36 protein-coding genes (1 of these 36 running past the window's edge) are annotated in these 45532 nt (G+C 31.4%); 16 read left to right on the top strand and 20 right to left on the bottom strand.

Going from position 1 to position 45532, the window contains the following annotated elements; translation table 11 throughout:
• On the bottom strand, positions 1–499 hold the 5' portion of the coding sequence (locus tag Q0873_RS16470) for a hypothetical protein (RefSeq protein ID WP_299109386.1). It extends 299 nt beyond the left edge of the window; 499 of the gene's 798 nt are visible here — the first part of the coding sequence; the start codon lies at positions 497–499; its stop codon lies beyond the left edge, outside the window.
• A gap of 147 nt (positions 500–646) precedes the next feature.
• On the opposite strand from Q0873_RS16470, the gene gcvP reads away from it, so the two are divergent.
• A complete protein-coding gene (gcvP, locus tag Q0873_RS16475; protein ID WP_299109388.1) occupies positions 647–3502 on the top strand; it encodes an aminomethyl-transferring glycine dehydrogenase in 2856 nt (951 codons plus the stop codon).
• 51 nt (positions 3503–3553) lie between these two features.
• On the opposite strand, the gene Q0873_RS16480 is transcribed toward gcvP, so the two are convergent.
• From Q0873_RS16480 to Q0873_RS16505, 6 genes are all read right to left on the bottom strand, one after another.
• Positions 3554–3838 (bottom strand): hypothetical protein, encoded by a 285-nt coding sequence (locus tag Q0873_RS16480; RefSeq protein ID WP_299109390.1) that lies wholly within the window; start codon positions 3836–3838, stop codon positions 3554–3556.
• Between the two features lie 251 nt (positions 3839–4089).
• Entirely contained in the window at positions 4090–4377 is a 288-nt protein-coding gene (locus tag Q0873_RS16485; protein ID WP_299109393.1) for a hypothetical protein, read from the bottom strand.
• Positions 4378–4534: 157 nt separating this feature from the next.
• Positions 4535–6247: a hypothetical protein gene (locus Q0873_RS16490; protein ID WP_299109396.1), complete on the bottom strand. Its 1713-nt coding sequence runs from the start codon at positions 6245–6247 to the stop codon at positions 4535–4537.
• A 27-nt stretch (positions 6248–6274) separates the two neighbouring features.
• The gene (locus tag Q0873_RS16495; protein WP_299109399.1) at positions 6275–7912 is read right to left on the bottom strand and encodes an ABC-F family ATP-binding cassette domain-containing protein; all 1638 of its coding nucleotides are present in this window, start codon (positions 7910–7912) and stop codon (positions 6275–6277) included.
• A gap of 109 nt (positions 7913–8021) precedes the next feature.
• Positions 8022–9671: a serine hydrolase gene (locus tag Q0873_RS16500; protein ID WP_299109401.1), complete on the bottom strand. Its 1650-nt coding sequence runs from the start codon at positions 9669–9671 to the stop codon at positions 8022–8024.
• A 141-nt stretch (positions 9672–9812) separates the two neighbouring features.
• Positions 9813–10403, bottom strand: coding sequence for a helix-turn-helix domain-containing protein (locus tag Q0873_RS16505; RefSeq protein ID WP_299109403.1), 591 nt, complete (start codon positions 10401–10403; stop codon positions 9813–9815).
• Positions 10404–10496: 93 nt separating this feature from the next.
• Here Q0873_RS16505 and Q0873_RS16510 point away from each other — a divergent pair, with 93 nt between their 5' ends.
• The 4 genes from Q0873_RS16510 (at position 10497) to Q0873_RS16525 (ending at position 13514) form a co-directional block, all read left to right on the top strand.
• Positions 10497–10901 (top strand): hypothetical protein, encoded by a 405-nt coding sequence (locus tag Q0873_RS16510; RefSeq protein ID WP_299109404.1) that lies wholly within the window; start codon positions 10497–10499, stop codon positions 10899–10901.
• Between the two features lie 20 nt (positions 10902–10921).
• Positions 10922–11401 carry a hypothetical protein gene (locus tag Q0873_RS16515; protein ID WP_299109406.1) on the top strand — a complete coding sequence of 160 codons (480 nt, stop codon included), beginning with the start codon at positions 10922–10924 and terminating at the stop codon, positions 11399–11401.
• Positions 11402–11467: 66 nt separating this feature from the next.
• Positions 11468–12010: a hypothetical protein gene (locus tag Q0873_RS16520; protein ID WP_299109408.1), complete on the top strand. Its 543-nt coding sequence runs from the start codon at positions 11468–11470 to the stop codon at positions 12008–12010.
• 334 nt (positions 12011–12344) lie between these two features.
• Positions 12345–13514 (top strand): histidine decarboxylase, encoded by a 1170-nt coding sequence (locus Q0873_RS16525; protein WP_299109409.1) that lies wholly within the window; start codon positions 12345–12347, stop codon positions 13512–13514.
• Between the two features lie 45 nt (positions 13515–13559).
• On the opposite strand, the gene Q0873_RS16530 is transcribed toward Q0873_RS16525, so the two are convergent.
• The 3 genes from Q0873_RS16530 to Q0873_RS16540 all read right to left on the bottom strand — a co-directional run bounded on the left by Q0873_RS16530 (position 13560) and on the right by Q0873_RS16540 (position 16552).
• Positions 13560–14657 (bottom strand): methyltransferase, encoded by a 1098-nt coding sequence (locus Q0873_RS16530; protein WP_299109410.1) that lies wholly within the window; start codon positions 14655–14657, stop codon positions 13560–13562.
• A 37-nt stretch (positions 14658–14694) separates the two neighbouring features.
• Positions 14695–16206, bottom strand: a complete 1512-nt coding sequence (locus Q0873_RS16535; RefSeq protein WP_299109412.1) for an FMN-binding glutamate synthase family protein — start codon at positions 16204–16206, stop codon at positions 14695–14697.
• 94 nt (positions 16207–16300) lie between these two features.
• A complete protein-coding gene (locus tag Q0873_RS16540) occupies positions 16301–16552 on the bottom strand; it encodes a type B 50S ribosomal protein L31 (RefSeq protein ID WP_047789607.1) in 252 nt (83 codons plus the stop codon).
• A 196-nt stretch (positions 16553–16748) separates the two neighbouring features.
• Between Q0873_RS16540 and Q0873_RS16545 the strand changes: the two genes are divergently transcribed.
• Both Q0873_RS16545 and Q0873_RS16550 read left to right on the top strand, forming a co-directional pair.
• Positions 16749–17789, top strand: a complete 1041-nt coding sequence (locus Q0873_RS16545) for a glutaminyl-peptide cyclotransferase (protein WP_299109415.1) — start codon at positions 16749–16751, stop codon at positions 17787–17789.
• Positions 17790–17819: 30 nt separating this feature from the next.
• The gene (locus Q0873_RS16550) at positions 17820–19328 is read left to right on the top strand and encodes a hypothetical protein (protein ID WP_299109417.1); all 1509 of its coding nucleotides are present in this window, start codon (positions 17820–17822) and stop codon (positions 19326–19328) included.
• A gap of 654 nt (positions 19329–19982) precedes the next feature.
• On the opposite strand, the gene Q0873_RS16555 is transcribed toward Q0873_RS16550, so the two are convergent.
• Entirely contained in the window at positions 19983–21002 is a 1020-nt protein-coding gene (locus tag Q0873_RS16555; RefSeq protein WP_299109420.1) for a hypothetical protein, read from the bottom strand.
• 71 nt (positions 21003–21073) lie between these two features.
• Positions 21074–22357: an amidohydrolase family protein gene (locus Q0873_RS16560; protein ID WP_299109422.1), complete on the bottom strand. Its 1284-nt coding sequence runs from the start codon at positions 22355–22357 to the stop codon at positions 21074–21076.
• Between the two features lie 213 nt (positions 22358–22570).
• On the opposite strand from Q0873_RS16560, the gene Q0873_RS16565 reads away from it, so the two are divergent.
• The 4 genes from Q0873_RS16565 to Q0873_RS16580 are packed head-to-tail and all read left to right on the top strand — an operon-like array spanning position 22571 to position 26967.
• Positions 22571–23251 carry an SDR family oxidoreductase gene (locus tag Q0873_RS16565; RefSeq protein WP_299109424.1) on the top strand — a complete coding sequence of 227 codons (681 nt, stop codon included), beginning with the start codon at positions 22571–22573 and terminating at the stop codon, positions 23249–23251.
• Positions 23252–23254: 3 nt separating this feature from the next.
• A complete protein-coding gene (locus Q0873_RS16570) occupies positions 23255–23854 on the top strand; it encodes a SprT-like domain-containing protein (protein WP_299109427.1) in 600 nt (199 codons plus the stop codon).
• Positions 23855–23892: 38 nt separating this feature from the next.
• Positions 23893–24954, top strand: coding sequence for a mannose-1-phosphate guanylyltransferase (locus Q0873_RS16575; protein ID WP_299109430.1), 1062 nt, complete (start codon positions 23893–23895; stop codon positions 24952–24954).
• Positions 24955–24981: 27 nt separating this feature from the next.
• Positions 24982–26967 (top strand): TetM/TetW/TetO/TetS family tetracycline resistance ribosomal protection protein, encoded by a 1986-nt coding sequence (locus tag Q0873_RS16580; RefSeq protein WP_299109433.1) that lies wholly within the window; start codon positions 24982–24984, stop codon positions 26965–26967.
• Between the two features lie 17 nt (positions 26968–26984).
• Here the strand turns inward: Q0873_RS16580 and Q0873_RS16585 are convergent, their stop codons facing one another.
• Entirely contained in the window at positions 26985–27446 is a 462-nt protein-coding gene (locus Q0873_RS16585) for a GNAT family N-acetyltransferase (RefSeq protein WP_299109436.1), read from the bottom strand.
• Positions 27446–28480: a tetraacyldisaccharide 4'-kinase gene (gene lpxK, locus Q0873_RS16590; RefSeq protein ID WP_299109439.1), complete on the bottom strand. Its 1035-nt coding sequence runs from the start codon at positions 28478–28480 to the stop codon at positions 27446–27448. The genes Q0873_RS16585 and lpxK overlap by 1 nt, the downstream gene beginning before the upstream one ends.
• A gap of 127 nt (positions 28481–28607) precedes the next feature.
• Between lpxK and Q0873_RS16595 the strand changes: the two genes are divergently transcribed.
• The 3 genes from Q0873_RS16595 (at position 28608) to Q0873_RS16605 (ending at position 31452) form a co-directional block, all read left to right on the top strand.
• Positions 28608–29702, top strand: coding sequence for a Nif3-like dinuclear metal center hexameric protein (locus Q0873_RS16595; RefSeq protein ID WP_299109442.1), 1095 nt, complete (start codon positions 28608–28610; stop codon positions 29700–29702).
• A gap of 3 nt (positions 29703–29705) precedes the next feature.
• Positions 29706–30476: a hypothetical protein gene (locus Q0873_RS16600; RefSeq protein WP_299109446.1), complete on the top strand. Its 771-nt coding sequence runs from the start codon at positions 29706–29708 to the stop codon at positions 30474–30476.
• 112 nt (positions 30477–30588) lie between these two features.
• Positions 30589–31452: a DUF2911 domain-containing protein gene (locus Q0873_RS16605; protein WP_299109449.1), complete on the top strand. Its 864-nt coding sequence runs from the start codon at positions 30589–30591 to the stop codon at positions 31450–31452.
• 58 nt (positions 31453–31510) lie between these two features.
• Here the strand turns inward: Q0873_RS16605 and Q0873_RS16610 are convergent, their stop codons facing one another.
• The 5 genes from Q0873_RS16610 to Q0873_RS16630 all read right to left on the bottom strand — a co-directional run bounded on the left by Q0873_RS16610 (position 31511) and on the right by Q0873_RS16630 (position 40523).
• Positions 31511–33349, bottom strand: a complete 1839-nt coding sequence (locus Q0873_RS16610) for a DUF349 domain-containing protein (protein WP_299109452.1) — start codon at positions 33347–33349, stop codon at positions 31511–31513.
• A gap of 110 nt (positions 33350–33459) precedes the next feature.
• The gene (gene aroE, locus Q0873_RS16615; protein WP_299109455.1) at positions 33460–34218 is read right to left on the bottom strand and encodes a shikimate dehydrogenase; all 759 of its coding nucleotides are present in this window, start codon (positions 34216–34218) and stop codon (positions 33460–33462) included.
• Positions 34199–35206, bottom strand: coding sequence for a DUF368 domain-containing protein (locus Q0873_RS16620; protein WP_299109458.1), 1008 nt, complete (start codon positions 35204–35206; stop codon positions 34199–34201). Before Q0873_RS16620 ends, aroE begins: the two co-directional genes overlap by 20 nt.
• A 34-nt stretch (positions 35207–35240) precedes the next feature.
• The gene (locus Q0873_RS16625) at positions 35241–36164 is read right to left on the bottom strand and encodes a DUF368 domain-containing protein (RefSeq protein WP_299109463.1); all 924 of its coding nucleotides are present in this window, start codon (positions 36162–36164) and stop codon (positions 35241–35243) included.
• Between the two features lie 9 nt (positions 36165–36173).
• Entirely contained in the window at positions 36174–40523 is a 4350-nt protein-coding gene (locus tag Q0873_RS16630) for a translocation/assembly module TamB (RefSeq protein WP_299109465.1), read from the bottom strand.
• A gap of 234 nt (positions 40524–40757) precedes the next feature.
• On the opposite strand from Q0873_RS16630, the gene tsaD reads away from it, so the two are divergent.
• Complete coding sequence (tsaD, locus tag Q0873_RS16635; RefSeq protein WP_299109468.1) at positions 40758–41786, top strand: tRNA (adenosine(37)-N6)-threonylcarbamoyltransferase complex transferase subunit TsaD; 1029 nt, start codon at positions 40758–40760, stop codon at positions 41784–41786.
• A gap of 20 nt (positions 41787–41806) precedes the next feature.
• On the top strand, positions 41807–43660 hold the full coding sequence (locus Q0873_RS16640; RefSeq protein ID WP_299109471.1) for an alkaline phosphatase family protein: 1854 nt from the start codon (positions 41807–41809) through the stop codon (positions 43658–43660).
• Positions 43661–43735: 75 nt separating this feature from the next.
• Here Q0873_RS16640 and Q0873_RS16645 read toward each other — a convergent pair.
• A partial coding sequence (locus Q0873_RS16645) for an OmpA family protein (protein WP_299109474.1) occupies positions 43736–45532 on the bottom strand: 1797 nt, incomplete at its 5' end.

A 45532-nucleotide genomic window follows, 5' to 3' on the forward strand; every position in this document is an offset into this window, starting at 1 on the left:
TAAATACAAACAAAAATCGCTGTAGAAACACCAACATTCCTTTTTCACCAAAACAATCATGACCAATATCGTGAAGTGGTAACAACACGGTTATTCCTGCCCATACAAAAGCTACTACTACTACCTTTATATAACTAATACTTCGTAAGTTTTTTTGAAATCCTCCTAAAAACGGAACAGCATATAACAGTGTTAACAATCCTAATGGAGTTAAAAATACCAGTGTTTGTATTGATAATTGTACGGCATAATACATAAACACCACAAAACAAATCAATGAAAAAATCTGAATAACTTTTAAATGAGTTGTTAAACTATGATGATGTAATTTTGCGACACCCGCATACTTTACAAAGTTATACCCTGTAATAGTTCCAAAAAAAACAAAAAAATCTAATGATTCATTATAAGATAAACCGAAATACGTCTCTGTTATCCTAACTAAAGAATATACTGCCAAAGCCACATGAATACTGGAATTGACATAAAAATCAAGCATAATTTTTAACCACCTCACCCAACAAAAATAAGATATATGTTTTTAACGTTTCTTTTTGGTTAATAAAATATTGTTTTAAACAAAAAATATACAAGGTCAAATCAACGATTTTAGTTATTTTTGAGCCACTTAATAACAACAACACAAATGAACACTAATTCATTTCAATTACGTCATATAGGTCCACGTTCTAAAGACCATAAACAAATGCTAGAAATCATAGGGATTGAAAGCATTGATCAATTAATTTACGAAACTATTCCTGATGATATTCGCTTACAGAATGAGCTTGATTTAGATCCTGCCATGAGTGAATATGAATACCTAACTCACATTAATGAATTGGGTGCTAAAAACAAGGTTTTTAAAAGTTACATTGGTTTAGGATATCACGAAGCTATTTTACCAAGTGTTATTCAACGTAATATTTTAGAAAACCCAGGATGGTATACTGCTTACACACCTTATCAAGCAGAGATCGCTCAAGGTAGATTGGAAGCTTTATTGAATTATCAAACTATGGTTTGTGATTTAACAGGAATGGAACTTGCAAATGCTTCTTTATTAGATGAAGGAACTGCAGCTGCAGAAGCCATGGCTTTGTTATTTGATGTTCGTGAAAGAGCACAGAAAAAAGCAGGTGTTAACAAGTTCTTTGTTTCTCAAGAAATCTTACCACAAACATTGTCTGTTTTACAAACACGTGCTATTCCTATTGGAATCGAATTGGTGATTGGAAACCATAAAGAATTTGATTTTTCTGAAGAATTCTTTGGTGCTATTGTTCAATACCCAGGAAAACATGGACAAGTTTATGATTATACTGAGTTTACAGCAAACTGTAATGCTAATAACATTAAAGTAGCTGTTGCTGCAGATATCTTATCATTAGTTAACTTAAAAGCTCCAGCAGAATTTGGTGCTGATGTTGTAGTAGGTACTACACAACGTTTTGGTATTCCTTTAGGATATGGAGGACCTCACGCTGGTTATTTTGCAACTAAAGAAGCTTATAAACGTAGTATTCCAGGTCGTATCATTGGAGTTACCAAAGATGTTGACGGTAGTCGTGCTTTACGTATGGCTTTACAAACTCGTGAACAGCATATTAAAAGAGAAAAAGCTACTTCTAATATTTGTACTGCTCAGGTGTTATTAGCTGTTATGGCTGGTATGTATGCTGTATATCATGGAAAAGATGGTATTCAGTACATTGCAAATCAAGTGCACACTGCTACTGCTACTTTAGCAAATGCTTTAGATAGCTTAGGATTTAAACAAAAGAATACTTCATTCTTTGATACTATTGTAATTGAAGTAGAAACGAACCAGTTACGTCCTATTGCTGAAGCAAACGGAATTAACTTTAATTATATAGATGAAAACCACATTTCTATTTCTGTTAATGAAACTGTTGGTTTAAAAGAAATCAATGCAATTGTTGATTGCTTCGAACAAGCTTTCAATATTCAAGATATTACAATAACTGAATTTACTTCAGCAGATGTAATTCCTCAAAACATACAAAGAAATACTTCTTTCTTAGACAACGAAATATTTAACACGTATCAATCAGAAACTGAAATGATGCGTTATATCAAGAAGTTAGAACGTAAAGATTTAGCATTGAATCATTCTATGATTTCTTTAGGTTCTTGTACTATGAAGTTAAATGCAGCTTCAGAAATGTTACCTTTAAGTAATCCACAATGGGGAAATATTCACCCATTTGTACCGATTGATCAAGCTCAAGGATACCAAGAGGTATTGACTAATTTAGAAAATCAGTTAAACGTTATTACTGGTTTCGCTGGAACTTCATTACAACCTAACTCAGGTGCTCAAGGTGAGTTTGCCGGATTAATGGTAATTAGAGCTTATCATGAAGCAAATGGAAATACTAATAGAAATATTTGTTTGATTCCTGCTTCTGCTCATGGTACGAATCCTGCTTCAGCAGTAATGGCTGGAATGAAAGTTGTCGTTACCAAAACAGATGAGCGTGGAAACATTGATGTAGAAGATTTACGTGCTAAAGCTGAAAAACACAAAGACAACTTAGCTGCGTTAATGGTAACTTATCCTTCTACGCACGGAGTATATGAGAAAGCTATTAAAGAGATTACTCAAATTATCCATGACAATGGTGGACAAGTATATATGGATGGTGCAAATATGAATGCTCAAGTTGGCTTAACAAATCCAGCTACTATTGGAGCTGATGTTTGTCACCTAAACTTACATAAAACGTTTGCGATTCCTCATGGTGGCGGCGGACCAGGTGTTGGACCAATTTGTGTGGCTCCTCAATTAGTTCCTTTCTTACCAACCAATCCTGTAATTGCAACTGGTGGTGATAATGCAATCACAGCAATTTCTGCAGCTCCTTGGGGGTCTGCATTAGCTTGCTTAATTTCTTATGGTTATATTACAATGTTAGGTGCTGATGGTTTAACCAATTCTACTAAGGTTGCTATTTTAAACGCCAACTATATGAAAGAGCGTTTAAGCGGTCATTTTGAGACGTTGTATTCTGGAGAATTGAATCGTGCGGCTCACGAAATGATTTTAGACTGTCGTGAATTTAAGAAAAACGGTATTGAAGTAGTAGATATTGCTAAACGTTTAATGGATTATGGATTCCATGCTCCAACAGTATCATTCCCTGTGGCTGGAACTATTATGGTAGAGCCAACAGAATCTGAAAGTGTTGGTGAATTAGATCGTTTTTGTGATGCTTTAATTTCTATTAGAAAGGAAATTGATAATGCTTCTAAAGATGATAACAACAATATTTTAAAGAATGCTCCACATACTCAAGAAATGTTAACTGCTGATGAATGGAGCTTGCCATATACTCGTAAGCAAGCAGCATTCCCATTAGAATATATTGCAGACAATAAATTTTGGCCTTCAGTTCGTCGTGTAGATGATGCTTTTGGAGACAGAAACTTAATTTGTTCTTGTAATCCTATTGAAGATTATATGGAAGCGGAAGCTTAATTTAAATAAACACCAATAAAAAAGCCCTCGAATTAAACTCGAGGGCTTTTTTTATGCTACTGCAACAATATCACTTAACGGAACTACCGTATTGTTTTTTAAAATTATTGCTTTCTCAGAAATGGTCCAAACTGAAGTTTCAACTTTCTGTAAACCTGAATGATCTGTAAAGAATATTTTCAACTTAGTTCGGTTCAAATTTTCTTTAAAAAATGCTCTCTTTAGATTCAAAGCATCATTTACCTGGTCTATTCTGTGTTCTAACACATCAATCTTAGGAAATCTCAAAAGCTTCTCCTGATCTTCCTTTACTACTTTCGTTTTTTTAAAGAACATAATACATTTTGGGGAATTGGGGTTAATTCAATTTATAAAATCATAAATGACTTCAATTCAACAAATTGAACTGCAAAGATACATATTGTTATCAACAATTGTTAATAACATATGTTAATAATTGTTAATATCTAAAAACTAGTAATTCGTCAATTATCAAATAGTTATTATGAACATTAGGCTTAAACACGCAAGCATCACCCAAAGTTATTAACAATAAAAAAAGGTCCTCGAAATTCGAGGACCTTTTTTTAAGCTATGCTAACTATTCTTTTTAGTGGAATAATTGTGGATTGTTTTAGAATTACCGATTTATCAGTAATTCCCCACACGGTAGTTTCAACTTTTTTTAAACCGTCGGTATCCATAAAGAATATCTTAACTTTCTCTCTTTCTAGATTTCCTAAAGACAATGCTCTTTGTAAATCTAAAAACCTATTTACAATGGCATTTTTCTTTTTTAACACTTCTTCCTTAGGAAACTTTAAGAACTTAATTTGTTCTTTTGCTACAGTCTGAAAATTTGAGTTTGTAGTCATATATATTAGGGAATTTAAGGATTACTCGCTCAAAACTCGATTTGAAGTTGTAATACACAAATCTCGTTACCCAGTAAATATATATGATTTTAACACTTGATTTACAAAGATTTATATTTAGTTATTAACAAGCATACTCATTCAAATGGATATGATGTTAATTCACAACATGTGTAGCAAAGGATAAAATTCTATTAATATAATCTACAACTTTTCCCTTATTAAGTTCATCAAAATGAATTTTATGATCCATTAATTCCTTTGATGTGTAAAAATATATTACATCGCCATAGTCTTTCACTTGATTGACATCCTTAAACATCTCGTATCGATGTAAACTTTTTAAAAGTCTTTTGTTTAACTCAGCATCTCCTTTATAACCTTCTATAGTATATTGTTTAAAAACATCTGCTGCCTTCTCTATCAAATTCTTAAAAAGCTTTCTTTCTATTTCATTTGCCCTGTAGAAATCACAAATTTCATTAAAATCAAATCCAGTTAAGTTTTTATCAATAATCTTCGGAGCATATTTATCAAAAAAAACAGTTCTGTCATTTTCATTAGCATATGATACCATTTCTTTCAGCACCTCCTTTTGATAGAACTTATCCTTCTTCTTTTTTAAATACTTTATTTTTTTAAACAATACATTAAAATAAGTTTCAGGATTTATTACCATCCCCTCTACACTTGATTCTTTAACAAAATATGTATCTACAAAGTATCTCACATAACTATTAGATTCGTGATGCCAAAACCCACTTTTCTTACTAGACCTTAAGCCCATATAATAATCATGAGTTACTTGATCTCTTTTAACAGTTTTAGCTTCGTAAGAATTCTTCAAGTGTATTTTTTCATTAATTAACTGCTTGTTAAAAATGTATCCACGCTTATACTTTATACTTTCCCTTTGTGCAATATAATCTAACGCCTTTTTGTAGTCTTGCACCATAAAACTACACGCAGATAAATTCGATAAAATTGCCCATCTAATCTTTCTTTCTCTTTTATCTTTTTCTGAAAAATTGATTAATAAACCTTCAAACTTCTTCGCTATTTTTTCAACTTTTGAGATATACGAAGTTTCGGCTGGGTCGATATTTTCAAAATTGACTTTTCGCAATTTTTTAACCAATTCATTTACTTCAGTAGCTTTATATTTTTCTGCTTTAGAGACAACAAACACATTTACTCTTTCCTTTTTTACAGTATAATCTATCTCTTTAATTATTTTCTCTAAAACATCTATAGAGCTTCCATAGTAATTACTCATAGCACGAGATAAATAACTATCTTGATCCTTCCTGAACTCACCCAAAACCATTCTTTTGGCTTCTGATCTACTATTGTTTTCTTTCGAAAGTAACGTTCTATTTTTCTTTTCTTTTAGTACTACTATGCTATTACCTTCATTATCTTGAATGTCTACCGTAATTTCTACTAAACTATATATTTTTGCAACATAACTTGGTGGTTCTGTTGTACGATAACTTTTCTTCTCTTCAACTTCAATTCTAATTTGAACATCATTTTTAACCACTTTAAATAGCAAATCTCCCTGACCATTGACATACCTAAACTGACGTAGCCTAATTTTTTCTAAAAAATCTCGCAATAAAGTGTTCTTATAATTTTTCACCTTGTTTGGTGGATGTACTTTATCTGGTTTCCCTAAAAAAACTTTTATCCTAGGGTCTAAAACAATGTCACCAACATGAAAGGTAGATAAATCTGGTGAAATAATTGTTTTAGGGAATTGCCAGTTCGATACATAAATACCTTCTACTTTTGCTTTTTGGGCTTGTATTTCTCCACTTACAAATAGCACTAATAATACACCTATCCAATTCTTTACCGTTACCTTCATACTATTTTTAAATTTTCTCAGACTATATTAATTAACTAAGTTAATATCAGCAATTTTATCGATTCTATTTCTCTTTAAAAACGCATCTATTGTTTCAAAGTGTTCTATGACTCTTTGATCTTTAAATTCAAATACTTTTTGAGAAAGACCTTGTAAAAAATCACGATCGTGAGATACTAAAATCAAAGTCCCATCAAACGATTTCAATGCTTCTTTTAATACATCCTTCGATTTTAAATCCAAGTGATTTGTAGGTTCATCTAAAATCAACAAGTTTACTGGTTCTAATAATAGTTTTACCATTGCTAAACGTGTTCTTTCTCCTCCAGATAAAACACCAACCTTCTTATCTAAATCATCTCCACTAAACATAAAACGACCTAAGATATTCTTAATTTGCGTACGAATATCTCCTTCAGCAACTTCATCTACTGTTTGAAATACCGTCATTTTAGAATCTAACAAAGCGGCTTGATTCTGTGCAAAATAGCCTACTTTTACATTATGTCCCAATTCACAAGTTCCTGATACCTCTATTTCATTTAAAATAGCCTTAATCATCGTAGATTTTCCTTCTCCATTTCTTCCAACAAAACAAACCTTCTCTCCTCTTGCTATGGACAAATTAGCATTCTTGAAAACTACTTTGTCATCATATGATTTTGACACATCATTTACCGTAACAGGATAATCTCCAGAGCGTGGTGCTGGTGGAAATCGCAATTTTAATGCTGAATTATCGATCTCATCAATTTCAATAATCTCCAATTTCTCCAACATACGTTCACGTGAAGCTACCTGATTGGTTTTTGAATAAGTACCTTTAAAACGTTCTATAAATGCTTTGGTTTCAGATATAAACTTTTGCTGTTCTTGATATGCTTTTAATTGATGTGCTCTACGTTCTTTACGTAGTTCTAAGTAATGCGAATAATTCGCTTTATAGTCATAAATACGTCCCATAGTTACTTCTATGGTTCTATTGGTAATATTATCAATAAAGGCTTTATCATGCGATATTACCATTACTGCATTTGCTTTGTTAATTAAGAAATCTTCCAACCACACTACCGATTCTATATCAATATGGTTGGTAGGCTCATCTAACAAAATTAAATCGGGCTTTTGCAATAAGATTTTAGCTAATTCAATACGCATACGCCAACCTCCACTAAACTCGTTTGTTTGTCGTGTAAAATCTTCTTGAGTAAATCCTAACCCTTTTAAAGCTTTTTCTACTTCAGCATCATAATTTACATCTTCTAAGGCATAATACTTTTCTCCTAAATCAGAAACACGCTCTATAATTTTCATATAGCCATCACTTTCATAATCGGTACGCGTTTCTAACTCTTTATTGAGTTTATCCATTTCATCGCGCATATCAAAAACGTGCTTAAATGCTTTTGCTGTTTCTTCAAAAACAGTACAATCATCTTCAGTTAATAAATGCTGAGGTAAATATGCTATGACCGTATCTTTAGGAGAACGAACTCCTCCTCTAGTAGCTTTTTGAACTCCTGCCACAATCTTCATCATGGTAGATTTTCCTGCACCATTTTTACCCATTAGAGCAATTTTATCCGTGGGATTAATAACAAAGGAAACATCACTAAACAAAGTACCTCCATTAAACTCTACTGCTAAATTATCTACTGAAATCATATACTGAATTTTTAACCCTGCGAAAGTAATGAAATCTACCTAGAACTGACCTTATTAAAAAACATTGATTTCAACAGAGGAACTTTGTTTATTAAAAAACAATTAGTGATTAATCTTGTAGATTATTTTCCGCCTTTTGAAGATTCTCTTTATAAACTTTTAAATTTCTATGTGATATTCTTTCGGCAATTGACACCGCTTTTGCATAAGATGTCACAGCTTTTTCCTCATTTCCATTAGTCAGGTAAGCTTCTCCTAAACTATCCCACGCATTTGGAGAATTGGGAAATCTTGAAATTCCTTCTTTAAAAAACTCCAGAGCATACTTCGGATAATCTGAACTTAAAAAATAGTACCCAAAGTCATTTAATGTATTTTCATTGGGATTATATGTTTTCAAAAAAACTGTTTTTAGACTATCAGCAACGTGAATCTTACCGGCATTTAAGTGAATTCTCATAACACCTCTCATAGTACTATTTGATGGATTAACAGTATACCCACTATACTTGGAAAGTCTGTTAAAATAATCTTGTAGAGCGTTCATACCTCCCGCTTCTGTAAATTTATCATATGAACTTCTGTTAGGATATCCCTTCAACTTGTATTCATCTTTTAAGTTATTTGCTCTTAAATGAATTTGATGTAATATTTCCTCTGCTTTTAAGTTGCTCCTATTTGCCAAATAAATAATTGTTGTACCATCGTCATAAATTGCAATAAACGCGCTATTCCCGGCTAAAGCACCTCCGTGGCCGTATAACCTTACATTGATGTTTTTCTCAATGATATCGTCCCAATTTCGAACCCATCCATAACTATATCCCTGTTTAATTGGAGTTAACATAATCTCAGTTAATTCTGGTGATAATAGCTTAGAAGACTTTACCGCTTGACTCCAAATAAATAAATCTTCTACAGTAGAATGCATTCCGCCTGCCGCATACGCTGTAGATTGATCTCTAAAAGGTGCTTCTCTTGTTTCACCTCCATGCTCCGAAGTCCACCAATCCAATCCATAAACTTCTCTATAACGATATCCTTTCGCCAATTCTTTTGACACAAATTCGTTTGTTTCAAAACCAGTATTTTTTAATTTTAAAGGAAGAACAATCTTTTCATTCAATAATTCAGCAAAGGTTTTTCCAGATACTTTTTCCAATATTGCTCCTAAAATATCATATCCTAAACTACTATAATAAAATCTAACACCAGGTTGATCTATTAAATTCGTTTTTCCAATCAATACACATAAATCTTTAGGAGTATATTTTTTCTTTCCAAAATCCCTTAGACTTACGCCAATATTCTCTAAACCGTTATAATGCGGTAACCCTGAGGTGTGAGATAATAGCTGATGAATGGTAATATGATCACCTTTTTCTTTTGGTAAATAAGAAAGGTATGTACCAATAGTATCATGAAGTTTCAGTTTTCCTTCTTCAACTAACTGCATTACTAACATAGCAGTGAATTGTTTTGTCACAGATCCAATTCCATATTTCGTATTAATAGCATTAGGCTCTTTCGTTTCTCTGTCTTTATCACCATATGCTCCTTTGAAAATGATTTCTTCATTCTTCGCTACTAAAACTGAACCACTAAACGGACTTCTGATTTTTATTTTTATCCCCGGATTCTCATAGCCTTTCATTAAACCATCAATAGTTTTAGGCTCTGGCTTAAGTAGTATAAAACTTCCCCAAAGCAATAAAGCTGTAACAATAAATAAACTGATTTTAAGCGTACGTTTCTTCATTTTAAAATTTTCTTGTTTTTATAATTATGAAGTCACGAAATTATTGTCAAAAAGAAAATTTGATTATGTCAGAAGTAGAGCTTTCTTACCTCATTCTTACGTCATTAAAAACTAACCCGCTACAAAACAAATAATTACCTCTTAAAAGAAGTTTGGCACAGATGACAACACGTTATCATCTTCCTTTGTTAAAAACAAAGAAGTTCTAACAATTTGATACACATTGAAAAGTACCGCAAGAAGAAAAAACAGCAAACAAATAAAAAGTCCATCTCCGGCATTACCCTGAATAAGGTTGGATAAAAAAAGTGTCATTATTACCCCAATAATTGTTAAGATTCCCCAAAGCAACTGAAGACTAATAATTTTACCTGCAATCAAATTACCTTTAGCCTTATTAGTTGTCTTCCATAATATTAATGGAATAATAGTATTTATAAATGGTAAAAAGGATAAAAGTAAAATTGATAAGTTCATTTTTTTTAGCAAAGAAAAGTTTGGTAAAAACTCTTCTTTTTCGTCAGGTTTAGAAATTAAATCAGCTACTTCTAAATTCAAAGTTTTCGCCAAAATCTTTATGGTATGTGCACGTGGACTTACAGTTCCTTTTTCTATTCGCTGAATAGTACTTAAAGAAATATTTGCTTCTTCCGCCAAGGCTTCCTGTGATAAACCAAGTCTTTTGCGTGAATCAACAACAACTTTCGCTAAATTTAAATTTACATCCTGCATACATACTATAATTACCTAGACTACGAATGTACCAAAAAGATTATATCTTGAAGGGAAGTGGATTTAGTATCTTTGAAAAAAACAAATTGATCTATGAAATTGTTTAAAACAATATTTCTTACTCTAGTTACTTGTTTTGCATGCCTTATATTATTCTTTTTTATTTCAAACTCATATGTTCTTCCTTGGGAAAAGGAAGAAGCTATAGAAACTACTATAAAATGGGGAGGGCTGAACGAATTACCTAAAGACATTAAAAATTTAAAAATTGATAAAAGAGGGAGTATTTTTACTAGACAGTTTATTATTGAATTTGAAGTTAATCACCTTGAACAAATTAATTATTGGATCCATAAAAGCAAAAGGCTCAAAGACAATACTCCAACAATAGACAAAGGCAAGAAGATATTTCTAATTTACCCTGGTGAACAAGGAGCTAATGGTGGAAAAGTTGAAATACATGACAAAGAAGTAAAAATTAACATGAGCTGGAGTTAATCAAATACAATTCTAGATTAATGAATTCAAACAGAAAAACTTATTATTATAAAAAACAGTTAAAAGGTAAAGGAAGATTCGGCGGAACTGAATTAGAACTAGTTAAGATTAAGGAGAATTCAGAAATAATTGATAAATGCCAATGGAGCGACTTCAAAAACCCAAACAGTTCTTTTAAACCAACACCTCTGCTTAAGTCTTATAAAATTTACATTTTAAAATTACTCGATTTTATAATCTTAAATCATAATTCACTACAATCTGTTAAGCTAATTCTTCATGATATTAAAATTCTAATTGTTGATACTACTCCCTCCCACTTAATGGCTGCTGCTATTATAGGTTCCTTTGATCTTTTAGGAAAACCACTAAATAATGATGAAATCAAGATAATTGATACTTTTATAATCAACAACGAAAATGTCGATTACCCTAATTTTGAAATTTTGGTCATCAAGCTTTTCAACAACAATACTTTACCTCAACATCATCAACTCTAAACCCCTTTCTAAAAAATTACCACGCAACCAATTTGTAAAAACCACATCTTAGAAAAAAAGAATATCATGAGAAAAATTATTTTATTATTTACAATGGTTGGGGTTTTATCATCTTGTATGGATAACACCCAAATAGTCCAAACAGACTATACTCCAGGAGATGTTTTAGTTGGCATTAAAAACGGAACAGATATGGACGCCATATTTGATTTAATTAACACCCATAACCATGAAGTTGTATGGATGCTTTGGTTAGATTTCAAATCAAATTTACCTATTGACAAATTATTTGAGGTAAAAAGCAAACTTCAAGAAAAATCCTATTTAACTAATAACGGATTGCGTCCTAACGTTTTTGTAGATCAGCTAACAAATCAAATAACTGCTAGTGTAAGCTTTTACAAAATGCACAACGAAACTTATCAAAACGACTGGTTGAGTACAATGACCGAATTCGAATTAAGCATTAAGCAAAAACAAGAAGGAGCCATTGCCTTAATTTATTTCAAAGTTCCTGTTGGATCTGAAATTGAATGGATAGAACGATTTAGAAATGAAAACGTTGTTGAATATGCTGGACTAAATCAAATTGTTAGAAGCGCGGATTAATACTAAAGGAAATTATGAATATCTATTTCACTATTTATAATTATTGGAATACTAACTTCATGCATAAATAACTCCTTAGCCAGTCAAAAGAATTTGTTCTAGAAACACTTTTAATCAGGACAACATAAGAAACAACTACAAATTACTCTTCAAACAAAAAATACAAGACACTCTATAGGGTGTCTTTTTTCTGTTTGATACTCAAAAAAACAGCCTACATTAAATAATTTTTCTACAAATAATATTAAAACCGAAAAATAATCTAATTTTTAGCAAAAATACTGACTCATATTATCGTTTCAATTACTTTTGCCCGCTAAATTATAAAAAAGGCATGGCAACCAATTTGAGATTACCATTAGAAAGTCAAGAAAAACTAGCTAGTTTAAAAGAGCAATTAACTTCAGCTAGAGATACATTTTTAGGGTATCCAGTATCGAAAGATTTTGATTATTCGGCATTGAGTGAATTCTTTCAATTTCCAATTAACAATTTAGGGGATCCATTTGAGCATGGTACATATCGTGTTCAAACACATGAAATGGAACGTGAGGTTATTGCTTTTTTTGCCAAACTATTTAGAGCAAACCCTAAAGATTTCTGGGGATATGTTACCAACGGGGGTTCTGAAAGTAATTTATATGGATTATATCTTGCACGAGAGTTATTTCCAAAAGCTATAGTATACTATTCAGAATCGACGCATTATAGTGTTCGTAAAAACATCCATTTACTAAATATTCCTAGTATTGTTATTAAATCACAGCCTAATGGTGAAATGGATTATGAAGATTTTGAAAATACGGTACGTATGAATCGTCATAAACCTGTAATTGTATTGACCACCTTTGGTACCACCATGAAAGAAGCTAAAGATGATGTTGCTAAAGTAAAGAGTATATTAAGTAACCTAGCCATTCAAGATCATTATATACATTGTGATGCGGCTTTAGCTGGTTCTTTCGGACCATTTATGCAACCTCGTTTACCTTTTGATTTTATGGACGGAGCCGATAGCATTTCTATTAGTGGGCATAAGTTTATTGGTTCTCCAATTCCAACTGGAGTATTGATAGCCAAACGATCGAACCGAGATCGTATCGCCAAAGGTATTTCATATATTGGTTCTTTAGATACTACGATTACAGGCTCAAGAAACGGACATTCTCCTTTATTCTTATGGTATGCTTTAAAACAATTAGGGGTACAAGGATTACGAGACCGATACTTACATAGTTTAGAAGTTGCTGAATACTGCGAAGCTCAATTAAAAGCTATCGGTGTAGATGCATGGAGAAATCCAAATGCTATTACCGTTGTATTACCTAAAACACCTAAAAGCATCAAAGACAAATGGCAATTGGCTACAGAAGGAGATGTAGCCCATGTAATATGCATGCCTAATGTTACTAAAACTCAAATTGATGAGTTTATCAACGATATGAAAAATTGTAGCGAACCAATTATTGAAGATGAATTTTCTTATGATTTTTCACTAAGCTAAAAGATCTTCTCATCTGATTAAAATAGCGAAAGCCTAAGAAAACTCTTAGGCTTTTTTAATGCATGCTACTATTTGAAATTTTTTATTTTGTTTTATGATAGCGACCTCTTTAAACAATCTGCTTAAATGGGTGCTATAATTTAAATGTGTATTAGCTACCAAAACTAATCTTCCATTGGGTTTTAAAATCCGGAAAACATCCTTAAAAAGTGATAAGGTTACTTCAATATTATTTTCATGTTCAAAATGGAATGGTGGATTAGAAAGTACTACATCGAATGAACTACTTTCAAAATCTACTAAGTTATCACTGCAAACAAAATGTGCTTTTTTACTTTTTAAATTTATTTCTGAAGATGCTACTGCTAAATTAAAGTCATCTACCAGAGTAACTTCTGTTTTAGAATTTTGTTCGGTAACCCAACGAGCAATTACACCATTTCCAGAAGCTAAATCCAACACTTTTGTTTCGTTTGGATGAATTTGTAAATGCTCCAGAAAAAACTGGGTTCCAATATCAATATTACCCGATGAAAACACACCATAGTATTGTTTGTACTCATTATCTCTCCACTGAAAAGTATTAATTAACTCTTCATCTATAGAAATAGTTTTTGGTTGTTTTAAAATTAACAAACGTGCCTTTTTCCAAGCTTTTGATTGTTCTACAATTTCAAAATATTTTGCTGCTACTTTTAAATACGAAGCAGAAAAATACTTAGTCATAAACCCAGCTACCACCTCTGTTTTTGCTATTGAAGATTTATGAATTTGTTGTAAAAACAACTCAAACAACTCTAAAGACTTCGGAACTTTTATCAAAGCTAGTTCAACCTCATCTAATACATCTAGTGACGTTTTATAAACAACATTCTCAGATAAATTATTCAATTTTAAATTTTGTTGAATTGCTTTTTGCTGACTCGCATAATTCCAAATTGTAGTTACTGGTTGGTTCTGCAAAGTACAATTCCATATACCGAATCGGTCATTAAAAGTATGAATCTTACCTACCTTCTTATCTTCAATATAATCTAACACCAACAATTCAGCGTTACTCCATGCTCGTAACGATTTATCCGCTGTTATAGGATAACGTTTTAACTGAATTTCTTTTCCTTGATAAATTAACTTTGTTTCCAATAATCTTAAAAAGACTGTCGCTATACTTATAAACGACTTAGTTTAAATTGTAAATTTTATCTAATGAGATAATATCTCCTGCTTTATTTCTTCTAAAGAAATGTTTTGCTTCTACTTCTTGAATTGATGATTTCCCCATAGCCGCAACTACTTCCTTCACTGCATCAATGGTTTTTACATGATAATTTTTTACACGTACATTTTTATCTTCAACAACCAACGCTTTTACCAAATCATCATCTTGTGTAGCAACTCCTACAGGACAACTATCTAAATTACACTCACGTGCTTGAATACATCCTAAACTCAGCATAAAACTACGTGCCATACCTATAACGTCTGCTCCTAAAGCCAAGTACTTCACCACATCAAAAGCATCTATGGCCTTACCACTAGCAATAATTTTTATTTGATCTCTTAACCCATGCTTCTTTAAGGTTTTATCCACAAAAGTTAATCCTTCTAATAGTGGAGTTCCTATATAGTTTGAAAACTCCAAAGGTGCAGACCCCGTTCCTCCTTCTCCTCCATCTACCGCAATAAAATCAGGATAATTATTTGCCTTTGCAAACGACTGTATCATTTCTTCTATTTCATCATGATCTCCAACACAAAATTTCACTCCTACAGGTTTTCCATCGGCCAATTCACGAACTTTTTGAATAAAAGCAATCATTTCATCAAAATTCGAAAAAGCATCATGATTAGGTGGTGAATCTACTCTTGTAAAAGGTTCTACCGAACGAATTTGAGCGATTTCTTCTGTATTCTTTTTTGCCGGTAAGATTCCTCCATGACCAGGTTTTGCTCCTTGAGAAAATTTAATTTCAATCATTTTCACTTCTGGTCTAACAGCATTTTTTCTGAAAATTTCATCATCAAAAACTCGTTTTCCATTGTCTGTTCTACCTGCTCCAAAATACCCAGTTCCAACTTGAAATATTAAATCCCCCCCTTGTAAGTGATAAGGAGAGATTCCACCTTCACCTGTATTATGCGCAAAGCCCCCCATTTTGGTTCCTTGATTCAATGCCATAATTGCATTTTTGCTTAAAGATCCAAAAGACATTGCTGAAATATTGATAATCGAAGCATTATACTTTTGTGAGCATTTATCTGAACCTATCAAAACGCGTTCTCCTGAGATGTGATGATGATCTTTTGGAAATAAAGAATGTTTTACAAATTCATACCCTTTCTCATAAACATCATGTCGTGTACCGAACGGAACTGTTTCTATTTCTTTTTTAGCTCTTTGATATACAATACTTCTTTTTTCTCTATTAATAGGAGTACCATTTAAATCATCTTCAATAAAGTATTGCTGTATCTTTTCGCGTTCCTCTTCAAAAATCCAACGCAAACGTGCTACAATTGGAAAAGACCTCCATAAGGAATGCTTGTCTTGAAACGCATCGTATAATCCCCAAAGCAATAGAATAATACTGGTTGACAACATGATTACAGTTCCTACATCTGGAGTAAAGTACACTAATACGCCACATGTTACCACTGCAATTATTAATACAGTTAATATGGTATTTCTCATTTTTGTTAGTTTTGTCGCCTAAAAATACAGTTTTTTGAACATAAAAAAAGCTCTAACAGTTGTTAGAGCTTTTTTATATTTTGATACTACAAAATTACTTCTTGAATTTCGCGTATTTGTTTTTGAACTTATCGATACGTCCAGCAGTATCAACTAACTTAGACTTACCAGTATAGAAAGGGTGAGAAGTTCTTGAAATTTCCAATTTGATTAATGGATACTCAACTCCTTCAACCTCTAAAGTTTCTTTTGTATTTGCAGTAGAACGAGTTAAAAACACATCTCCGTTAGACATATCTTTAAATGCAACCATTCTATAATTTTCTGGATGTATACCTTTTTTCATCTCTGTATAATTTAAATCTTTTATTTTTGGTTGAAATAATATATAATTGGTAAAGTTATATAGCACTTCAAAAAATCAAAAACCTGCAATGGCTATTTGAGGGTGCAAATTTAACCCTTTTTTTTAATTTACAAACAAATAATTTGCTTTAATTTGTAGGACTGGAAAACTAAAACACGAAAATAACATTTCATCTATGCGTATTTATAAATATTTAGCTTTAGGAATTGCTTCATTCATCATAACTTCTTGCAGCGAAACGAATTACAAATTTAAACTAAACACAACAAAAAAAACATCGTTAGGTAAAAAAGCCGCTATAAAGTTTGAGCAATTAGATGGTAATACCATCGATTCCTTGCATCTATATGTAGACGGAAAACGAGTAAATAAAAACGAAACTAGTCTAACTATAAATACTAGTGATTTTGGAGTAGGAAAGCACCTTGTTACTGCATTGGCTTTTTATCCAGGAAAATCTAAAAAAGTAAATAATACTATTGAGGTTTTAGCAACCAATCCTCCAAAAGTATATTCTTATAAAATTATAAACACCTATCCGCACGATAAAAAAGCATATACGCAAGGTTTAGAATATAAAGATGGTGTTTTATATGAAACTACAGGTAAGAGAGGGAGATCAACCCTTAGAAAAGTAGATATAAAAACAGGAGAAGTTCTTCAAAAAATTGATTTAAATAAAAAGTATTTTGGAGAGGGAATGACTATTTTTAACAACAAAATCTTCTGGTTAACATGGCAAGCTCGAAAAGGTTTTATTTATGACCTTGAGTCTTTTAAAGAATTAGGATCTTTCGATTACAACAATAGTAATGAAGGTTGGGGACTAACTCATAACAATACCGAACTTATTAAATCTGATGGAACAAATAAAATTTGGTTCCTTAATCCAAAGAATCAAACAGAAAAAAGAAGCATACAAGTATATACCAATAAATACCCTATTGATAATTTAAACGAAATTGAACTTATTGATGGAAAAATTTATGCAAATAAATGGCAACAAAACTCAATTGTTATCATCAATCCTAATACTGGCGAGGTAGATGGTGTAGCTGACTTAAATGGTTTAAGAGACATTGTTAGCAAAGACCAAACTTTAGAGCCTCAGGACGATGTTTTAAATGGTATTGCATATGATGCTGAAAACAAACGTTTATTTGTTACAGGGAAACACTGGGGAAAACTTTTTGAAATTGAATTAATTGAAAAATAATATATTCGTTACAAATTAGTTATAAACTCTATGAGATTTTTGTATTCCCTTCTAGCTATTACTATTATCATTATTATAAGCTCTTTAAGCTCTTGTAGAAAAGATTTTTCTACAGTTCCTAGTTTTGGTAAACTTCAATTTTCTAAAGACACTGTTTTCTTAGATACAATTTTTACAAATATTGGGTCCGCTACCTATAACTTAAAAGTATATAATAGAAGTAGTAAAGCTATTACAATACCAGAAATCAAACTTAAAAATGGAGTTAGTTCAAACTACCGATTAAATGTTGATGGAGTTCCTGGTAAAGAATTTCAAAATGTTGATATTTTAGCTAAAGACAGTATTTTTATTTTTGTTGAGACTACGATCGATTTTAATAATGTACCCGATCCTTTGTATACCGATCAAATATTGTTTGACAACGGGGAAAATGAACAAGATGTAGATTTAGTAACTCTTGTACAGGATGCTAATTTTATTTTTCCTTCTAAAAATAGTATGGGAATTGAAACCCTAGTTATTGATGGAAAACAAACCGAAATTCAAGGACGATTTTTAACGGATAGTGAATTAACTTTTACAGATGAAAAACCTTATGTGATTTATGGTTATGTTGCTGTTCCTTCCGATAAAACCTTAACGATAGAGGCTGGTGCAAAAATTCATTTCCATAGAAACTCAGGATTAATCATAGATAAAAAAGCAACTTTAAAAGCAAACGGAACTTTAGATAATAAAATTACTTTTGAGGGAGATCGATTGGAGCATAGCTTTAGCAATATTCCAGGACAATGGGGTACTATTTGGATGCGCGCTGGAAGTGATAATTCTGAATTGAATCATGCCATTATTAAAAATGGAATTATTGGAGTTCTTGTTGATAGTATTGGTTCAAACACCAATCCTACGTTAAGTATCAAAAATACAGAAATCTACAACAATTCCTCTTATGGTATCTTAGGTCGTCAGGCGAATATTTTAGGCGAAAACTTAGTTATTGGAAATACAGGTCAAGCTTCTCTTGCAGCAACTATTGGAGGTACATATAATTTTACACATTGTACTTTTGCTAACTACTGGGTAAATAGTTTTAGAGATCTACCTGCTGTTGTTGTGAACAATCATTTCACCTATACCAATTCTGCTAACCAAGAGATCACTGAAACTAGAGATTTACATGCCGCTAATTTTATCAACTGTATTATAGAAGGTAATAACAATGTTGAGTTTGTTCTTGATAAAGTTGATGGAAGTAGTTTTAATTATATGATTGAAAATTCCATGATTCAATTTGAAGATCCGAACAATACTTTTGCCAATAATAACGAGTTAGATTTTAACGATGCTTCTCATTACCAAAATATAATTTTAAACGGAACTCCTAATTTTAGGGATGTTAACAAAAACGATTTTATTATTGGAACTGAAAGTGACGCTATTAACAAAGCAAAAGCCACATCAATTTCTTTAGATATTCTAGGAACAAATAGAAGCATCAACCCAGATCTTGGTGCATATCAACACATTACGTTTTAATCACTCATTTGTTTTTTGTAACCATTCATCTAAAGAACTAAACCATTTACCGAATAATAACCTTAACCAACGTACTTAAATTATACTTTTATAATAAATAAATTTCATTGTTATAATTTATAAGTTTGGTTAGTTTTTTAAAAGAGTTATTTATGTGTGAGAATGTAAATAACTCTTTTCTATTTCTATCAACTCTTCTTCTATCAAATGCCATTCATCGATTGAAACATATCAATCATCTAAACTTCAAATATTAGACACCACACCTTGTATATCTTTACTATATAATTGAGTAATTCATGATTATTATATAGGGTAGAAAGAGCTATTCATTGTTTTTAAAATCAATGTATAGCTCTTTTATTTTATCTAACTCAATAACAAACCTTTACTACACTTACTTTTCTTTAATGCACCACGTAATTAAATTATAAAACAGTTTGTCATTATTATCATGCTATTCATCAAAGCAAAACAACCAATAATCGAATTCAAACATCATTTACAACCAATAAACTATACTTTTAAAGTAAATAAGTTTTTCATTGATATAATAAGTTATAAGTTTGGTTAGTTTGAAAAGGGTTGTTTATTGATCATTATAAGATCTTAACAGCTCTTTTCTTTTGTTTTACTAATATTGTAAGTACCTTTTTATATACTCTCTCCTATCACTTCCCTAATTCTTGAAACAAAAAGCTCTTTCTTATCTATTTGTAATGCTAAAATCTGCGCCTTTTTTGTAAAACCGTAAAAACTATTGAACCTAATTTCTTCTTTAAAATGAATAAGTATATTGTGACCTCCTGCTCTTCCTATAGGAGAAAAAAACTTAATTGGAGAATTCTCTGGAATTTCTTTTGTACTCATTTCAATAGCATCAATTTTAGCAAATGGAATAACTCCATTTGCAAGAATACCAAATTTTAAATGCAATTCTTCTTTTTCTTTATCAATTACAATTGGTCTTTTTGCAAGAGAACGTAATGTAGCTATAATTTGCAACGCCGTATATCCACTTAAAATTGCCAGAACAAAAGACCCTCCTACATTTCCTTGTTTCATCATAGAATGGGTCACAAACATCTCTATAACAACAACTAATAAAAAGCCTAATATAACACTAGTAGCCATACCATCTTTATGGTAACTAAATTGATTTCCTTGTAACTCTTTCTTTTTCCAATTAAAAAGCCCATAATAAACCATAGCTATCTCAGAGGCAAAAATGCCAGCAATTTTTGATGGCAATATTTCACGACATGCATCATTAATTACGTCAAAAAAATCTAATGATTGATTTCTTGTTGCTTTTATCCTTTTAAGCACTACTCTAGCCTTTATAGCTACAAAGACTATTAAACCAATTTCTACTATTGGTATTAAAAATACTTTTATTGTACTTAAAAGTTGTTGATTATCTTTTGGAAGCACCAAACTAGCAACTACAACCCCAATCATAATAGCCGAAAAAACGGTCTTATTGGAAATTGCTTTTTTTCTAATCAATAAAAAATATACTAAGGGTATGGTAATTAAAAAGTCAATTACTACAAATGAAGAAATCTCAGGTATAAAAAAAGATGATTTTATCAGCATAACAAGAGATAAAATCATCAATATTGGAATTCCAAAAACTACTAAATTACTTCTTAAATTAATTGTATTCTGCATCACAATTAGGTTTTTAATTAGTTCTAATTATTAGTAGCTTGAAAGTATGTTTTGTTACATATTAATTCTTATTATTTTTCTTTGTAAACCACACCATTTTTCATCACAAAAACAATGTTTTCCATTGTATTTATTTTCTGTGTAGGATCCTCATTTACTGCAATAATATCCGCAAAAAAACCTTTATCCACTTGCCCAATTTCATTTTCCATTTCTAAAATTTTTGCATTAGTAATTGTTGCAGATTGAATTGCTTCAATTGCTGGCATACCTGCTTCTACCATATAGGCAAATTCCTTTCCATTTATCCCATGTTCAAATACTCCTGCATCGGTACCAAAAGCAATACCAACTCCTTTTTTATAGGCTCTTGCAAATGTTCCTTGAATTTGCGGTCCAACAGCCAATGCCTTTGGAACTACTATTTCTGGATAAAACCCTTTTACTTTTGCTTTTTCTGCAACCTCTTTTCCTGCGGTAATTGTTGGAACAAGATAGGCATCATGCTTTTTCATTAATTCTATCGTCTTATCGCTCATGTAAGTTCCATGTTCAATTGTTTTCACACCTCCTAAGATGGCACGTTGCATTCCTTCATCTCCATGCGCATGTGCTGCTACATGCATTCCATAATCTTTTGCGGTTTCACAAATCGCCTTAATTTCTTCTAACGTAAACTGAGGATTATCTCCACTTTTGGCAACACTTAACACTCCTCCAGTAGCAGTAATTTTAATACAATCTGCTCCGTTTTTATATCGTTGACGTACCGCTTTTTTTGCTTCCTCTACACTATTCACAACTCCTTCTTTAGGTCCTGGATTACCTACTAATCTTCTACTACTTCCATTCGTTGGATCAGCATGCCCTCCAGTAGTTGCCAGAGATTTCCCTGCTGTAAATACACGAGGTCCAGGTATTTTTCCAGCATTAATGGCTTTTCTAATAGAAATATTTACACCCGTTCCTCCTAAATCTCTCACTGTTGTAAATCCATTCAATAAGGTTATTTTAGCAAATCCTACAGCGTTAAAGGCTCTATCTGCCTCATTTAAAATATATTTCTCTAATCTTGTTTTTGGACTATGTTCACTCTCAATATGTACGTGCATATCAATCAATCCTGGCATAACAACCTTATCTTTTAAATCAATAACCGTTATTCCTTTTGCCCTTGGTGTAATATATCCACTAAGTACATTCATTATTTTATTTCCTTTGACAGCAATGGTTTGCTTTTCTTTAACTATTCCCTTTTTGGTATCAACTAGTTTTCCGCAGTGAATATATGTTGTTTGTGAAAAGCCAGAGAATGTAATACATGTTATGACTAATAATAGAAGGAGTTTTTTCATGAGTTTTGTTTCTTTAGTGTTAGTTTTTATAAAAACCTGCGTGTTTATATAATATTTAGGGGAATATTCTTGATAAATGTAAGAATTTTTAAGTAGTTTGTCTTTTTAATTTCTTATTGCTTACAGGAAATTTCTGCAAGAAATTTGATATAGAAACCTTGGTCTATACAACTACTATAAGGAATTAAAATTCAACCTATTAAATTTATTCATTTGAAACATATAGTAATTACAGGAACAAGCAGAGGTATTGGTTTTGAGTTAGCACAGCAATACGCCAATGAAGGTCATAAAGTATTAGCTTTATCTAGAAACACCAAACCATTAGATACAGTAAATCATAAAAACATCACTACAATTTCTGTAGACTTATCTTCAGAAGTAGATATTAATAAAGCAGTTGTCTTTGTAAAAAAGGAATGGAGTAAAGTTGATATCCTAATTAACAATGCTGGAAAATTGGTAAACAAACCTTTCGAACAATTAACTACTCAGGATTTTGAAGAGGTGTATAAAGTAAATGTTTTTGCAGTTGCTGCATTAACTAGAAGCTTACTTCCTTTTATGGATAAAGGCAGTCATGTTGTTACCGTAAGTAGTATGGGAGGAATTCAAGGAAGCATGAAATTTCCTGGTTTAGCTGCCTACAGTTCTGCTAAAGGTGCTGTAATTACCTTATCTGAACTTTTGGCTGAAGAATATAAAGAACAACAAATCGCTTTTAATGTACTAGCCTTAGGGGCTGTTCAAACGGAAATGTTAGAAGAAGCTTTCCCTGGATATGTCGCTCCATTATCTGCTAAAGAAATGGCTAGTTATATTTTTGATTTTGCTCTAAATGGCAACAAATATTATAACGGAAAAGTATTACAAGTATCTAGTTCAACTCCTTAAATCTTGAAAGAAACACTTCTAAAATACATTCCTGCGAATGCAATCCCATTGGTTGAATATTTAATCAACAAGCATAAGGTACATTTAAAGATTGTAAATCAACGACAAACTAAACATGGTGATTTTCGTCGTTTACCAAATGGAAAAATGCAAATAACGGTAAACAACAATTTAAATCCGTATCAGTTTTTATTAACCTTAATTCATGAGATTGCACATCATGTAACTTATCAAAAATTTGGTAGGGTTCAACCACATGGCGTCGAATGGAAAACTATTTTTAAACATTTAATGTTACCCTTTCTTCGCCCTGAAATTTACCCTAAAGAAATGTTACCCTATTTGGCAAATCATTTCAAAAATCCAAAAGCAAGTACTGATGCCGATCCTAAATTATCATTAGTATTACGTGGAGGAATCGCAGAAAACGGAAAGAGTTTTATCTTTGAGATTCCTAATGGAAGTATTTTTGAGTTTAAAAATACATTATATAAAAAAGGAAGTATTAGAAGAACACGTTATGAATGTTTAAATTTAGACAATAAACGTGTGTATCTTTTTAATCAAAATGCAGAAGTGGTATTAATCCCTTCAAACAAATAATAAGATTCCTATTCAATTAGGTTTTACAATATAGTTTTATGAATAACAACTATTACGCAGTAATAATGGCAGGTGGTGTTGGTTCACGATTTTGGCCTGTAAGTACCGAAGAATTCCCAAAGCAGTTTCATGATATGTTAGGTACGGGAGAATCTTTAATACAAGGTACTTTTAATAGAATAACAGAATTAATTCCTTCTGAAAACATTCTAATTGCAACGAATAAGCGTTATGAAGATTTGGTTTTAAAACAACTTCCAAAAACTTCACAGCAACAACTATTGTTAGAGCCTGCAATGCGTAATACTGCACCTTGTATTTTATATGCTACTCTAAAGATATATCAGCAAAATCCAGAAGCAGTTATGTTAGTAGCCCCTTCTGATCATTGGATTGAAAATGAAACTGAATTTATTGAGAATATAAAAACATCATTTGATGCTTGTGGGCAACAAGATATTTTAATGACTTTAGGAATCCAACCGAATTCTCCAAATACTGGATATGGTTATATTCAATTTGAAAATAATTCTTCAGAAATTAAAAAAGTAAAAAACTTTACAGAAAAACCAGATTTAGCAACAGCTAAACAGTTTATTGAAAGTGGTGATTATTTGTGGAATGCAGGAATTTTTGTTTGGTCAGTTAAGAGTATTCTAAACGCTTTTAAAGTCTATTTACCTGAAATGGTTGATATTTTAGATGATGGAACAAATGTATATAATACTGATTTCGAAGATGATTTTATACGCAGTAATTATGAAAAATGTGAAAATATTTCTATTGATTATGGAATCATGGAACGATCGAATAACGTGCATGTATTACCTGTAAATTTTGGTTGGAATGATCTAGGAACTTGGGGTTCTTTGTACAATAAGCTCGAAAAAGATAATCAACAAAATGCTACTGTGGGCGCAAATACTTTATTTAGAGATGCCCAAGGAAACATGGTAAGTACTTTAAATGGAAAAAAAGTTATTGTTCAAGGACTTAATGATTTTATCATTGTTGAAAAGGATGATGTTATTCTTATTTGTCCACGTAAAGATGAACAAGATATCAAGCAGATTAGCGCTGCCGCTAAAGAGCAACTTTAGTTTTTCTTTTATTTAGTAGGAATATTTATGGAATACAATCAAATTCTAAATATTGGAGTCCTTGCCCATGTTGACGCAGGAAAAACTACCCTTACAGAACATTTACTATATCACACTGGTGCTATCCGAAATATTGGTAGTGTAGATAAAGGCTCTACAGTTACAGATAATATGGCATTAGAAAAGGAACGTGGTATTTCTATTAAGGCCGCCACTACTTCTTTTATTTGGAATAATACCAAAGTGAATTTAATAGACACTCCTGGCCACGTCGATTTTTCAAGTGAAGTAGCTAGAACTTTATGTGTTGTTGATGCGGTTGTATTGGTTGTTTCTGCTGTTGAAGGAGTACAAGCACATACTTTAACAATTACAGATGCTCTTCAAAAGCTAAAAATTCCGACTATAATTTTCATAAATAAAATTGATCGTCAAGGTGCCGATACTGAACATGTGCTAGAACAAATAAAAAATGAACTTCAATTTAAGACTGTTCCTATTTACACAAGTCATAATGAAGGTTTAGATACAGCTCACATTCTACCAATTTTTCAAAATGATAATTTAAATAAGGAAGAAAAAGAGACTTTATTAGAAGAGTTAGTAACAACCGATGAAACTTTACTAGAATTATATTTTAATGGAGATACTATTACCGATGAGGTCTATTTAGATACCATAACTAAAAACACTTCAAAAGCAATTATTACTCCAGTATACACTGGAATTGCTAAAAACAACATTGGTGTAGAAGAACTTTTAAACGGATTAACCAGTTTTATTAAAACTGAAAAAAACACCTCTACAGAAGCAACCTCAGCTTATGTTTATAAACTTGAACACCATAAAACACATGGTGCTATGGCCCATGTAAAAGTATTTTCAGGTGAACTATCTTCTAAATCGGTAATTTTTAACCATACCCAATCTTTAGAAACAAAAATTAATCAATCTAAAATTTTTCATCATACAAAACATATAGATACTATCATTAAAACTGGTGATATTGGTATTATTACTGGAGTTATAGATACAAAGGCTGGTGATATTTTGGGAAGTCCAGAGAGTATTCCTAAACTCCCAGATTTAAACACACCGGTATTAAGTGTACAAGTATTGCCTGAAAATGACAAAGATTATAATACACTTGCTCAAGCTTTACAAGTGATAGATAGAGAAGATCCTTCCTTGCAATTCAAATGGCACAAGCCAGAGAAAGAACTCATGCTATTACTGATGGGAGATATGCAAATAGAAGTGCTTACCCATGTATTACTAGAACGCTTTTCTATACCTGTACGCTTTACGGAACCTCAAATTGTTTATAAGGAAACTATTAGCAAAGCCGCGGAAGGCTACATACGATATTGGATGCCAAAACCTTGCTGGGCTATTATGACATTTTTAATCGAACCTGCTCCTCTTAATTCTGGAGTTACCTATCAATCAATTGTTTCTAAAAACGATGTTCATAATAAATATCAAAATGAAATAGCTAGAACTATTCCTAAGGCCCTTGAACAAGGATTGCTTGGCTGGGAAGTTACTGATGTGAAAATTACTTTAATCAAAGGAGAAGATCATAATGTACACTCAAGACCTGGTGACTTTAATTTAGCAACTCCAATGGGAATTATGAAAGGACTCGAAGCGGGTGGGACACATTTACTAGAGCCTTTAATGCGTTTTGAGATTAAAACAAATGAAGCCTTTCTAGGTAAAATTATTTCAGAACTTACTACGAGAAGAGCAACTATTGATTCTCCGAGTTTTCAAAATGAAATAGTACATCTTATAGGAACAATTCCTGTTGCTACTTCTTTAGACATTAGTATAAAGTTAAATGCTATTTGTAGTGGTCGCTTACGCTTACGAATGATATTTCATGGTTATGATGTTTGCCCAGAAGGCGAAGGTACTTCTCGACCTTATAAAGGTGTCAATCCTTTAGATGAAGCACAATGGATTTTACATCGCCGAGGAGCTTACAAGGCAGACGAACGTGTCATTTAAAAACAACGACAACTGCTTTATATATCCATTTCCATAATTGCTAAAAATCTATCTTTAATAGACGTCTCTAGCTTTCCTATTGTTTTAAAACCAAAATATTGATAAAACTTTTCAGCATTTGGATCAGAATCAAGAACAACCTTTTCATATTTTTCCTTTTTAAGGCGATTCAAGAAATCATTCATTAATATTTTTCCGTAACCACTACCAATACATTTAGGTTCCACAAATAAATAATTTAACTTAGCTACGTTATTTTTTTCTTCTTTGTAGGAATAAAACCCAACTAAATCTTCAGCTACAAGTAGTTTATAAATTTGATTTTCATTAATATATTTCGAAGAAATGGTTAATTTATCTCTCCATTTTTCAATTTGTTCTGCACCGTAATTCCAATAATTCATTGAACGAAGTGTCAACTCTGTGAGTGCTTCCGCATCTTTTTTTTGCGCTTCTTCTATTTTCAATACTTCATTCATTAAAAAATTTCCTTTCTTATTTCGTCCAACACCAAACTATCAAACCCTTTTTCATCTCCTAAAAATGTATTCTTAATTCCGATATAAGCCAAACTATTCAACTTTCCTTCTAATCGCACAAAATCCTTCTCTGTGGTTACAATATACTTTTGAGGATGTTGAATATTATTAAACTGTTGCTGAATTCTTTTTAAATCTGCTTCTGAAAAATGATGATGATCGGGAAATTTTATATGGTGAAACTTTACTTCTCTTTCGTTCAAATAGTTTAATAAGGAGCTAGGATTGGCAATCCCTGTAACCAACACTATTTCAGCTTCTGTTAAGTCTTCCAACTTTAGCTGGTCAATCCCTCCTAGTTGTTCGTCATAAACAATCGTACTAAAAAATACTTCTTGGTTTGGGCTTGGATTAATTCTTCTCACCAATTCATCTTGCTCTAAAACTGATAATTTCTCTGGACATTTCGTTACCACAATTGCTCGAGCTCTATTAACCCCTCTCCTGCTTTCTCTTAAAGTTCCAGTGGGCAGTATAAAATCATTGATAAATAAATCGTCAAACTTTGTGAGTAATATGTACGTACTAGCGGTTACTTTTCTGTGCTGATAAGCATCGTCTAAGAGGATTAATTCTGGAGGGCTATCTAACTGTAATAATTGTTGTATTCCATTTGTTCTATCGGAATCAACTGCTATATATACTTCTTCTTTAAATTTCCTATAAAATTGCATAGGCTCATCCCCTACATCTTCTGTTGCATGGTTTTCATTAATTAACTGAAAGCCTTTTGTTTTTCGTTTATAACCTCTGCTTAAAACGGCTATTTTATAATCGTTCTTTAACAATCGAATTAAATATTCTATCTGAGGAGATTTACCGGTTCCGCCTACACTCAGATTTCCAACTGCTAAAACAGGTATCTTGAATTTGGTAGATTTCAATACTCCAGTATCAAAAAAGTAATTACGAATACTCGTAATAATATCATATAATACAGCAAACGGAAATAGTAAAATTCGAAGTAATTTCATTGTATCAAAAGTAAAAATTATTTTCTCATAAATTGAGTTTCTATATTCTCAATTAAAATATATTCAACCTCTATAATATTCAGAATAGCAAGTTTTGTTAACTTTGAATTATCTTAAATTCAAAAAAATGCAAATTAAAGATATTACCAATTATATAGAGCAATTAGCTCCATTAGCCTATGCAGAAGATTTCGACAACGTAGGTTTGTTAGTTGGAAATTATAATACCACGGTAACAGGGGTTTTAGTAACCTTAGATACTTTAGAAGCTACAGTTGACGAGGCTATTGCTAAAAACTGTAATCTTATTGTGAGCTTTCACCCTATTATTTTTGGTGGTTTAAAGCGTTTAAATGGTAATAATTATGTTGAACGCGTAGTGTTAAAAGCCATTCAGAACAATATAGCTATATATGCTACTCATACAGCCTTAGATAATGTTAATAATGGTGTGTCGGCTAAAATGTGTGAAGTATTAGGACTTGAAAACTGTAAAACGTTAATTCCTAAGAAAAAAATCATTAAAAAGTTGACTACCTATGTTCCAACAAACGAAGCTAGTTCTTTAAGAACTGCCCTATTCAATGCAGGAGCTGGAAGCATTGGCAATTATGAAAATTGTAGTTTTAATGCAGAGGGAAAGGGAAGTTATCAAGGTAATGAAAGTTCTAATCCAACCGTAGGTAAAAAAGGACAATTAATGTTTGAAGATGAAACTTGTATTTCAGTTACTTTCGAAGGGTATAAAGAACGTCAAATTTTAAATGCTTTATTTAATACGCATTCTTATGAGGAAGTTGCCTACGAAGTAGTAACCTTAGATAATATTCATCAAAACATTGGTATGGGAATGATTGGTGAATTTAGTACCGCAATGAATGAAACTGAATTTTTAAATTTTGTGAAAACAACTTTTAAAACGGGTTGTGTACGCCATTCAGAATTATTAGACAAACCTATTAAAAAGGTTGCTGTTTTAGGTGGTTCGGGTAGTTTTGCTATTAGCAATGCTATGCGTGCTGGAGCAGATGCTTATATAAGTGCTGATTTTAAATACCATGAGTTTTTTAAGGCTGAAAAAAGAATTCTCTTGGCAGATGTTGGACATTATGAAAGTGAGCAGTTTACAAAAAACCTTTTAGTTGATTATCTTAACAAAAAATTTAGTAGTTTTGCAATTATTTTAAGCGAAGAAAGTACAAATCCAATATACTATATTTAACAGATGGCAAAAAAAGAAGTAACGGTAGAAGAAAAATTAAGAGCGTTGTACGATTTACAATTAATCGACTCAAGAATTGATGAAATTAGAAACGTTCGCGGTGAATTACCATTAGAAGTTGAAGATTTAGAAGATGAAGTTGCCGGATTAAACACTAGGTTATCTAACTTAGCTGATGATGTTTCTAACTTAGAAACTGATATCACTAATAAGAAAAATGCTATCGAAGAGTCTAAAGCATTGATTTCTAAGTACGGTGAGCAACAAAAAAATGTTAGAAATAACCGTGAATTTGATTCTTTAACTAAAGAAGTTGAATATCAAGAATTAGAAATTCAATTATCTGAAAAGAGAATTAAAGAATTTAAAGCTAAGATTGCTCAAAAGAACGAAGTAATTACTGGCACTAAAGAGAAATTAGCTAATCAAGAAAAGCATTTAAGCCACAAGAAAAATGAATTAGATGCTATCTTAAAGGAGACTGAGAAAGAAGAAGAGTTATTAAAGACAAAATCAGAAGAGTTTGCTCAATCTATCGATGCTCACTTATTAAACGCTTATAAGAGAATTAGAGCTAAAGTTAAAAATGGTTTAGCTGTAGTTGCTATTGAGCGTGGTGCTGCTGGGGGTTCTTACTTTACAATTCCACCACAAGTACAGTTAGAAATTGCTAACCGTAAAAAAATCACTATCGATGAGCACAGTGGTCGTATTTTAGTTGACCCTGCATTAGCTGCTGAAGAGAAAGAAAAAATCGAAAGTTTATTAGCTTAAGATTTTTCAAAATATATGTTAAAAGCTTCCATAATGATGGAAGCTTTTATTTTTTTATAAAATAGTAAAGAAATGCTTCTTCATACGTCTTAGTTAGCATAACTAATATATTATGAAACTTAAAAATACTTTATTACTATTTCTTTTTTTGATTAGTAGTTTTTGCTACTCCCAAATCACTAAACCTAGCCTAAGTCCAAAAATTAAGACAACACAACAAGTTGGATTAGCCAATTTTACTTTTGAGTACGGACAACCTAGTGCGCAAAATAGAAAAATTTTTGGCTCTCTTATTCCCTATAAAAAGCTTTGGAGAACTGGAGCCAATGCCGCTACTAAGTTTACAGTAGATAGAGATATTAAACTATCTGGAAATCCTATTCCTTCTGGTACCTATGGTTTATATACGATTCCTGGTAAAAAAGAATGGACCATTATCATTCATAAAAATAGTAAGCTATGGGGAGCAGGTGGATACAACAAAGAAAATGATCTACTTCGTTTTAAAGTTCCTTCTATTCCATTAAAAGATACTTTAGAAACCTTAACTATTCATTTTGAAAACTTTAATACTAATGGAGCCGACTTAGTTATTGCTTGGGAAAATACGAAAGTTAAAATTCCTGTATTTGTAGACTCAGACAAAGCAATTTTTGAAGAAATTGAAACCAAAATAATTAAAAACACTACTGGTAAAATACATCCTCAAACCTATTTTGATGCTGCACAATTTTACTATCACAAAAATGTAAAACTTGACCAAGCATTATCTTGGTTTAGTAAAGCCGCCGAATTAAGGCCAAATGCTTATTGGTATGAGTATTATAAAGGCGAATTAGCCTTATATATGAAGAAATATGATATTGCTAAAGAAAGCGGCACAAAGTGTTTAAACGCGTCTAAAAACAGTAAATCTTCTGATTATGGTTATATAGCTAAATGCAGTTTATTACTTCAAGCAATAGAAGATAAATAACAATAAAAAAGCCGTTAACTTAAAGTTAGCGGCTTTTCATTTATATGATGAAAATATATTAATAATTTAGTCCTCTTAAGTAATTTAATTTTGCTTGCCATATATCCAATTCATCTTTAAATTCTTGAATGCCTGCACGCACATTTTTAACTAACGGATTATCTTCAGTAGCATTTGAAATAAAACTCAAGTTATTTTCTAATTGTTGCATCTCTCTAACAGTTTCGTCTATTTTTCTTCTTATAAACAACTGCTCACTATCTAACTTTCTATAGTCTTCTTGTGCTAAATATGTATCTACAACGTTTCTAAATTTAAGCATTGCTATTTCTTCTCTACTTAAATTTTGCTTTTCTAAATGAGCATCAATTACTTTATTGAATTTACCATCTAAATGACGTGCATTTCTTGGTAAAAATCCTAATTCTTTCCATTTAGTAATTGCTTCTTTCACCTCATCTAAAGTAATTCCTTCTTTCTCTTTTAACTCTTCAATGAATGCTTTTTTAGCATCAACAACTACCTGCTGCTCTTTATTTAACTCATTTTTACGTTCATGAAGTCTATCAAAATAATGATTACAAGCACCTTTGAATCGATTCCAAATATCATCTGAATACTTACGAGGTACGTGTCCTATTTTTTTCCAATCAGATTGAATACGCTTCATGGTATTTGTTGTAGTATCCCAATCGTCATTATCTTTAAGACTTTCAGCTAGCTCTACCAACTCCATTTTCTTCTTTAAGTTGGTACTTTGAGCACTCTTTTCTGATTTATAAAAAGTATTCTTAGCGGCATTAAATTTCTTTGTAGCCTCTTTAAACTGTTGCCAAACTGCCTCACTCTTACTATAAGGAAGTTTTCCTATGTCGAAATATTTTTTGCGTAATGCTTCTATTTCTGTTATACTTCTTTGCCAATCTTTATGGGTTTTATTATTAGAAGTATCATAAGCATTTATCTCACCTACTACTTCCAACTTAGCATCAATCATTTCTTGGTACTTAGACTTTAAATTTCGATAATGATCATGACGCTTATCATGCAACTTTTTAGTGGCCGCACTAAACTTACCCCAAACTTCTTCTCTATATTCTTTACTTACCGGACCTACTTCCTCTTTCCACATTTTATGCAGTAATTGCAATTCCTTAAAAGCAATATTAACATCTTCTATCTCTAAAAGGCCTTCTGCTCTTTCAATCAATTTTAATTTTTCATCAAGATTATGTTTAAAATCCAGTTCTCTTAAATCTTTATTAAGATGTAATAAATCATAAAAACGTTCTACATGATGATGAAATGTTCTCCAGGTATCATTGTATTTAGTTTTAGATACTGGACCAATGGCTTTCCAACGGTTTTGAATTTGTTGAAAATCATTATACATTGTTTTAGAATTAGCGTTTTCGATTAAAGTTTTTAATTCTTCAATTAACAAATTTCGCCTTTCTAAATTCTCCTTTAATTGCTTTTCTAGTTGATTATAATGAGCATCTCTCTTAGCTTTATACTCTCCTAAAAGTTTATTATATGAAGACTTTACAGGACTGGAAAATTGAAAATCTATAGAGTTACCTCCCTCAGCTAAAAAAGCTTCTTTCTTTTCTGCTAATAATTTCCCGAACTTAGAATTAAAGGCAAATTTTAAAGAATCAACATTTACTTTTAACTGTTGCACAGGATATGATTTTAGTAGTTTTTCTAATTCTTCTACTAATTTATCCAATTCCATTGAAGCATAATCAAGCATAGGTATTTGATGCTTTTCATCATCTTTTTCCGCTGCGTTGGCTACTTCATTTTCCACAACATCTACCGCATCTACTGCATCATTAATCTGTTCTTGACTTTCTTGTTGATTGTTTACCTTTTCTTCGTTGTTTTCTAACATATCTACAATGTTTAAGTTCCTTGAGTTAAGATTATAAAGATAAGGATATTTGTAAAATACCAAACTTTATTTTAAGGTAAAACTTTCAGTACTAAACAAGAACACCTTTCTTATGAATTCCAGATTTCCCAAGCCTTTTCTGCTTGTTTCTCTAACATCTCATATCCATTTTTAACAATAGCCCCTTTTTCTGCCCCTTTTTTTAAAAAAGTTGTCTGCTCTGGATTATAAATTAAATCGTACAACAAATGTTCTAAAGTTAAATGTTGATAAGGAATATTCGGACAGTTTTCTACATTTGGATACGTACCTAAAGGTGTACAATTAATAATTACTTTATACGCATCTACGATATCTTTAGAAATATCTTCATAAGCTATTTGCTTTTTTCCTTCTGGTTTCCTAGATACAAACTTGTATTTTATATTCAATTCTTCCAATACATATGCTACTGCTTTAGAAGCTCCTCCTGTACCGAGTATTAGAGCTTTAGAATGCCCTTTTTTCAATAAAGGTTTTAGTGATTTTTTAAATCCGTATATATCTGTATTAAAACCTTTCAGTTTTCCTTTTTTAGTAATTTTAATGGTATTTACAGCTCCTACCTTCAATGCTTTTTTATCAAACTTATCGAGGTAATTAAACACATCTAACTTATAAGGAATTGTTACATTCATTCCTTTAAGTGTTTTTTTATGTTTTTTTATTTTCTTCGGAAGCTCACTAATATCTTGGATGTCAAAATTGACATACTCGTTTGCTTCTAAATTCTCTTTTTCAAATTTAGTATTGAAATATTGTCGTGAAAATGAATAAGAAATATTGCGTCCTACTAAAGCAAAAATGTTTTTACTTTCTTTTTTTTCCATAGTAATCAATAAGTAGTATTAAAAGTATTCCAAATAGAATAAAACCAACAGCAAACCATGTTTCTTTTGAATGTAGTTCAGGTAGAAATCTTTCATAGTTTTCTACAATTTTATTCCCTTTTTTATCTAGTATAAATGTTCCTTCTATAGTTTTAAATATCGTTTTTTTCCAGGGCCATACATTTCCTAAAGATCCTGTTATAAAACCAATGATAAGTGCAGTAACAATCTGATGCCATCTTTTCAATACATATCCCAGCACATGCGAGATAGACACTAACCCAAAAGCAGAACCCAAGGTAAACACACTAATTATTTTAAGATATCTAACTTTAACTGCATCTTTTAAAACTTCTGTGTTTCCAGACAATAATTGTGTGATTACACTACCCAACACATTCACGCTATCTACCAAAAGCAGCACATAGTTTCCTAATAATATGAGTATGAATGATCCTGAAAGCCCGGGTAAAGTCATCCCTGAAACTCCAATAATTCCACATAAAAAAACGAACCATAAGTTATCGTTTTCTTTTGCTGGAGTCATAAAGCTAATGCTTATTCCTATTACAGCTCCTATTAGTAAAAACACCACTGTTTTAGGTCTCCAATCACCAAAGTCTTTTGAAATATAATAAATCGAACCTATAATCATTCCAAAAAACCACGACCACACATAGAGTTCATAATTTTTTAAAAAGTAGTCGAGTATAAGTGAGACACTAAAATAACTGAACATACTACCTACCATAACGTAGGTTAAAAACTCTAAATTGGTATACTGCGAAAAACTCTTAAAACGTCCATTAATAAGCAATTTAAATGCTTTAAGATTGATACGTTGAAAGGTAAAAATAAGCTCTTCATAAAAGCCCATAACAAAAGCCACCATACCCCCAGAGACTCCAGGTACTTTGTTTGCTCCTCCCATGGTTAGCCCTTTTAAAAAAAGATTTACCCTTTGAAGAAATGTACGTTCTTTATACATACGATTTAGTTAGTATGACTAAGGTAGTAATTTATTACTGCTTTTTTACTGCTAATTTTTCTAAAAGTAAAATCACTCCAAAACCTACTAAAGCTAAAAGCGAAGCTTGAAAAATTTGCGGATCTCCATCAAATGAAAGAGGAGAAATTGACAATTCATTAAATGGTACTTTTTCTCCATGTGAATTTGTTCTATAACTCAACACTTCCTTCCATGGCCATATTTTATTCAATGAACCTATTATAAACCCAGTTAATACCGCTAGCGTATAGTTTTTATAATTGCTAAACAACCATTTCAATATTCTTGAAAACAATAACAATCCTAAAATTGCTCCAGCAGCAACCAATGCTATCTTCCCTAAATCTCTATTATTTACCGCATTTAATACTTCTTTATACGCTCCCAATAGCACCAAAATAAATGATCCTGATATACCCGGTAAAATCATTGCACATATAGCTAGTGCTCCAGAGAAAAACAAAAATACAGGTGAAGAGTTTTCTGAAACCATAGGATTTAATGTTGTTATTTTATAAGCAACAAAACTTCCTATTAATAATAAAACAATGGTAATAACATTCCATTTTGTAATTTGTTTAGCAATATAAATTACACTTGCTAAAACCAATCCGAAGAAAAAAGACCAGAGTAAAATTGGTTGATTATCTAGTAACCATGAAATTACTTTGGCTAAAGAAACGATACTAATTGCAATACCTATTAATAAAGATAATAGAAAATTACCATTTAACTTCGTCCAAGCTTCTTTAAAACCTTTTTCCTTTAAAACTTTAAATAATCCTAAATTAATATTACTAATAGAACCTAGTAATTCTTCATAAATTCCAGAGATAAAAGCTATTGTTCCTCCTGATACTCCTGGAACAACATCTGCTGCTCCCATTGCTACTCCTTTTAAGCTAATTAAGAAGTAATCTTTAATTGTTCTTTTCATCTAGTTTGATTAGTTATCTTTTTTCTTTTTTGATTTAAATTTGATCAAATTACTTTGCTTGACTTCTTTTACGGAATCTTTCTTTTCTTCTTTTTTCTTCTTTTTCTTAAGTCCTAACTTTTGTCCTAATTCAGATAAATTATCAAAGTTTACTTGATAAGATATACCAACTCCTTGAGTATATCCTTCATCATCTACATTATTTTGAATTTCATTTTGACGATTAAATACCGTTCCTCTTAAAGTACCTTCTTCATTTAATAAAACTTCCACTTTTACTTCTCCCACAACATTCGTCTGCGTATTTGTTCCTACTGGAACCCCGACTTTTCCGTTTACGATTACTCGATCACTTAATTGAGTGGTTACAGAAACATCTACTTGATCATCTGAATTTAAATTCCCTACATCTCCACGATCTCCTTGCGTATACCCTACTCCTACTTGAAACTTATCGTCTCCTTTGTTTAATACACTTGATAAAATACTTGTAGCTATTTCGGAAGCCGTTCCTGTGATTCCTGATGAAGCACTGCTTCCTATTGCTTCTTCGTTATAAAATGTACCAAAAGCTAATAAGAATGTAAAGTGTTGCATCTTTGTATTTAGGTCATTCTTATTCAGAATAAATTCTAATTCTGAAGCTACCGTAGAATTTGCGTTCGGTATTTTAATATCAAATTCTTGTTTTGAATCAAAAAGTCCTCCTGTAATTTTAGTATATAAATCAATAGGTATTTTACGACTCGAATTAATATTATCTAATAACTGTGCCGGATTTGCCTTGGTACTATATACAGCTGTTAAATCTAGTTCTGCTTCAAAAGGGCTTCCCGTCCAAGAAATAGTTCCGCCTTGCTGAACTTTAAATGGTTTTGTGATCCCCGGATATCTAAAATTATATACTCCTTCGTCTACGATAAAATCGCCATACATATTAAACTTTCCTCTGGTATCTATTTCAATATATAAATTACCATCTCCTCGTCCTTTTAATTCACTTCCCGATACCTTATCTATAACCACTTGTGCAAGAGCATCGTCTGTTACTTCTAAATAAATTCTTAAATCTAACCCTTTAATATCTTTTAATTGGTTCTTATCAGTAGCTTCTCCTCCTTCAGATTTAAAATGAATCAACTTAAAATTATCAATCGTAGTTACATCACTTAAAGGAATTACAAACACGGTTCCTGGCTGTGTACTTCCATTTACCTCAATATCTAAATTGCTTGTAAGTCCTCTAATTTTAGCATTTCCTTTTAAAAATCCAGTTCCATAATACGGTATTTCTTCAGATTCAGACGTGTTTAATATTAACAAGTTATCTGTATCAATATCTAAATGCAACACCCATTGCTCAAAATTTTGATGCGCAATATAACCGTTTAAACTACCTTGTGTTTTGTGTTCAACATCTTCCAAGATGATATCATTAAAAATAAACTGTCTTCCATCTAAAACAATCGCTGCATTTTGATTCAAATCAAAATCGACATTTAAATAAGGGAATGCCAACCCTGCATCTTCTAAGTTTAAAACACCTTTTAAATCAGGGTCTCGGAGATATCCTTTTGCTGTAAAATCACCCGTTACTTTCCCTCTTAACTTGGACAACACCTCTTCGCCTAATGGACTAAATGCTTCTATTTGATAATCTTTTAAAGAAAAAGCTAGATCTAGTGTTGGTCTTTTCGTACTAAAATCTATTTTTCCTAAAGCCGAAATATTCTTTGCTTTATTGTTGATTAGAGATAAGTTTACATCATACTTTTCAAAAGAATTTTCCCCCGTTACATTTAAGGCTAGATCTCCTTGATAAAAATCGTTGATATGAAAATTCTCTACTAATAAATTTCCTTTTGGTGATATTTTTTTGTCTTGTTGTTTAAAATCTATAATTCCATTCAAGTTCCCTGCTAGATTTAAACTATCAATTGGAGGGACAAAACTTTTCAATTTAACACTAGTAAACTTAGCTTGTAAATCTTTATACGAGCTATCCCTTAGTATCCCTTTAAATTCTATCTTTTGTTTTCCTGATGCAAGTGTAAACGGACTAAAATTAAACTCCTTTTCTTTTAAATCAAATACAACTTTATTTTCCTTATTCCCTTTTGGATTTATGGTCCAGTCAAAGTCTTTATAACTAAAAGTAGATTTCTGAATTCCTACTACCGATTTCTTTAAGGCATCTATTGTATAGTAAAAGTCTAAGTTAAATTGTTCTTTTTCATTCTTACCTCCCTTAAAAACCGACTTAAAAAACAACGTATCTTTATATGTTCTGTTTAATAGGTTTAACTCTTTTAATTTATAATAGGGGGTATTTACCTCGTTTGCGGATAATTGTGTGTTATATAAAGGGTTCTTATTATCTATCCTTAGCAATAAATTGTCGGCAATATTTTTATATGCTTCAATTCTTGGTGAACTAAATGTGAGTTTTAAGGAGTTTTTATCTGAATTAATTCTTCCTTTTAAACGTGTATTCTCAGCGATAGCTACTTGTGGTAAGAAAACATCTATTATTTGATTGTGAATGGTAAAATCAAAGTCTAAAAACTGTCCCTTTGTTACTGGATGCGGCTCATAATTAGTATATACACTTCCTAAAGCATTTTCTGTTATTGGCAATAATTCTTCAAATGTAAACTTCCCTTTTAGTTCTCCATTTACAATATCCTTTGAGGTTATTTTTATAGTTTTTATACTATCCTTTACTGCAGATAACACCTCAAAGTTTTTAAACAAATACGCTCTTTTTTGATTGGTATAGGTCAAGTTATCAAATTTCGCTACTCCAATGATATCGTCTAATGTATTTCCTGAGATATCAAGTTTTACCAAACCTTTAAGTTTAGCAATACTATCTCTTGTGAATAAATTCGTTTTATTTAAATCTAAATCAGCAATCTTAGCAGTAAAGTCAAACTTATTTACTTCCGATGAAAAATCGGCAAGCCCTTCAAATACTAACTTAAAATTCTCATCATCTGAATTTAGAAAACCATCAAACTTTTTATTTTCAAATTGTCCATTAACCGTTAAGTCTTTATAAGAATATCCTTTAAAGTCAATATTACTAACCTTTCCTATTATGGTAGTGTTTATATTTTCTACACTAAAACCACTTCCATTTACATCTGCCTTCAATGAAATCTTACCTAGTAAAGGGTCATTCGTAAAAATACCCAAATCAAATTCTTGAAAATCTACCTCTCCCACATATGAAGCAAAATCAATATCATCAATATTCGTTAACTGTAAATCTGAGACTATTGTTCCTATTTCTGATTCAACATTTAGCGTAGCATCCATCTGCTCTGGAGTTACCTTAACTAATCCTGATAAATTAAAATCTCCCAATCTTTTAAACTCAGTTGGTAAGGTTTTTCCCAGTAAATTTGGAAGTACACTTTTTAACTGACCATAATTAGCTTTTACATTATCTAAATCTCCTTCAAAAATAAAGCCTCTCTCCGTTTTTATGGCATTTACAAAAGCTAGGTCTCCTTTTATTCTTAGTCCGTTTCTAGAATATAAATTCAAACGGTTAACATCAAAATTATTAAGTACTCCTGTTAATTTCCCTGTAAAATATAAAATATCATTCCCACTTAACTCTCTATAGAGTTTACTTAAATCTCTTACAGCTAGCTTACTTTTTTTAAAAGTAGCTTTTATGTTTACTTTATCATTAAAATCGGCTAAATCCTTTCTATTATAAGACAGTTTTATATCACCTATGATATCGGTTTTATTATCTGTTTTCAAAGAAGTATTGTCAAATAGCATATGTGTCTTTGTATACACAAAATCTGTACTTAAGTTTGACACAACTACTCCTCTATTTTCAGTAAAATACAAGCCCCGAATTTTCATTGATACATCTGGACCTACTATGGAAAAATCTTGTAAATTCCCTCCTCCATCAGAAGCTGAAAACTGTAATATATCTTTTTTATTAAAATCTAATAGTTTAAAATTGAGTCTATCAATATATACATTGGAGGTACTTAATTTAAATGGAGGTGTATTGGGGTCTCGTGGTTTCCCATCATCAAAAGTTTCTACAAAAACTGATAAGTTATCGTCTTTTTCTCCCTTATATGTTTTTAAATGAAATTGTACACCTTCTAATGATAAACTGCCTAGATCTACTCTATTTTCTAATACCTTCTTTGCGTTTAGAAGTGAAGTATTAAGTTTATCTACAAAAATTAAGGTGTCTTTATGATGATCTCTTATTTCAACTCCCTTTAATTGTACACTTCCTAAAAAAGACAAATCTACTTTCTTTACCACTAAATCAATTCCAAATTCCTTGTTCACTGCGTTTGTTGCAATTTTACCCAATTGGGTTTGAACAGCTGGAATTGATAGCAATATGCATAAAAGCAATAAAAAAAGTAATGTATACTTTATTATTCGTAATAGTATTTTACCAAATCTTTTTATGATTGAAATGCTTTAGAAGTGTTCAACAAAATTTATTGTTCTAAATCAAAAATATTGCCAATAACTACAAAGAACGTTCAATTTTAACTAATATTCAATATTTTTGTCTCTTTAACTTATTTTTAGGACATTTTGAGTACAAAACAAGTTTATATTTTAGGAATAGAGTCCTCTTGCGATGATACAAGCGCTTCTGTTATTTGTGATGGAAAAGTTTTAAGCAATGTAATTGCGAACCAAGAGGTACATGCAAAATACGGAGGAGTTGTTCCCGAACTAGCATCAAGAGCACATCAGCAAAATATAGTTCCTGTTGTTCAACAGGCTATAGAACGTGCAGGAATTAATAAAAATCAATTAAGTGCAATTGCTTTTACCAAAGGCCCTGGACTTATGGGATCATTATTGGTGGGTACTTCTTTTGCCAAATCTTTGGCTTTGGGTTTAAACATTCCGTTGATTGATGTAAATCATATGCAAGCACATATTTTAGCTCATTTTATAAAAGAAGAAGATGCTAAAATACCTCCATTCCCTTTTGTTTGTTTAACCATAAGTGGTGGTCATACTCAAATTGTAAAAATCACCAACCATTTTGAAATGGAAATTTTAGGTGAAACTATTGATGATGCTGTAGGAGAAGCATTTGACAAATCTGCTAAAATTTTAGGACTTCCTTATCCTGGTGGACCTTTAATTGATAAATACGCTCAACAGGGAAATCCTAAAGCTTATAAATTCTCTAAACCTAAAGTTGGTGATTTAGATTTTAGTTTTAGTGGATTGAAAACAGGTATATTATACTTTATTCAAAAAAATCTAAAGGAAAATCCTGATTTTATCAAAGAAAACTTACATGACATTTGTGCTTCCATTCAACATACTATTGTTGAAATATTAATGGACAAACTAAAAAACTCAGTAAAGGCAACCGGAATTAAACATATTGCTATAGCTGGTGGGGTTTCTGCTAATTCTGAAATTCGTAAACGTTTACAAGTTGCAGAACAACATTGGGGATGGACAACTTATGTTCCAAAATTCCAATATACCACAGATAATGCTGCTATGATTGCCATTACTGGGTACTTGAAATATTTAAACAATACATATTCTGATGTTTCTGTTACTGCACAAGCTAGATTAAAAGTAACTGAATAAATAAATTATCTACTTTATAAATGAATCTTCTTAAAACACGTCTCTTAGCCAATCTTATCTATTTTTTTTCATGGGTAGCTTATTTTTTTATTGGTCGTTTTATCTTTTTAGCTTTTTACTTTGAAAGAACAAGTGAACTTGACTTTTTTAGTATTTTAAAAACCTTTGTATATGGTATTCGATTAGATATGTCATTTACGGCATATTTATGTGCTATTCCTTTTTTATTAGTTCTTTTAAGTGTTTTTATTTCAAAAAAGTACATCAAAAAAATATTAAAAGCGTACACTTTTGTTGTACTTCCTATTATAACATTGTTACTATTAATTGACACCGTATTATATGCTTCATGGGGAGTTAGATTAGATGGTACTTTGTTAAACTACATCAACACTCCTAAAGTAATGCTTGCTTCTGTTTCTGCTAGTTTACTTTTCTTCGGAATATTGATTTGGCTGTTACTATCAGCCTTCTTTATATATTTAGCAAACAAGATTATAAATCATATTACTAAAGATTTTTCAACTGGAAAATATGTACATGCCGCTGGTTTATTTCTTGCAATAGGCTTTTTGATTATTCCTTTAAGAGGTGGTTTTCAAGAAATTCCAATCAATCAAAGCAACGTATATTTTTCAAAAAACATGTTTGCCAATCATGCAGCTGTTAATTTTGCTTGGAATTTTGGTAATGATGTTGCAAGAGGTATTGGAAAAAGAAACCCTTTTAAAAAATTTGACCCCAAAATTGCTTCAGAAGTAATTTCTAAAAGAAGAGAAGCTTTAATTTCTAAATCGAAAGATTCTATTTTAAAAACAAACAAACCAAATGTTATCTTATTGGTTTGGGAAAGTTTATCTGCTAAAGTCGTTGAAGCTGTTGGTGGTGAGCCTAATGTAACCGAAAATTTAAACAAGCTTGCTAAAGAAGGTATTTTATTTACTAATTTTTATGGTAATGGAGATAGAACCGATAAAGGTATCATTGCTATTTTAAGTGGTTATTATCCGCAGTTCAAATATAGCATCATAAAGATGCCAAATAAAACACGTAGTCTTCCTAAACTTCCATTAGAAATGAAAAAATTAGGTTATCATACTTCATACTACTATGGAGGTGATACTAATTTTGGTAATATGAACACCTATATTCGAATGAGTGATATGGACTATATTGTTGATGGTAGTGAATTTGCACGAGAAGATTGGAACTCGAAATGGGGAGCGCATGATCATATTTTCCTTGAGAGATTAGCTTCAGATCTAAGTAAACCTCAAAAAGAACCTTTTTTCGTAACTGCCTTAACATTAACGAGTCATGAACCATTTGAATTTCCAGACGAGTATAAATTTGGAAAAGATGGTGACGATAATCTATATAGAAGTGCACAGGCATATACTGATAAAGCAATTGGAAATTTCGTTGATTTTGCTAAAAAACAACCTTGGTGGGATAATACCTTAATTGTTATTATGTCTGATCATGGTAACAGACTACCTGAACATGAAGGATATTTTAATTCTCCTAAAAAGTTTAAAATTCCAATGGTTTGGTTAGGTGGTGCTCTAAAAGAAACAGGCAAAGAAATAAACACTCTTTCTGGTCAGACTGATTTTGCATATACCCTTTTACAATTACTTGATGGTGATTATGAAAAATTTAAATGGGGGAAAAATATATTCAACAACTCTAAGAATCAATACGTTCATTACATATTCAATAAAGGTTTTGGTACCATAACTCCTGAAGGAACTTACGTATATGATTTTGTAGGAAATAAACCTGTAGTTAAAGAAGGAAACATAGCCAAACTTGATTCATTAGGTAGGTCTTTAAGTCAAGATTCATATCAAGATTTTATCGATAGAAGATAATTATTTTCTAAAAAGTAAAGACTACCCGTAGTGTTTCAATTCTACGAGGTAGTCTTTGGTTAAAATTCCCCAATTTTAATTGTTTACTTGAATGTTCACTCCTCCTTTTACAATATAAAAGTAGGAACGTCGATTTTTTTGATGCTCTTCCTCAGTACATTTACTTTGATTTGCATCATCGCAATCATTCAATAATTTATCTTCGCCATACCCAATGGCACTTTCGATTCTTTCCGAATTAATTCCTCTAGAAATAATATAATCTCTAGTAGACTTAGCTCTATTATCGGATAAGGTTCTATTGTAGTCTTTGGTACCTCTACTGTCGGTATGTGATTCTATTTTGATAACTAACGCTGGATTGTTATTTAAAACAGAAACAATATGTTCTAATTCATATTCAGCATCTTCTCGTATATTGTATAAATCAAAATCAAAATAAATAGGATTGATTACTATTTGATCTTCCACTATTAAGGATTCTAACTGAATATTCTCTACTACTGTTTCTTTGTTGATATCTAGTGTTTTGGTATCCTTTTTAGTGTTTCTATAGTTTTCTTTTGACACTACTACAACGAAGTTCTTCTCACAGTCTATCTTTTTAAATAAATATTCTCCAGAGCTTCCTGTTCGTTGTTCCTCTATAGGCTCCCCTTTTGAATTCATCAATTGAACCAATACTTCTGAAATAGGTTCTCCTGTTCTCGAATCTGACACAACTCCCGTTATATCTTCCTTACAATTGTAGATTATAAAACTATAGATATCATCATCTCCTTCTCCTCCTTTTCTATTAGATGAGAAAAAACCATTGGTATGTTCATCATTAATTACAAAAGCAAAATCATCAAAAGGTCCATTAACTGGGCTTCCTAAATTTACGGGAGAAGTAAAATCGTCACTTTCTGGTTTTGACTCAAAAACATCCAATGCTCCTAATCCTAAATGACCATCTGATGCAAAAAATAAGGTTCCATCATTGTTTATAAAAGGGAACATCTCTCTTCCTTCTGTATTGATTGATTTACCGAGATTTACTGGCTCCCCAAAAGTATTATTCCCTAAAATTTCAGCCTTATAAATATCAGTTCCTCCATATCCGTTTTCCATATCAGATACAAAGTATAATGTTTTCTCATCCGGACTTAATGCTGGATGTCCACAAGAATAATCTTCACTATTAAAAGGAAGTTCTTGTATATTTCCCCATACATCTCCTATCTTTTCTACCGAATAAATTTTAAGATGAGATACTCTATCCTTATCTCCTCGTAATTTTTTACCATCAAAATTATCTCTTGTAAAATAAGCTGTTTTTCCATCTTTTGTAATAATCAAATTAGATTCGTGATATCTTGAACTCAATTCATTTATTAAGTTAGCTTCTTCTACCTCTAAAATTTTATTTTCCTTAACCTCTTTCTTTTCTGTTGTATAGATATTTAAAAATGGTTGTCTATTCCATCTATATAATCTCTTGTCTTTTTCTGACTTTGGTTTTGCTGAAGCGAAATAAAAACTATTGTTATATAAAAACCCTCCAAAATCAGAATACTTGGTATTCGATGAAATGTTATGAATATTGATATAGGTTTTCGGCTTATTTGAATACTCAACAAAATAATCTTTGTTCTTCTCTAAAGCCTCTGCTCTACTATCCTTACCCAAATCCTTTAACTTAAGTAACCATTTATCTGATTCTTGTACTTTTCCATTGGTCTTCAAAACTTGGGCATATCGAAAAATATGTTTCGGGGAAGCTACGGAGCTATAAGAATTCATAAGCTCTTGGTAATACTTCTCTGCCAAGTCAAACTCAAAATTATAGTAATGGGAATCGCCGAGTCTGCTCAATACCAAATAGGAATT

Origin of the sequence: uncultured Tenacibaculum sp. (assembly GCF_947498805.1) — a bacterium.
Classification (GTDB): domain Bacteria; phylum Bacteroidota; class Bacteroidia; order Flavobacteriales; family Flavobacteriaceae; genus Polaribacter.

Coding starts and splice junctions, on each gene's coding strand:
- gcvP (WP_299109388.1), top strand. CDS start 647: ATGAACACTAATTCATTTCAATTACGTCATATAGGTCCACGTTCTAAA.
- Q0873_RS16480 (WP_299109390.1), bottom strand. CDS start 3,838: ATGTTCTTTAAAAAAACGAAAGTAGTAAAGGAAGATCAGGAGAAGCTT.
- Q0873_RS16485 (WP_299109393.1), bottom strand. CDS start 4,377: ATGACTACAAACTCAAATTTTCAGACTGTAGCAAAAGAACAAATTAAG.
- Q0873_RS16490 (WP_299109396.1), bottom strand. CDS start 6,247: ATGAAGGTAACGGTAAAGAATTGGATAGGTGTATTATTAGTGCTATTT.
- Q0873_RS16495 (WP_299109399.1), bottom strand. CDS start 7,912: ATGATTTCAGTAGATAATTTAGCAGTAGAGTTTAATGGAGGTACTTTG.
- Q0873_RS16500 (WP_299109401.1), bottom strand. CDS start 9,671: ATGAAGAAACGTACGCTTAAAATCAGTTTATTTATTGTTACAGCTTTA.
- Q0873_RS16505 (WP_299109403.1), bottom strand. CDS start 10,403: ATGCAGGATGTAAATTTAAATTTAGCGAAAGTTGTTGTTGATTCACGC.
- Q0873_RS16510 (WP_299109404.1), top strand. CDS start 10,497: ATGAAATTGTTTAAAACAATATTTCTTACTCTAGTTACTTGTTTTGCA.
- Q0873_RS16515 (WP_299109406.1), top strand. CDS start 10,922: ATGAATTCAAACAGAAAAACTTATTATTATAAAAAACAGTTAAAAGGT.
- Q0873_RS16520 (WP_299109408.1), top strand. CDS start 11,468: ATGAGAAAAATTATTTTATTATTTACAATGGTTGGGGTTTTATCATCT.
- Q0873_RS16525 (WP_299109409.1), top strand. CDS start 12,345: ATGGCAACCAATTTGAGATTACCATTAGAAAGTCAAGAAAAACTAGCT.
- Q0873_RS16535 (WP_299109412.1), bottom strand. CDS start 16,206: ATGAGAAATACCATATTAACTGTATTAATAATTGCAGTGGTAACATGT.
- Q0873_RS16540 (WP_047789607.1), bottom strand. CDS start 16,552: ATGAAAAAAGGTATACATCCAGAAAATTATAGAATGGTTGCATTTAAA.
- Q0873_RS16545 (WP_299109415.1), top strand. CDS start 16,749: ATGCGTATTTATAAATATTTAGCTTTAGGAATTGCTTCATTCATCATA.
- Q0873_RS16550 (WP_299109417.1), top strand. CDS start 17,820: ATGAGATTTTTGTATTCCCTTCTAGCTATTACTATTATCATTATTATA.
- Q0873_RS16555 (WP_299109420.1), bottom strand. CDS start 21,002: ATGCAGAATACAATTAATTTAAGAAGTAATTTAGTAGTTTTTGGAATT.
- Q0873_RS16560 (WP_299109422.1), bottom strand. CDS start 22,357: ATGAAAAAACTCCTTCTATTATTAGTCATAACATGTATTACATTCTCT.
- Q0873_RS16575 (WP_299109430.1), top strand. CDS start 23,893: ATGAATAACAACTATTACGCAGTAATAATGGCAGGTGGTGTTGGTTCA.
- Q0873_RS16580 (WP_299109433.1), top strand. CDS start 24,982: ATGGAATACAATCAAATTCTAAATATTGGAGTCCTTGCCCATGTTGAC.
- Q0873_RS16585 (WP_299109436.1), bottom strand. CDS start 27,446: ATGAATGAAGTATTGAAAATAGAAGAAGCGCAAAAAAAAGATGCGGAA.
- lpxK (WP_299109439.1), bottom strand. CDS start 28,480: ATGAAATTACTTCGAATTTTACTATTTCCGTTTGCTGTATTATATGAT.
- Q0873_RS16595 (WP_299109442.1), top strand. CDS start 28,608: ATGCAAATTAAAGATATTACCAATTATATAGAGCAATTAGCTCCATTA.
- Q0873_RS16600 (WP_299109446.1), top strand. CDS start 29,706: ATGGCAAAAAAAGAAGTAACGGTAGAAGAAAAATTAAGAGCGTTGTAC.
- Q0873_RS16605 (WP_299109449.1), top strand. CDS start 30,589: ATGAAACTTAAAAATACTTTATTACTATTTCTTTTTTTGATTAGTAGT.
- Q0873_RS16610 (WP_299109452.1), bottom strand. CDS start 33,349: ATGTTAGAAAACAACGAAGAAAAGGTAAACAATCAACAAGAAAGTCAA.
- aroE (WP_299109455.1), bottom strand. CDS start 34,218: ATGGAAAAAAAAGAAAGTAAAAACATTTTTGCTTTAGTAGGACGCAAT.
- Q0873_RS16620 (WP_299109458.1), bottom strand. CDS start 35,206: ATGTATAAAGAACGTACATTTCTTCAAAGGGTAAATCTTTTTTTAAAA.
- Q0873_RS16625 (WP_299109463.1), bottom strand. CDS start 36,164: ATGAAAAGAACAATTAAAGATTACTTCTTAATTAGCTTAAAAGGAGTA.
- Q0873_RS16640 (WP_299109471.1), top strand. CDS start 41,807: ATGAATCTTCTTAAAACACGTCTCTTAGCCAATCTTATCTATTTTTTT.